At 67.3% G+C, this 55,938-nt stretch carries 55 protein-coding genes and 1 tRNA gene (2 of these 56 only partly in view); 39 read left to right on the plus strand and 17 right to left on the minus strand.

The features are described from left to right. The 3 genes from purD to upp all read right to left on the minus strand — a co-directional run. Window positions 1–479, minus strand: partial view of a phosphoribosylamine--glycine ligase gene (purD, locus tag DIE22_RS10705; RefSeq protein WP_124498132.1) — the start only. The gene continues 802 nt to the left of window position 1, outside the view; only the first 479 of its 1,281 coding nucleotides appear in the window; the start codon lies at window positions 477–479; its stop codon lies off the left edge, out of view. 105 nt (window positions 480–584) lie between these two features. Further along, window positions 585–1,313, minus strand: coding sequence for a YebC/PmpR family DNA-binding transcriptional regulator (locus tag DIE22_RS10710; RefSeq protein WP_006752214.1), 729 nt, complete (start codon window positions 1,311–1,313; stop codon window positions 585–587). A gap of 188 nt (window positions 1,314–1,501) precedes the next feature. Next, window positions 1,502–2,152, minus strand: coding sequence for a uracil phosphoribosyltransferase (gene upp, locus DIE22_RS10715; protein ID WP_011657517.1), 651 nt, complete (start codon window positions 2,150–2,152; stop codon window positions 1,502–1,504). A 221-nt stretch (window positions 2,153–2,373) separates the two neighbouring features. On the opposite strand from upp, the gene DIE22_RS10720 reads away from it, so the two are divergent. From DIE22_RS10720 to DIE22_RS10795, 16 genes are all read left to right on the plus strand, one after another. Beyond that, the gene (locus DIE22_RS10720; protein ID WP_124605062.1) at window positions 2,374–3,153 is read left to right on the plus strand and encodes an SDR family oxidoreductase; all 780 of its coding nucleotides are present in this window, start codon (window positions 2,374–2,376) and stop codon (window positions 3,151–3,153) included. Window positions 3,154–3,206: 53 nt separating this feature from the next. Then, entirely contained in the window at window positions 3,207–3,599 is a 393-nt protein-coding gene (locus DIE22_RS10725; protein WP_027785024.1) for a methylglyoxal synthase, read from the plus strand. 180 nt (window positions 3,600–3,779) lie between these two features. Further along, complete coding sequence (locus DIE22_RS10730) at window positions 3,780–4,754, plus strand: quinone oxidoreductase (protein WP_124498134.1); 975 nt, start codon at window positions 3,780–3,782, stop codon at window positions 4,752–4,754. A gap of 310 nt (window positions 4,755–5,064) precedes the next feature. After that, window positions 5,065–5,157 carry a K(+)-transporting ATPase subunit F gene (gene kdpF, locus DIE22_RS10735; RefSeq protein WP_006752209.1) on the plus strand — a complete coding sequence of 31 codons (93 nt, stop codon included), beginning with the start codon at window positions 5,065–5,067 and terminating at the stop codon, window positions 5,155–5,157. Next, window positions 5,154–6,959: a potassium-transporting ATPase subunit KdpA gene (gene kdpA, locus DIE22_RS10740; protein ID WP_124605063.1), complete on the plus strand. Its 1,806-nt coding sequence runs from the start codon at window positions 5,154–5,156 to the stop codon at window positions 6,957–6,959. The genes kdpF and kdpA overlap by 4 nt, the downstream gene beginning before the upstream one ends. A gap of 54 nt (window positions 6,960–7,013) precedes the next feature. Beyond that, window positions 7,014–9,125, plus strand: a complete 2,112-nt coding sequence (kdpB, locus tag DIE22_RS10745; protein ID WP_124498136.1) for a potassium-transporting ATPase subunit KdpB — start codon at window positions 7,014–7,016, stop codon at window positions 9,123–9,125. Between the two features lie 24 nt (window positions 9,126–9,149). Continuing rightward, window positions 9,150–9,731: a potassium-transporting ATPase subunit KdpC gene (gene kdpC / locus DIE22_RS10750; protein ID WP_124605064.1), complete on the plus strand. Its 582-nt coding sequence runs from the start codon at window positions 9,150–9,152 to the stop codon at window positions 9,729–9,731. Window positions 9,732–9,876: 145 nt separating this feature from the next. Further along, complete coding sequence (locus tag DIE22_RS10755) at window positions 9,877–12,711, plus strand: sensor histidine kinase KdpD (protein WP_124605065.1); 2,835 nt, start codon at window positions 9,877–9,879, stop codon at window positions 12,709–12,711. Then, window positions 12,704–13,402 (plus strand): two-component system response regulator KdpE, encoded by a 699-nt coding sequence (kdpE, locus tag DIE22_RS10760; protein WP_124498139.1) that lies wholly within the window; start codon window positions 12,704–12,706, stop codon window positions 13,400–13,402. The genes DIE22_RS10755 and kdpE overlap by 8 nt, the downstream gene beginning before the upstream one ends. Window positions 13,403–13,552: 150 nt before the next feature. Then, window positions 13,553–13,837, plus strand: coding sequence for a DUF333 domain-containing protein (locus DIE22_RS10765; RefSeq protein ID WP_124498140.1), 285 nt, complete (start codon window positions 13,553–13,555; stop codon window positions 13,835–13,837). Window positions 13,838–14,009: 172 nt separating this feature from the next. Continuing rightward, window positions 14,010–14,330 carry a quaternary ammonium compound efflux SMR transporter SugE gene (sugE, locus tag DIE22_RS10770; RefSeq protein ID WP_124498141.1) on the plus strand — a complete coding sequence of 107 codons (321 nt, stop codon included), beginning with the start codon at window positions 14,010–14,012 and terminating at the stop codon, window positions 14,328–14,330. A gap of 222 nt (window positions 14,331–14,552) precedes the next feature. Then, the gene (locus tag DIE22_RS10775) at window positions 14,553–15,170 is read left to right on the plus strand and encodes a DUF4126 domain-containing protein (protein ID WP_012364337.1); all 618 of its coding nucleotides are present in this window, start codon (window positions 14,553–14,555) and stop codon (window positions 15,168–15,170) included. Window positions 15,171–15,277: 107 nt separating this feature from the next. Beyond that, on the plus strand, window positions 15,278–17,782 hold the full coding sequence (locus tag DIE22_RS10780) for an ABC transporter permease (protein WP_124605085.1): 2,505 nt from the start codon (window positions 15,278–15,280) through the stop codon (window positions 17,780–17,782). A gap of 42 nt (window positions 17,783–17,824) precedes the next feature. Next, window positions 17,825–18,235, plus strand: a complete 411-nt coding sequence (locus tag DIE22_RS10785) for a group II truncated hemoglobin (protein WP_124605066.1) — start codon at window positions 17,825–17,827, stop codon at window positions 18,233–18,235. Window positions 18,236–18,338: 103 nt separating this feature from the next. Next, window positions 18,339–19,070: an alanyl-tRNA editing protein gene (locus tag DIE22_RS10790; protein WP_124605067.1), complete on the plus strand. Its 732-nt coding sequence runs from the start codon at window positions 18,339–18,341 to the stop codon at window positions 19,068–19,070. Next, window positions 19,067–19,684 (plus strand): DUF924 family protein, encoded by a 618-nt coding sequence (locus DIE22_RS10795; protein WP_124605068.1) that lies wholly within the window; start codon window positions 19,067–19,069, stop codon window positions 19,682–19,684. The genes DIE22_RS10790 and DIE22_RS10795 overlap by 4 nt, the downstream gene beginning before the upstream one ends. Before the next feature lie 100 nt (window positions 19,685–19,784). On the opposite strand, the gene DIE22_RS10800 is transcribed toward DIE22_RS10795, so the two are convergent. The 11 genes from DIE22_RS10800 to DIE22_RS10850 all read right to left on the minus strand — a co-directional run bounded on the left by DIE22_RS10800 (window position 19,785) and on the right by DIE22_RS10850 (window position 29,323). Then, on the minus strand, window positions 19,785–21,683 hold the full coding sequence (locus tag DIE22_RS10800; protein ID WP_124605069.1) for an ArnT family glycosyltransferase: 1,899 nt from the start codon (window positions 21,681–21,683) through the stop codon (window positions 19,785–19,787). Window positions 21,684–21,910: 227 nt separating this feature from the next. Further along, window positions 21,911–22,672 carry an SDR family oxidoreductase gene (locus DIE22_RS10805; RefSeq protein ID WP_124605070.1) on the minus strand — a complete coding sequence of 254 codons (762 nt, stop codon included), beginning with the start codon at window positions 22,670–22,672 and terminating at the stop codon, window positions 21,911–21,913. Window positions 22,673–22,694: 22 nt separating this feature from the next. Next, window positions 22,695–23,276 (minus strand): TIGR00730 family Rossman fold protein, encoded by a 582-nt coding sequence (locus tag DIE22_RS10810; protein ID WP_124498147.1) that lies wholly within the window; start codon window positions 23,274–23,276, stop codon window positions 22,695–22,697. Further along, complete coding sequence (locus DIE22_RS10815) at window positions 23,273–24,028, minus strand: TetR/AcrR family transcriptional regulator (protein ID WP_124498148.1); 756 nt, start codon at window positions 24,026–24,028, stop codon at window positions 23,273–23,275. The genes DIE22_RS10810 and DIE22_RS10815 overlap by 4 nt, the downstream gene beginning before the upstream one ends. A gap of 192 nt (window positions 24,029–24,220) precedes the next feature. Next, window positions 24,221–24,757 carry a diacylglycerol kinase gene (locus tag DIE22_RS10820; protein WP_124498149.1) on the minus strand — a complete coding sequence of 179 codons (537 nt, stop codon included), beginning with the start codon at window positions 24,755–24,757 and terminating at the stop codon, window positions 24,221–24,223. Next, window positions 24,754–25,788, minus strand: coding sequence for a glycosyltransferase family 1 protein (locus tag DIE22_RS10825; protein ID WP_124498150.1), 1,035 nt, complete (start codon window positions 25,786–25,788; stop codon window positions 24,754–24,756). The genes DIE22_RS10820 and DIE22_RS10825 overlap by 4 nt, the downstream gene beginning before the upstream one ends. Window positions 25,789–25,818: 30 nt before the next feature. After that, a complete protein-coding gene (locus DIE22_RS10830) occupies window positions 25,819–26,757 on the minus strand; it encodes a UDP-2,3-diacylglucosamine diphosphatase (RefSeq protein ID WP_124498151.1) in 939 nt (312 codons plus the stop codon). A 279-nt stretch (window positions 26,758–27,036) separates the two neighbouring features. Next, window positions 27,037–27,546: an RDD family protein gene (locus DIE22_RS10835; protein ID WP_124498152.1), complete on the minus strand. Its 510-nt coding sequence runs from the start codon at window positions 27,544–27,546 to the stop codon at window positions 27,037–27,039. Window positions 27,547–27,552: 6 nt separating this feature from the next. Continuing rightward, window positions 27,553–28,311 (minus strand): DUF3106 domain-containing protein, encoded by a 759-nt coding sequence (locus tag DIE22_RS10840; protein ID WP_124605071.1) that lies wholly within the window; start codon window positions 28,309–28,311, stop codon window positions 27,553–27,555. A gap of 26 nt (window positions 28,312–28,337) precedes the next feature. After that, a complete protein-coding gene (locus DIE22_RS10845) occupies window positions 28,338–28,763 on the minus strand; it encodes a DUF3619 family protein (protein WP_124605072.1) in 426 nt (141 codons plus the stop codon). Beyond that, the gene (locus DIE22_RS10850) at window positions 28,760–29,323 is read right to left on the minus strand and encodes an RNA polymerase sigma factor (protein WP_059468121.1); all 564 of its coding nucleotides are present in this window, start codon (window positions 29,321–29,323) and stop codon (window positions 28,760–28,762) included. The genes DIE22_RS10845 and DIE22_RS10850 overlap by 4 nt, the downstream gene beginning before the upstream one ends. A gap of 352 nt (window positions 29,324–29,675) precedes the next feature. Between DIE22_RS10850 and DIE22_RS10855 the strand changes: the two genes are divergently transcribed. The 6 genes from DIE22_RS10855 (at window position 29,676) to DIE22_RS10885 (ending at window position 36,694) form a co-directional block, all read left to right on the plus strand. Then, a complete protein-coding gene (locus DIE22_RS10855) occupies window positions 29,676–31,439 on the plus strand; it encodes an acetolactate synthase 3 catalytic subunit (protein ID WP_124498155.1) in 1,764 nt (587 codons plus the stop codon). A 111-nt stretch (window positions 31,440–31,550) separates the two neighbouring features. Further along, window positions 31,551–32,042: an acetolactate synthase small subunit gene (gene ilvN / locus DIE22_RS10860; protein ID WP_006750445.1), complete on the plus strand. Its 492-nt coding sequence runs from the start codon at window positions 31,551–31,553 to the stop codon at window positions 32,040–32,042. A gap of 95 nt (window positions 32,043–32,137) precedes the next feature. Further along, window positions 32,138–33,154, plus strand: a complete 1,017-nt coding sequence (gene ilvC / locus DIE22_RS10865; protein WP_124498156.1) for a ketol-acid reductoisomerase — start codon at window positions 32,138–32,140, stop codon at window positions 33,152–33,154. 138 nt (window positions 33,155–33,292) lie between these two features. Beyond that, window positions 33,293–33,937: a phosphatidylserine decarboxylase gene (locus DIE22_RS10870; RefSeq protein ID WP_089440671.1), complete on the plus strand. Its 645-nt coding sequence runs from the start codon at window positions 33,293–33,295 to the stop codon at window positions 33,935–33,937. A gap of 15 nt (window positions 33,938–33,952) precedes the next feature. Beyond that, entirely contained in the window at window positions 33,953–34,825 is an 873-nt protein-coding gene (gene pssA, locus DIE22_RS10875; RefSeq protein WP_124605073.1) for a CDP-diacylglycerol--serine O-phosphatidyltransferase, read from the plus strand. Window positions 34,826–35,149: 324 nt separating this feature from the next. Then, window positions 35,150–36,694, plus strand: a complete 1,545-nt coding sequence (locus DIE22_RS10885) for a 2-isopropylmalate synthase (protein WP_124498158.1) — start codon at window positions 35,150–35,152, stop codon at window positions 36,692–36,694. 71 nt (window positions 36,695–36,765) lie between these two features. On the opposite strand, the gene DIE22_RS10890 is transcribed toward DIE22_RS10885, so the two are convergent. The 3 genes from DIE22_RS10890 to DIE22_RS10900 form a co-directional block, all read right to left on the minus strand. Further along, window positions 36,766–38,316: a SulP family inorganic anion transporter gene (locus tag DIE22_RS10890; protein WP_124498159.1), complete on the minus strand. Its 1,551-nt coding sequence runs from the start codon at window positions 38,314–38,316 to the stop codon at window positions 36,766–36,768. A gap of 36 nt (window positions 38,317–38,352) precedes the next feature. Next, entirely contained in the window at window positions 38,353–38,994 is a 642-nt protein-coding gene (locus DIE22_RS10895) for a carbonic anhydrase (protein WP_124498160.1), read from the minus strand. 387 nt (window positions 38,995–39,381) lie between these two features. Continuing rightward, window positions 39,382–39,894 carry a hypothetical protein gene (locus tag DIE22_RS10900; protein WP_027784990.1) on the minus strand — a complete coding sequence of 171 codons (513 nt, stop codon included), beginning with the start codon at window positions 39,892–39,894 and terminating at the stop codon, window positions 39,382–39,384. A 190-nt stretch (window positions 39,895–40,084) separates the two neighbouring features. On the opposite strand from DIE22_RS10900, the gene DIE22_RS10905 reads away from it, so the two are divergent. From DIE22_RS10905 to DIE22_RS10990, 17 genes are all read left to right on the plus strand, one after another. Further along, window positions 40,085–41,344: a branched-chain amino acid ABC transporter substrate-binding protein gene (locus tag DIE22_RS10905; RefSeq protein WP_124498161.1), complete on the plus strand. Its 1,260-nt coding sequence runs from the start codon at window positions 40,085–40,087 to the stop codon at window positions 41,342–41,344. 119 nt (window positions 41,345–41,463) lie between these two features. After that, window positions 41,464–41,733, plus strand: coding sequence for a 30S ribosomal protein S15 (rpsO, locus tag DIE22_RS10910; protein WP_006398792.1), 270 nt, complete (start codon window positions 41,464–41,466; stop codon window positions 41,731–41,733). Window positions 41,734–42,024: 291 nt separating this feature from the next. Further along, window positions 42,025–44,172, plus strand: a complete 2,148-nt coding sequence (gene pnp / locus DIE22_RS10920) for a polyribonucleotide nucleotidyltransferase (RefSeq protein ID WP_124498162.1) — start codon at window positions 42,025–42,027, stop codon at window positions 44,170–44,172. 142 nt (window positions 44,173–44,314) lie between these two features. Next, window positions 44,315–45,334, plus strand: coding sequence for an NAD(P)H-quinone oxidoreductase (locus tag DIE22_RS10925; RefSeq protein ID WP_124498163.1), 1,020 nt, complete (start codon window positions 44,315–44,317; stop codon window positions 45,332–45,334). 130 nt (window positions 45,335–45,464) lie between these two features. Then, on the plus strand, window positions 45,465–46,220 hold the full coding sequence (gene tpiA / locus DIE22_RS10930; protein ID WP_124498164.1) for a triose-phosphate isomerase: 756 nt from the start codon (window positions 45,465–45,467) through the stop codon (window positions 46,218–46,220). Between the two features lie 72 nt (window positions 46,221–46,292). Then, the gene (gene secG, locus DIE22_RS10935) at window positions 46,293–46,670 is read left to right on the plus strand and encodes a preprotein translocase subunit SecG (RefSeq protein WP_047898610.1); all 378 of its coding nucleotides are present in this window, start codon (window positions 46,293–46,295) and stop codon (window positions 46,668–46,670) included. Window positions 46,671–46,781: 111 nt separating this feature from the next. Beyond that, window positions 46,782–46,866, plus strand: a tRNA-Leu gene (locus DIE22_RS10940). 153 nt (window positions 46,867–47,019) lie between these two features. Beyond that, window positions 47,020–47,379: an NADH-quinone oxidoreductase subunit A gene (locus DIE22_RS10945; protein ID WP_006398798.1), complete on the plus strand. Its 360-nt coding sequence runs from the start codon at window positions 47,020–47,022 to the stop codon at window positions 47,377–47,379. A 62-nt stretch (window positions 47,380–47,441) separates the two neighbouring features. After that, entirely contained in the window at window positions 47,442–47,921 is a 480-nt protein-coding gene (locus tag DIE22_RS10950) for a NuoB/complex I 20 kDa subunit family protein (protein ID WP_006398799.1), read from the plus strand. A gap of 22 nt (window positions 47,922–47,943) precedes the next feature. Next, on the plus strand, window positions 47,944–48,546 hold the full coding sequence (locus DIE22_RS10955) for an NADH-quinone oxidoreductase subunit C (protein WP_124498165.1): 603 nt from the start codon (window positions 47,944–47,946) through the stop codon (window positions 48,544–48,546). A gap of 9 nt (window positions 48,547–48,555) precedes the next feature. Beyond that, the gene (locus DIE22_RS10960) at window positions 48,556–49,809 is read left to right on the plus strand and encodes an NADH-quinone oxidoreductase subunit D (RefSeq protein ID WP_124498166.1); all 1,254 of its coding nucleotides are present in this window, start codon (window positions 48,556–48,558) and stop codon (window positions 49,807–49,809) included. Between the two features lie 168 nt (window positions 49,810–49,977). Beyond that, window positions 49,978–50,463: an NADH-quinone oxidoreductase subunit NuoE gene (nuoE, locus tag DIE22_RS10965; protein ID WP_006756903.1), complete on the plus strand. Its 486-nt coding sequence runs from the start codon at window positions 49,978–49,980 to the stop codon at window positions 50,461–50,463. Beyond that, window positions 50,460–51,770: an NADH-quinone oxidoreductase subunit NuoF gene (gene nuoF / locus DIE22_RS10970; RefSeq protein WP_006756904.1), complete on the plus strand. Its 1,311-nt coding sequence runs from the start codon at window positions 50,460–50,462 to the stop codon at window positions 51,768–51,770. Before nuoE ends, nuoF begins: the two co-directional genes overlap by 4 nt. Before the next feature lie 84 nt (window positions 51,771–51,854). Further along, window positions 51,855–54,185 carry an NADH-quinone oxidoreductase subunit NuoG gene (gene nuoG, locus DIE22_RS10975; RefSeq protein WP_124498167.1) on the plus strand — a complete coding sequence of 777 codons (2,331 nt, stop codon included), beginning with the start codon at window positions 51,855–51,857 and terminating at the stop codon, window positions 54,183–54,185. Then, window positions 54,186–55,253 carry an NADH-quinone oxidoreductase subunit NuoH gene (nuoH, locus tag DIE22_RS10980; protein ID WP_124498168.1) on the plus strand — a complete coding sequence of 356 codons (1,068 nt, stop codon included), beginning with the start codon at window positions 54,186–54,188 and terminating at the stop codon, window positions 55,251–55,253. It abuts the gene before it with no gap. Between the two features lie 15 nt (window positions 55,254–55,268). Further along, on the plus strand, window positions 55,269–55,757 hold the full coding sequence (nuoI, locus tag DIE22_RS10985; RefSeq protein WP_011885529.1) for an NADH-quinone oxidoreductase subunit NuoI: 489 nt from the start codon (window positions 55,269–55,271) through the stop codon (window positions 55,755–55,757). Window positions 55,758–55,871: 114 nt separating this feature from the next. Next, window positions 55,872–55,938: the 5' portion of an NADH-quinone oxidoreductase subunit J gene (locus DIE22_RS10990; RefSeq protein WP_014896509.1), read on the plus strand. It continues 584 nt past the right edge of the window; 67 of the gene's 651 nt are visible here — the first part of the coding sequence; its start codon is at window positions 55,872–55,874; its stop codon lies off the right edge, out of view.

The following is a 55,938-nucleotide window of genomic DNA, read 5'->3' on the forward strand; positions in this document are numbered from 1 at the left end:
TCCAGCGTCATCGCGACGACGACGCCCTTGCCGGCCGCGAGGCCGTCGGCCTTCACGACGATCGGCGCACCCTTCGCGTCGATGTAAGCGTGCGCGGCAGCCACGTCGGAGAAGGTTTCGTACTCGGCGGTCGGAATGCCGTGGCGCTTCATGAACGCCTTCGCGAAATCCTTCGAGCTTTCGAGCTGCGCGGCTTCGCGAGTCGGGCCGAACACCTTCAGGCCGCGTGCGCGGAACAGGTTGACGATGCCGGCCGCGAGCGGCGCTTCCGGCCCGACGAGCGTGAACGCGACGCCTTCGCGTTCCGCGAAATCGGCGAGTTCGTCGAGCGCCGTGATGTCGACGTTTTTCAGACGCTCGTCCTGCGCCGTGCCGCCATTGCCGGGCGCGACGTAGACCATCTGGACGCGCGGCGACTGCGCGAGCTTCCACGCGAGCGCATGTTCGCGACCGCCGGAACCGACGACGAGTAATTTCATGGGATTCCCCGCAGACTAGAAAACAGGGCGGCCGGCACGCTCAGGCGCGCCGGCCGCGAAATCGGTCGGGCCGCCGCCGCGACGATGCGCACGGCGGCCGGCATGTCATTCCTCGACGATGACGGCGTTCGTATACACCTCCTGCACGTCGTCGAGGTTCTCGAGCGCGTCCAGGAGCTTCTGCATCTTCGCCGCATCGTCGCCGGTGAATTCGACTTCGTTCTGCGGCTTCATCGTCACTTCGGCGAGTTCGGCCTTGAAGCCCGCGGCTTCGAGCGCGTCCTTCACCGCCGAGAACGCCTGCCAGTCGCACAGCACCTCGATCGAGCCGTCGTCGTTCGTGCTGACGTCGTCCGCGCCGGCTTCGAGCGCCGCTTCCATCAGCGCGTCTTCCGACGTGCCGGGCGCGAACAGGAACTGGCCGACGTGATCGAACATGAACGCGACCGAACCGTCGGTGCCCATGTTGCCGCCGAACTTCGAGAATGCGTGACGGACTTCCGCGACCGTGCGGGTGCGGTTGTCGGTCAGCGTGTCGACGATGATCGCCGCGCCGCTGATGCCGTAGCCTTCGTAACGGATTTCCTCGTAGTTCGCGCCGTCCGCGCCGCCGACGCCGCGGTCGATCGCGCGCTTGACGTTGTCCTTCGGCATGTTCGCGTCGGCCGCCTTGTCGACCGCGAGACGCAGGCGCGGGTTCGAGTTCGCGTCGCCGCCGCCGAGGCGCGCCGCGACCTGGATTTCCTTGATCAGGCGGGTCCAGATCTTGCCGCGCTTCGCGTCGGCCGCTGCCTTCTTATGCTTGATGTTGGCCCATTTCGAATGACCAGCCATACCTTTCTCCGTGCCCGGGCGCGCTGCGCGGGCGATTGTGCCAATGTGTCGTTGATTCGGCGGCCGTTCCGGCGGGCGTGATGCCGCGGGGCCGCGCGTGTCGAGTGGAACGTGATTTTATCACGCGGCGACCGTCGCTTCGGGGCCGCCGCGCATGGCCGAACGGCCGGTGCGGCCGTCGCGGCGCGTCAGTTCTTGGTGCCGAACAGGCGGTCGCCCGCGTCGCCGAGGCCCGGCACGATGTACGCGTGCTCGTTCAGGTGCGAGTCGAGCGACGCGACGAACAGCTTCACGTCCGGATGCGCGTCCTGGAATACCTGCACGCCCTCGGGCGCGGCGACCAGCGCGACGAACGTGATGTTCGCGGCCGGCACGTTGCGGCGCTTGAGCACGTCGACCGCGTGCACGGCCGAGTAGCCGGTCGCGACCATCGGGTCGCACAGGATGAAGATGCGATCCTCGAGATCGGGCAGGCGCACCAGGTATTCGACCGGGCGGTGATCTTCGGCGCGGTACACGCCAATGTGGCCGACCCGCGCGGACGGGACCAGGTCGAGCAGGCCGTCCGACATCCCGATGCCGGCACGCAGCACGGGCACGATCGCGAGCTTCTTGCCCGCGATCACCGGTGCGTCGACCGCCACCAGCGGGGTTTCGACCCGCTTGGTCGTGATCGGCAGGTTGCGGGTGATCTCATAGCCCATCAGCAGCGTGATCTCGCGCAGCAGTTCGCGGAAGGTGCGCGTCGACGTGTCCTTGTCGCGCATGTGCGTGAGCTTGTGCTGGATCAGCGGGTGATCGGTGATGAAGAGATTCGGGAAACGGCTGTCCTGTTTCATGACGGGGGCGCCTTGGCGGCAAAAGGGGATCGGACGCGGCGATGGCGCCAAGCCGGCCGCCGCTTATGGCCGCAATTTTACCAAGGCGCGCCGCGCGATCCGGATATTATCGACGTCTCACGACAATCCGCGCGTCGTGTTTGCCTGTCCGTTCGCGACCGTTCGCCGGTCCGGCGACTCGGCCGGGCCGCGCCGGCGCGCGCGCCACCAAGGAATCGACGATGGATCTCGGCATCGCAGGAAAGACCGCGCTCGTGTGCGCGGCGAGCAAGGGGCTCGGGCGCGGCTGCGCGGAAGCGCTGGCCGCCGAGGGCGTGAATCTCGTGATCGTCGCCCGCACGCGCGACACGCTGGAGGAAACCGCGGAGGAGATCCGCGCCGAGTCGAACGTATCGATCACCGCGGTCGCCTGCGACATCACGACGCCCGACGGGCGCGCGGCCGCGCTCGCCGCCTGCCCGCAGCCCGACATTCTCGTGACGAATGCCGGCGGCCCGCCGCCCGGCGACTTCCGCGATTTCTCGCACGACGACTGGATCCGCGCGCTCGAGTCGAACATGCTGACGCCGATCGAGCTGATCCGCGCGACGCTCGACGGGATGATCGGGCGAGGCTTCGGCCGGATCGTCAACATCACGAGTTCGGCCGTGAAGGCGCCGATCGACGTGCTCGCGCTGTCGAACGGCGCGCGCTCGGGGCTGACCGGCTTCGTCGCGGGGCTGTCGCGCAAGGTCGCGGGGCAGGGCGTGACGATCAACAACCTGCTGCCGGGGCTGTTCGACACCGACCGGATCACGACGACGCTCGCCGCATCGGCGAAGGCGCAGGGCGTGACGGTCGACGAGCTGCGCGCGCGGCGCACGAAGGAGATCCCGGCCGGGCGCCTCGGCACGCGTGCCGAATTCGGCGCGGCGTGCGCGTTCCTCTGCAGCGTGCATGCCGGCTATATCACCGGGCAGAACTGGCTGCTCGACGGCGGCGCGTATCCGGGCACGTTCTGACGCGCGCACCGCCATTCAACGACGACAACCACTGAACGACGAAGGAACCGGAGATGAGCAAACCCCGCATCGCATTGATCGCGCACGACGCGAAGAAGGACGAGATCGTCGCGCTCGCGGGCCAGTACCGCGAGACGCTCGCGCAATGCCGGCTGGTCGCGACGGGCACGACGGGCGGCCGCATCGCCGCCGCGCACGGGCTCGAGGTCGAGCGCAAGCTGTCGGGGCCGCTCGGCGGCGACCTGCAGATCGGGGCGGAACTGGCCGACGGCCGTGTCGACGTCGTCGTGTTCCTGCGCGACCCGATGACCGCGCAGCCGCACGATCCGGACATCACCGCACTGGTGCGCGCGTGCGACGTGCACGACGTGCCGGTCGCGACCAACGTCGCGACCGCGCGAATGCTGCTCGACGATCTGGCGCGGAACATGCAGGACGTCTGCTAGGCGGCGCCGGCCCGATTGCCCCTGCTGCCGGCAGGGCCATGCACGCCCGGCGGCGACGCGCGAGAATCGGGCGTCGTGACGCGCATCGGCCGCCGGCGCCCGCCTGCACCGGTCGGCGTCGGCCGGCGCGTCGGCGACCCGAATATCCCCCTGACCGATTCAGAAACGAGGAGCGAAACGATGCCGAAAGCAATCCGATACGACCAGCCGGGCGGCCCGGACGTGATGAAGTGGGTCGATGTCGAGGTCGGCGAGCCGAAGGCGGGCGAAGTCCGCATTCGCCAGCACGCGGTCGGGCTCAACTACATCGACGTGTATTTCCGCACGGGCCTCTATCCGCAGCCGCTGCCCGGCGGCCTCGGGATGGAGGCGGCGGGCGAGGTGACGGCCGTCGGCGACGGCGTGACCGCGCTCGAGGTCGGCGACCGCGTCGCCTATGTCGGGCAGCCGCCGGGTGCGTATGCGCAGGAGCGCGTGATGCCGGCCGAGCGGCTCGTGAAGCTGCCTGACGGGATCAGCTACGACGACGCGGCATCGGTGATGCTGCAGGGGCTGACCGCGCACTACCTGCTGCGCCGCACGTACCCGGTGAAGGCCGGCGACACGATCCTGATCCACGCGGCGGCCGGCGGCGTCGGGCTGCTCGTGTGCCAGTGGGCGAAGGCGCTCGGCGCGACCGTGATCGGGACGGTCGGATCCGACGAGAAGGCCGCGCTCGCGAAGGCGCACGGCTGCGATCATCCGGTCGTCTATACGCGCGAGAACTTCTCGCAGCGCGTGAAGGAGATCACGAACGGCGCGGGCGTGCCGGTCGTCTACGATTCGATCGGCAAGGACACCTACATCGGTTCGCTGGACTGCCTCGCGCCGCTCGGCTACTTCGTCAGCTTCGGCAGTGCGTCGGGCCCGCTGCCGCCGATCGACTCGAAGGAGTTCTCGTCGCGCGGCTCGCTGTTCTTCACGCGCCCGACGCTGTTCTCGTACATCGCGAAGCGCGCCGATCTCGAATCCGCGGCCGCCGAGCTGTTCGACGTGATCCTGTCGGGCAAGGTGAAGACGAGCATCAACCAGCGCTATCCGCTCGCGGAAGTCGGCCGCGCGCATGCGGACCTCGAGTCGCGCAGGACGACCGGCTCGACGATCCTCGTTCCCTGACGCATTCCCTTCGTGCCGGCACCACGCCGGCACGCGCCCTTGCGGGCGGCGCCGGCCGTCGCCCGTCCTGTCTCCCGTCCCGCCTGCCGTTCCCTGCCGCACGCGTTTACGCGTTTTTTATACCGTCCCGATCACCTTTGACCCGTCCTTTACGTGCGTTCCCATAAGGTTCTAGTCGTCCGATTTCGACGACGGAGAACACAAAAATGGATGGGGTTTTCATCGGCGCACTGGTGCTGTTCACAGCGCTGATCCTCGGTTTGCTTGCCGGTTGCGAGAAGCTCGCGCAATACGGTCGCGGGGGGCGGGCATGACCTGGATGCTTTGGCTGGCGGGCGCCTCGACGGCCCTGCTGTTCGCGTATCTCGTCTTTGCGCTGCTGCGCGCGGAGGACATCGAATGAACGCGAACAATTTCTTTCAGGTGCTGCTCTTCATCGTCGTCCTGCTGGCGGCGGCGGTACCGGTTGCGCGCTACCTGGGCGCCGTGATGGACGGCAGCTCGCGCGTCGTGCGCGTGTTCGGGCCGCTCGAGCGCGCGCTGTACCGCATCGCCGGCGTCGACGCCGGCAGCGAGATGAACTGGAAGCAGTACGCGCTTGCGACGATCGCGTTCAACGCGCTCGGCGCGCTGTTCCTCTACGGCCTGCTGCGCCTGCAGGGCTTCCTGCCCGGCAACCCGCAGCAATTCGGCGCGATGACGGCCGACGGTGCGTTCAACACGGCCGTCAGCTTCGTCACCAACACGAACTGGCAGGACTACGCACCCGAGCAGACGGTCAGCTACCTGACGCAGATGCTCGGCCTGACCGTGCAGAACTTCCTGTCGGCCGCGACCGGCATCGTCGTCGTGATCGCGCTGATCCGCGGCTTCGCGCGTCACACCGCGCAGACGATCGGCAACTTCTGGGTCGATCTCACGCGCGTGACGTTGTACGTGCTCGTGCCGATGGCCGCGATCATCGCCGCGCTGCTGATGAGCCAGGGCGTGATCCAGAACATGAAGGCGTACCAGGACGTGCCGGTGCTGCAGACGAGCACCTACGCCGCGCCGAAGCTCGACGCGCAGGGCAGCCCGGTCAAGGACGACAAGGGCAACCCGGTCACGGTGCCGACCGCGCTCACGAAGCAGACGCTCGCGATGGGCCCGGTCGCGTCGCAGGAAGCGATCAAGATGCTCGGCACCAACGGCGGCGGCTTCTTCAACGCGAACTCCGCGCACCCGTACGAAAACCCGACACCGTTCGCGAACTTCCTGCAGATCTTCTCGATCCTGATCATCCCGGCCGCGCTGTGCCTGGTGTTCGGCCGCGTGATCGGCGACCGCCGGCAGGGTATCGCCGTGCTCGCGGCGATGACGGTCGCGTTCGTGCTCGCGATCGGCGTCGAGGTGAGCGCCGAGCAGGCCGGCAACCCGACGCTCGCCGCGCTGCACGTCGACCAGTCGACGAACGCGATGCAGCCGGGCGGCAACATGGAAGGCAAGGAAACGCGCTTCGGGATCGCGCAGACCGGCATCTTCACGGTCGCGACGACGGCCGCGTCGTGCGGCGCGGTCGACACGATGCACGATTCGCTGACCCCGCTCGGCGGCCTCGTGCCGATGCTGCTGATGCAGCTCGGCGAGGTGGTCTACGGCGGTGTCGGCTCCGGCCTCTACGGGATGCTCGTGTTCGCGCTGCTCGCGGTGTTCGTCGCCGGCCTGATGATCGGCCGCACGCCCGAATACGTCGGCAAGAAGATCGAGTCGTACGAGATGAAGATGGTGTCGATCGTCGTGCTGCTCACGCCGCTGCTGGTGCTGCTCGGCACGTCGATCGCGGTGCTGGCGGACGCGGGCAAGGCCGGCATCGCGAACCCGGGCCCGCACGGCTTCTCGGAAATCCTGTACGCGTTCAGCTCGGCCGCGAACAACAACGGCAGCGCGTTCGCGGGCCTCACGGTCGGCACGCCGTTCTACAACTGGATGACCGCGATCGCGATGTGGTTCGGCCGCTTCGGCACGATCGTGCCGGTGCTGGCGATCGCCGGCTCGCTCGCCGCGAAGAAGCGCATCGCGGTGACGAGCGGCACGCTGCCGACGCACGGTCCGCTGTTCGTCGTGCTGCTGCTCGGCACCGTGCTGCTGGTGGGCGCGCTGACCTATGTGCCGGCGCTCGCGCTCGGCCCGGGCGTCGAGCACCTGATGATGTGGCTGGGCGCGTGACGCGCGCCCGCATGGCGACACATTGAAAAGACTGAAGAGCTTGAAGAGATCGCAATGACTCAACATTCCGCAACACGGTCCATGTTCGATCCGGCGCTGCTGCGTCCGGCGATCGTGGATTCGTTCAAGAAACTCACGCCGCGCACGCAGTTCCGCAACCCGGTGATGTTCTGCGTGTACGTCGGCAGCATCCTGACCACGATCCTGTGGATCGCGGCGCTCGCCGGCCAGGCCGAGGCGCCGGCAGGCTTCATCCTCGCGATCGCGCTGTGGCTGTGGTTCACCGTGCTGTTCGCGAACTTCGCCGAGGCGCTCGCCGAAGGGCGCTCGAAGGCGCAGGCCGCGTCGCTGCGCAGCGCGAAGAAGGACGTGATGGCGAAGAAGCTGAACGAGCCGCATCCGAAGTCGCCGATCCGCATCACGACCGCGTCCGACCTGCGCAAAGGCGACGTCGTGCTGGTCGAGGCCGGCGACGTGATCCCGGCCGACGGCGAAGTCGTCGAAGGTGTCGCATCGGTCGACGAATCGGCGATCACCGGCGAATCCGCACCGGTGATCCGCGAGTCGGGTGGCGACTTCTCGTCGGTGACGGGCGGCACGCGCGTGCTGTCCGACTGGATCGTCGTGACGGTCACCGCGAACCCCGGCGAGGCGTTCCTCGACCGGATGATCGCGATGGTCGAAGGCGCGAAGCGCAAGAAGACGCCGAACGAGGTCGCGCTGACGATCCTGCTCGTCGCGCTGACGATCGTGATGCTGCTCGCGACCGCGACGCTGCTGCCGTTCTCGATGTTCTCGGTCGAAGCGATGAAGGCCGGCCACGTGGTGACGATCACCGTGCTCGTCGCGCTGCTGGTGTGCCTGATCCCGACGACGATCGGCGGCCTGCTGTCCGCGATCGGCGTGGCCGGGATGAGCCGGATGATGCAGGCGAACGTGATCGCGACGTCGGGCCGCGCGGTGGAAGCGGCCGGCGACGTCGACGTGCTGCTGCTCGACAAGACCGGCACGATCACGCTCGGCAATCGCCAGGCGTCGATGTTCGTGCCGGCGCCGGGCGTGACCGAGGAAGCGCTGGCCGACGCCGCGCAACTGTCGTCGCTCGCCGACGAAACGCCGGAAGGGCGCAGCATCGTCGTGCTCGCGAAGGAACGCTTCAACATCCGCCAGCGCGACATGGCGCAACTGCACGCGACGTTCCTCGGCTTTTCCGCGCAGACGCGGATGAGCGGCGTCGATCTATCCCCCAACGGGACTTCCTCCGGGGTGCCCGGTCGCGAGATCCGCAAGGGCGCCGCCGACGCGATTCGCCGCTACGTCGAGAGCCACGGCAGCCGCTTCCCGGAAGAAGTGCGCCGCGCGGTCGACGACGTCGCGCGCCGCGGCAGCACGCCGCTCGTCGTGGCCGACCTGCACGACGGCGTGGCGCGCGTGCTGGGCGTGATCGAACTGAAGGACATCGTGAAGGGCGGCATCAAGGAGCGCTTCGCCGAATTGCGCAAGATGGGCATCAAGACCGTGATGGTGACGGGCGACAACCGGCTGACGGCCGCGGCGATCGCGGCGGAAGCGGGCGTCGACGACTTCCTCGCGGAAGCGACGCCGGAAACCAAGCTCGCGACGATTCGCGAGCACCAGGCGGCCGGCCGGCTCGTCGCGATGACGGGCGACGGCACCAACGACGCGCCGGCGCTCGCCCAGGCCGACGTGGCGGTGGCGATGAACACCGGCACGCAGGCGGCGAAGGAAGCCGGCAACATGGTCGACCTCGACTCGAACCCGACGAAGCTGATCGAGATCGTCGAGATCGGCAAGCAGATGCTGATGACGCGCGGCTCGCTGACGACGTTCTCGATCGCGAACGACATCGCGAAGTATTTCGCGATCATCCCGGCCGCGTTCGTGACGACGTATCCGCAGCTGCGCGTGCTCGACATCATGCATTTGACGTCACCCGCATCCGCGATCCTGTCGGCGGTGATCTTCAACGCGCTGATCATCGTCGCGCTGATCCCGCTCGCGCTGAAGGGCGTCACCTACCGGCCGCTCGGCGCCGCGTCGCTCTTGCGCCGCAACCTGCTGGTGTACGGCCTCGGCGGCGTGCTGCTGCCGTTCCCGTTCATCAAGCTGATCGACATGACGCTCGCCGCGCTCGGCTGGGCCTGATGCGCCGTACCTGAAGGAACCCTCATGAAAACGTTGATTCGCCCGCTCGCCGTGATCTTTGTCGTACTGACCGTCGTGACGGGGCTCGCTTACCCGGCCGTGATGACCGTGTTCGGCCAGGCCGTGTTCCCGTCGCAGGCGAACGGCAGCCTGATCGAGCAGGACGGCCGCGCGGTCGGCTCCGCGCTGATCGGCCAGCCGTTCGACGCGCCGAAGTACTTCTGGGGCCGGCTGTCGGCCACGTCGCCGATGCCGTACAACGCGAGCGGCTCCGGCGGCTCGAACCTCGGTCCGCTGAATCCATCGCTCGCCGACCAGGTGAAGGCGCGCATCGCCGCGCTGCGCGACGCGGGCACCGACATGTCGCAGCCCGTGCCCGTCGACCTCGTGACGGCGTCGGCGAGCGGCCTCGACCCGGAGATCACGCCGGCCGCCGCCGCGTATCAGGTCGAGCGTGTCGCGAAGGCGCGCAACCTGACGGCGGACGCGGTGGCGCAGCTCGTCGCCGCGAACACGACGGGCCGCCAGTTCGGTGTGCTCGGCGAGCCGCGCGTGAACGTGCTGAAGCTGAACCTCGCGCTCGACGCGGCGCAGGCCGCGCACTGAGCGCGGATCCGGACGCCCCGGCGCGACTTGCGGCGCGCCGGGGCAGACTTTTCCGACGGCGCATGCGCCGTCTTTGCCTTTTGCGGCGATTTGGAACAACAATGCCTGTACTCGCGCGCAATCCGGCGCTTCGCCTTCCTCACGCATGAACCGCCCCGATCCCGACCAACTCCTCGACAAGCTGCAGCGCGACGAAGAAAAGCAGCGGCGCGGCCAGCTCAAGATCTTCTTCGGCGCGTCCGCCGGCGTCGGCAAGACCTACGCGATGCTGCAGGCCGCGCGCCAGCGCCGGCAGGACGGTGTCGACGTCGTCGTCGGCATCGTCGAGACCCACGGCCGCGGCGAAACCGCCGCGCTGCTCGACGGCCTCGACGTGCTGCCGCTCGCGCGCCTCGCGTATCGCGGCCGCACGCTTGCCGAATTCGATCTCGACGGCGCGCTCGCGCGTGCACCGCAGCTGATCCTCGTCGACGAACTCGCGCATTCGAACGTGCAGGGCGCGCGCCACCTGAAGCGCTGGCAGGACGTCTACGAACTGCTCGACGCGGGCATCGACGTGTACACCACCGTCAACGTCCAGCACCTCGAAAGCCTGAACGACGTGGTCGGCGCGATCACCGGCATCCGCGTGTGGGAGACCGTGCCCGACCGCGTGTTCGACGCGGCCGACGAGGTCACGCTGGTCGACCTGCCGGCCGAGGAGCTGCTCGAGCGGATGCGCGACGGCAAGGTGTATCTCGCGCAGCAGGCCGAGCGCGCGGTGCGCAACTTCTTCCGCAAGGGCAACCTGATCGCGCTGCGCGAACTGGCGCTGCGCCGCACGGCCGACCGCGTCGACGCGCAGATGCGCGAGTACCGGGCCGACCGTTCGATCCAGCGCATCTGGCAGGCGCGTGAGCGGCTGCTCGTGTGCATCGGGCCCGGCCCCGAGGCGCCGACGCTGGTGCGCGCGGCCGCGCGCCTCGCCGCGAGCGTGAGGGCCGACTGGATCGCCGTGTACGTCGAGACGCCGCGGCTGCAGCGGCTGCCCGACGCGCGGCGGCAGCGCACGCTCGATGCGCTGAAGCTCGCGGCCGAGCTCGGCGCGGAGACGGCGACGCTCGCTGGCGACGACGCGGTCGCCGCGCTGATCGGCTATGCGCAGGTGCGCAACGTGTCGAAGATCGTCGCGGGCGGCTCGCCGAAGGTCGGCCTCGCGCGCCGCTTCGCGCGGCCGTTCGGCGAAAAGCTCGCCGAACGCGCGGGCGACGTCGACCTGATGCTGCTCCGCGCGTCGGCGAGCGACGAAGTGCGCGCGGCGCCGCTCGACGCGCGCGCACGCGACTGGCGCGATGCGTTCGCGCAATTCGGCATGCGGCGTTCGCCGCCGCGTCACTACCTGTTTGCGGCCGCGATCTGCGCGGCGATCACCGGTGTCGCGACCATCGTGTCCGCGCGGCTCGACCTCACGAACCTCGTGATGCTGTACCTGCTCGGCGTCGTGTTCTCGGCCGTGCGGCTCGGACGCGGCCCGGGCGTGCTGCAGTCGTTCCTGTCGGTCGCCGCGTTCGACTTCTTCTTCGTGCCGCCGCGCATGTCGTTCTCGGTCAGCGACACGCAATACCTGCTGACCTTCTTCGGGATGCTGCTCACGTCGCTCGTGATCAGCCACCTGACGTCGACGCTCACGCGCCAGGCAAGCATCGCGCAGCGCCGCGAGCGCCGCACCGGCGCGATCTACGCGATGGCGCGCGAACTCGGCGCGGCGCTGACGACCGAGCAGATCGTCGAGATCGGCAGCCGCCACGTGGGCGAGGTGTTCCGCGCGCGCGTCGCGTTCCTGCTGCCCGACAGCGCGGATCAGGTGCGGCAGAAGATCGAGGAGCCCGACGCGGTCGTCACGCTGACGGGCGCGGATCTCGACTGCGACGTCGGCCAGTGGGTGTACGACCAGCAGAAGCCGGCCGGCCGCGGCACCGACACGCTGCCCGCGACCGCCGCGCTGTACCTGCCGCTGAAGGCGCCGATGCGCACGCGCGGCGTGCTCGCGGTGGCGTCGCGCGATCCGCGCGAACTCGAGGTGCCCGAGCAGTTGCGCATGCTCGATGCGTTCGCCGCGCAGATCGCGCTCGCGCTCGAGCGCGTGCACTACGTCGAGATCGCGCGCGACGCGCTCGTCAACATGGAGTCCGAGCGGCTGCGCAACTCGCTGCTGTCGGCAATCTCGCACGACCTGCGCACGCCGCTCACGACGATCGTCGGCTTTTCGTCGATGCTCGCGAACGCACGCGCGGCCGCGCCCACACCGGCGGCCGAACGGTCCGCGCAGCGCGAAGCCGAGCTCGTCGACGCGATCCACGACGAGGCGCTGCGGATGACGGGCATCGTCACGAACCTGCTCGACATGGCGCGGTTGCAGGCCGGCAGCCTGCAGCTCAAGCGCCAGTGGTCGCTGCTCGAGGAAACCGTCGGCGCCGCGCTCGCCGCGTGCAAGCGCGTGCTCGCGCGCCATCCCGCGCACGTGTCGCTGCCGGCCGACCTGCCGCTGTTGCAGATGGACGCGGTGCTGATGGAGCGGCTGTTCACCAACCTGTTCGAGAATGCGGCGAAGTACACGCCGGCCGACACGTCGATCGAGATCGGTGCGGAACGCGTGACCGACGACGGACACCCGTTCGTGCGCGTGCACGTCGACGACCACGGCCCGGGCCTGCCGGCCGGGATGGAAACGCGGATCTTCGACAAGTTCACGCGCGGCGAGAAGGAATCGGCGACGCCGGGCATCGGGCTCGGCCTCGCGATCTGTCGCGCGATCGTCGAGGCGCATGGCGGTAGAATCGGCGCGCTCAACCGTACCGGGCCCGACGGCCGCGTGACGGGTGCGCGCTTCTGGTTCACGCTGCCGGTCGACACGCCGCCGGCCGTGCCTGTCGTACCCGACGACGAAATCGACGTGCCCGGCGCATCGTCTCCCTCCGAGCCATTGCCAGACCATGAGTGAACCGAGCCTGACCGTCGTCCTGATCGAGGACGAAAAACAGATCCGCCGTTTCGTGCGCGCCGCGCTCGAGGAGGAGGACATCGCCGTGTTCGAGGCTCAGACGGGCAAGCAGGGGCTGATCGACGCGGCGACCCGCAAGCCCGATCTCGTGATCGTCGACCTCGGCCTGCCCGACACCGACGGCCTCGACGTGATCCGCGAGCTGCGCGGCTGGTCCGAGGTGCCGGTGATCGTGCTGTCGGCGCGCACGCAGGAAGAGGAGAAGGTCGCCGCGCTCGACGCGGGCGCCGACGACTACCTGACCAAGCCGTTCGGCGTGTCCGAGCTGCGCGCGCGGATCCGCGCGCAACTGCGCCGGCGCAACCAGGGCGGCGCGAACGAGTCGCCGAAGGTGAGCTTCGGCGGCGTGACCGTCGATCTCGCGCTGCGCCAGGTGTGGCGAGACGGCGAGATCGTGCACCTGACGCCGCTCGAGTACCGGCTGCTCGCGACGCTCGTCCGGCACGCGGGACGCGTGCTCACGCATCGCCAGCTGCTGCGCGACGTGTGGGGGCCGACGCACGTCGAGAGCCATCACTACCTGCGCATCTACATGGCGCACCTGCGCCAGAAGCTCGAGCGCGATCCCGCGCAGCCCGAGCACATCGTCACCGAAACAGGTGTCGGCTACCGGCTCGTCGGCGCCGCTTGATGCCCGCCGCGTGATGCGGCCGGAATGCAAGGCAGCACGCCGGTGAAGTTGCATCGGCGCGACATTGCCGCCGCATGCGCCGGCCGCGCACACCGGCCACGCATTCCCCGCTATGCTGACCGTTCCGCGAACGAAATCGAGGAGCGTGCAATGTCCGTCCGTCTCGTCGTCATCTGTGCGCTGGCGCTCGCTGCGCCCGGCGCGTTCGCGCAGCCGCTGCCGCCCGGGCAGCAGCCTTCGGCGCCGCAAGCGGCGCTCGCCAATCCCGCGTCGGTCAACTGCGAGAAGCTCGGCGGCCGCCACGTGATCCGCAACCTGCCGCGCGGGCAGGTCGGGATGTGCGTGTTCAAGGACGGCCGCGTGTGCGACGAGTGGGCGCTGTATCGCGACGATCGCTGCGTCGGCGACGTGGGCGCCAAGCGCGTGTCGAACTGAGCGCGGCGGGGCGGGCGCGGCCGGACCATGCTCCGGGCCGATGCTCCATGTGCCCCCGGCCGTCCGATCCGGCGTGCCTGTAAGCATCTTGTTATACTCGGCGCCGCCCGGGGACGACCCCGGGTCATTCGCTTCAACGGGGACGGCCCCATCCGAGACGGAGTACGTCGAGATGGCGTGGGTATGGTTGTCGATCGCCGGCTTGCTGGAAGTGGCCTGGGCGGCCGGCATGAAATCGTCCGAGGGTTTCACGAGACTCGGGCCATCGGTGTTTACGATCGTGACGGCGCTCGCCAGCTTCGGGCTGCTCGCGGCCGCGATGCGCCAGTTGCCGCTCGGCACCGCGTATGCGGTATGGACGGGCATCGGCGCGGTCGGCGCGTTCGTGTTCGGCATCGTGATGATGGGCGAGGCGCTGACCGTCGCCCGCGTCGCGAGTGCGTCGCTGATCGTGCTCGGGCTGATCGGCCTGAAACTGTCGTCGGCTGCCTGAAGCCGGCCCGCCGGGCGCCGGCCCGCGTCCGCGCCCGGCCGTGACGCGCGGCGGAATTGCGCCGGCCCGCCTGCCAGCCTGTCTATAATGGAACGCATTCGGGCCTGAATGCCGTTGCGCCGTTCGCGGCCGGCGGCACCGGTCGCCACGCGCCGCGCGGCCGGTCATACCGGCTCGATCCGATCAATCGGCAAAGCGCACGGAAAGTGCAAGGAGAGGGCCATGATCGAAGCCATTTCGCTCGGCGCGGGGCTCGCGTGGGCGAGCGGGCTGCGCCTTTACCTGACCGTGCTGATCGCCGGCGTGCTCGCGCGGGTCGGCTGGCTCCATCTGCCGGACACGCTGGCGGTCCTGACGTCGCCGTGGGTGATCGGCGCCGCCGCCGTGCTCGCCGTCACCGAATTCCTTGCCGACAAGATTCCCGCGTTCGATTCGCTGTGGGACGCCGTGCACACGTTCATCCGCATCCCGGCCGGCGCGGTGCTGGCCGCCGGTGCGCTCGGCCATGCCGACCCGACCGTGCTCGCGGTCGCCGGGCTGGCCGGCGGTTCGCTTGCCGGTGCCGCGCACGTCGCGAAGGCCGGTACGCGCGCGCTGATCAACCTGTCTCCGGAGCCGATCTCGAACTGGGTCGCATCGTCCACCGAGGACGGGCTCGTGTTCGGCGGCCTCGCGCTCGCATTCTTCGTCCCGCTCGCGTTCCTCGTGCTGCTCGCGGCGTTCATCGCGGCGTCCGCCTGGGCGCTGCCGCGTCTGTGGCGCGGCGTGTCCGGCGGGTTCCGCGGGATGGCGAACCATATGGTGACGCGGCTCAACTCGATCGGGGGCAAGCGCGATTGAAGGCGCCGTCACCCGCCGAGCGGCAGCACGCTGACCCGTCGCAGTCCGGGCGTCCCGGCCATGCCGGCCGCTTCGGCTGGCACGATCTGATCCACCAGGCCGCGCGGATGACCGCGCGCGACTGGCGTGCCGGCGAGCTGACGCTGCTCGTGCTGGCGCTGGTGCTCGCGGTCGCGGCGCTGACGAGCGTCGGTTTTCTCGCCGACCGGCTGCGCCAGGGGCTCGAGCGCGACGCGCGCCAGATGCTCGGCGCCGATTTCGTCGTGCGTGCCGACCGTCCCGTCGATCCGTCGTTCGATCGCGAGGCGCGCGCACTCGGGCTGCGTACCGCGACCACCGCGATTTTCCCGAGCATGATCGCGTCGGCAGCAGGCGGGCAGGCGAGCGGCGCGGCGCCCGCGCGGCTCGCGGCCGTGAAGGCCGTATCGCCCGGCTATCCGCTGCGCGGCGCGGTCGAGATCGTGCCGGCCGGCGCGACCGCCGCGCACAAGGCGGCCGCGATTCCCGCGCCCGGCACCGTGTGGGCCGATCCGGCGCTGCTCGATGCGTTGCATCTGAAGGCGGGAGACACCGTGCGCGTCGGGCTGCGCACGTTCACGGTCGCCGCGTCGATCTCCCGCGAGCTCGATCGCGGCTTCTCGTTCGTCAATTTCTCGCCGCGGCTGATGATGCGCGCGGATGAACTCGCCGCGACCGGGCTCACGGGCTACGGCAGCCGCGTCACGTACCGGCTGCTGGTCGCCGGCGACACGCCGGCCGTCGCGCGCTTCGAGGCCTACGCGCACGGGCGCGTCGATGGCGGCAAGCTGCGCGGCGCCGGCCTCGAGTCGCTGCAGGAAGGCCAGCCGCAGGTGCGCCAGACGCTCGATCGTGCGCGCCATTTCCTGACGCTCGTCGCGCTCCTGACCGCGCTGCTCGCGGCGGTCGCGATTGCGATGGCCGCGCAGCGCTACATGCGGCGCCATCTCGACGGCTGCGCGACGATGCGCTGCCTCGGCGTGAGCCGCCGCACGCTCGGGGCGCTGTTCACGCTCGAATTCGCCGGCATCGGCATCGTAGCGGGCATCGCGGGCGCGGCGCTCGGCTACGGCGGCCACTGGGCGCTGCTGGCCGCGCTCGGCAGCCTGATCGACGTCGTGCTGCCGCCGCCTACGCCTTGGCCCGCGCTCGTCGGGATCGGCACCGCGCTCGTGCTGCTGCTCGGCTTCGCGCTACCGCCGCTCGTGCCGCTCACCCGCGTGCCGCCGGTGCGCGTGCTGCGGCGCGACTGGGGCGACGCGTCGCGCATCGCGTGGGCTGCGTATGCGATCGGCGTCGTGCTGTTCGCGGGGCTGCTGATTGTCGCGGCGGGCGACCTCAAGCTCGGGCTGATCGTCGCGGGCGGGTTTGCCGGCGCCCTGGTCGGTTTCTCGCTGATCGCGCGGCTCGCGCTGTACGCGGCGGCGCGCGCGGTGCGCAATGCGCGCGTGGCCGCGGGCATCGGCTGGCGCTACGCGCTCGCGTCGCTGCACCGGCGGGGCACGGCCAGCGCGCTGCAGATCACCGCGCTCGCGCTGGGCCTGATGTGTCTGCTGCTGATCGCGATCACGCGCAACGACCTCGTCGCCGGCTGGCGGCAGTCGACGCCGCCTGATGCGCCGAACCAGTTCCTGATCGACATCCAGCCCGACCAGCGCGACGACGTCGCGGCGTGGCTCGCCGCGCACGGCGCGCGCGATGCGGTGCCCGCGCCGATGGTGCGCGGCCGGCTCGTCGCGATCAACGGCAAGCCGGTGAATCCCGACGCGTATCCGTCCGACGACGCGCGCCGGCTCGTCGACCGCGAGTTCAACCTGTCGTATACGACCGAGCTGCCGTCCGACAACCGGATCGTCGCGGGCGACTGGTTCGGCACGTCGGCGACGCCGCAGATCTCGATCGAGGCCGGGCTCGCGAAGACGCTGAACGTGAAGCCGGGCGACACGCTGCGCTTCGACGTGACGGGGCTGACGGTCGATGCGCCGATCACCAGCGTGCGCAAGCTCGACTGGGGCTCGTTCCGCGTCAACTTCTTCGTGCTGATGCCGCCGCCCGTGCTGAAGGATTTCCCGGCCGTCTACCTGACGAGCTTCCATCTGCCGGCCGAGCAGGCGGCGCTGCTCGATCCGCTGATCGCGCGCTACCCGAACCTGACCGCGATCGACGTCGCACCGATCCTCGCGCAACTGCAGCGGATGATGCTGCAGGTGGTCGGCGCGGTGCAGTTCCTGTTTGCGTTCACGCTCGCGGCCGGCGTGCTCGTGCTGTACACGGCGCTGGCCGGCTCGCGCGACGAGCGCGTGCGCGAGGCTGCGCTGCTGCGCGCGCTCGGCGCGTCGCGCGCGCAGGTCAATGCGGTGCAGCGCGCGGAATTCATCGTCGTCGGCGCGCTGGCCGGCGCGCTCGCGTCGGCAGGGGCGATCGCGGTCGGCTGGGTGCTCGCGTCGCGCGTGTTCGACTTCCAGCTCGCCGTCGATCCGTGGCTCGTGCCGGCCGGCATCGCGGCCGGCGTCGCGTGCGCCGGTGCGGCCGGCTGGCTGAGCCTGCATAATGTGTTGCGGCGCCCGGCGCTGCAGTCGCTGCGCGACGCATGAGCGTCGCCGGCGGCCCCAAATATCCCGTTTCCGATTATCCGTATGACCGATGTGAATGATGATGCGCCGTCACAGCCGACGGCGTTCGAACTCGTGGGCGGTGAAGCCCGCGTGCGCGAAATGGTGGACCGTTTCTACGACCTGATGGACCTCGAGCCCGAGTTCGCGGAGATTCGCGCGCTGCATCCGGCATCGCTCGACGGCTCGCGCGACAAGCTGTTCTGGTTCCTGTGCGGCTGGCTCGGCGGCCCCGACCACTACATCAGCCGGTTCGGCCATCCGCGGCTGCGTGCACGGCACCTGCCGTTCCCGATCGCGTCGGTCGAGCGCGATCAGTGGCTGCGCTGCATGGCGTGGTCGATGGAGGACATCGGGATGCCCGAGCCGCTGCGCGAGCGGCTCATGCACTCGTTCTACGACACGGCCGACTGGATGCGCAACCGGCCCGGTTGATCGACCGGTACGCCGCCGTCCGGACGCCGGGCGATCTGCGTCTGGGCGCCGGTCCGGCGCGGCGCGACACTGCCCGTTTCCCTATCGATACGAGGTTCGCGCGATGACGACCCAGGCCCTGTTTCGCGAAGACGCCTATCTGACGCACTGCGAGGCCGTCGTCGCGGCCGTCGGCGCTGACGGCATCCGGCTCGACCGCACCGTGTTCTATCCGCTCGGCGGCGGGCAGGCCGGCGACAGCGGCACGCTGACGCTGCCCGACGGCAGCACGATCGCGATCGCCGACACGCGCAAGGCGAAGTTCGACGGCGCAACGCCCGACGACGCGGTGCACGTGCCCGCGGCGGGCCAGGAAGCGCGCGTCGCGGCGCTCGCGCCCGGCGCGCGCGTGGTCGCGGACATCGACTGGCTGCGCCGCTACCGGCACATGCGGCTGCATACGGCCGCGCACCTGATGTGCGCGGTGCTGCCGTACCCGGTCGACGGCTGCAGCGTGACCGCCGACTACGTGCGGCTCGATTTCGCGACGTCCGACGCGATCGACCGCGTCGACGTCGAGCGCTGTCTCGCGGGGCTGGTCCATGGCGCGCATGCGGTCACGACCGAATGGATCACCGACGCGGAAATGGCCGAGCGCCCCGATCTCGTGCGCACGATGAGCGTGAAACCGCCGATGGGGCTGGGCCGTGTGCGGCTGCTGCGCATCGCCGGCATCGACCTGCAGCCGTGCGGCGGCACGCACGTGCGCAACACGTCGGAAATTGGCGACCTGCGGGTCGCCAGGCTTGAAAAGAAGAGCGCGCGGACACGGCGCCTCGTACTGGAGTTTGCATGACGATCGACAACCTGACGGACAGCGCCGCGGCGCTCGATCCGCAAGCGCGCGAGATTCTCGATTTCTGGTTCGGCGAGCCGGGTTCGGCGGAGTTCGGCCACGCGCGCAAGGCATGGTTCAACGGCGGCGCGGCGTTCGACGACGTGCTGCGCACGCGCTACGGTGCGTTGCTCGACGCCGCGTGCGACGGCGCCTGCGATCGCTGGGCCGGCACGCCGCTCGGCGCGCTTGCGCTGATCGTGGTCCTCGACCAGTTCTCGCGCAACATTCATCGCGGTACGCCGCGTGCCTTCGCGGCCGATCCGAAGGCGCTGGCGCTCGCGCGGCGCGTCGTCGCGGCAGGGTGGGACGCGCAACTGCCGAGCGGCCATCACCGCGCGTTCGCGTACCTGCCGTTCGAACATGACGAGTCGGAAGAGAGCCAGCGCGAGGCCGTGCGGCTGTGCGCAGGCATTCGCGGCAAGGCCGGGTGCGAGAGTTACCACGACTTCGCGTTGCGCCATGCGGCCGTGGTCGGGCGCTTCGGTCGTTTCCCGCACCGGAACGCGATTCTCGGCCGACCGTCGACGGTCGAAGAGGCGGCATTCCTGCGCGAGCCCGGTTCATCGTTTTGACGTGCGGGGCGGCTGCGCGGCGGGCGTGAAGCCGCGCTCGCGCGCCGCTTGCGCCGCGTGCCGGAGAGGGCGACGGCACGCGGCGCGGCACCGCCTTGCGTCACGGCGCCTGGTGCGCTTGCGGCGTGCGCACGTAGACGCGCAGCAGTTCCTCGTTGTCGCCCGGGCGCGCGCCGGTCCAGAACAGTTTCCATTCGCTGCCGGGCGCCGGATCGACGGCCCGCACGCCCTGGACGATCATCCACGTGCAGCGGGTCGTGTTCGCGTCGTCGATCGGCGTGTGCTGGATCCCGGAGAAGTAGTACAGCATCGGCGCTTCCGATTCGCCGAGCCCGTGCAGGCTCGCCATGCAGTCGCCGTCGCGCCATTCGAGCGCGAGCTGCGCGTTCAGGTCGTCGAACACCGACCGGTAGCTCTTGGCGACGTCGAGCCACGGCAGCAGCAGCGTATACACGAGGCCCCACGCGACCAGCGCGCCCGCGCCCCACGACAGCGCGCCGCGCCACCGGCCGGTCGTGCGCAGCTTCGGCAGCAGCCACAGCCAGCCGACCGTCAGCACCAGCGCGCCGATCACGAGTCCGGGCACGATCGGCATCGTCCAGTCGAGCGGCAGCCAGCGGCCGAGCCGCGCGAGGCTCGCCCGCGATGCGCCCGGATCGGCCATCGTCGCCCAGATCACCCACGCGAGCGCGACGACGGTGCCGAACAGCAGGCGGCTCAGGTAATCCCAGGCGAGATGCAGCCCGCGCGGCAGGCGGTCGATCGCCTGCGCGGCGACCAGCGCGAGCGGCGCGAAGAACGGCAGGATGTAGAGCTGGCGCGAGGTCGCGGACACTTGCAGCACCGCGAGGCCGATGCCGGCGAACAGCACCGGCAGCGCGATGCGCGGCGTGCGCCACTCGCGCCATGCACCGCGCGCCAGCGCGGCGATCGCGAGCGGCGCGACCGGGAAGCCGAGCAGCAGGAACGCACGCACGATGAAGAACGGCTTGTCGTTTTCCGCACCGAGCTCGGGTACCGAGAAGCCGAAGAAGCGGCCGACGTTGTTGTCCCAGAACCAGGTCATGAACAGCGTTTCGGAGCGCAGGAACAGCGCGATCGGCCAGATGAGCGCGAACGGCGCGAACACGAGCGCGGCGACGCCGAGCGCACGCGCGAACGCGCGCGTACGGCAGGCGGGGTAGAGCACCAGCGCCCCCGTGAGCGTGGCCGCGAACACGAGCGGCACGAACAGCCCCTTCGCCATCAGCGCGATGCCGACGCCCGCGCCGAAGATCGGCGCGGCCCAGCGGGCGGACGGCTGCACCGGCAGCCCGTGGCGCATCTGCCGGGCGTGCGCGACGTGCTGCATCACGAGTTCGAGCAGGCCGCAGAAGCCCATCGCGGTGCCGGCGAACAGCGCGACGTCCGTCATCATGTCGTGCACATGCTTGATGACGACGAGCGTGCCTGCGCTCAGCACGACGGGGCCGATCACGCGCAGGTCGAGCCAGCTGTCGGCCCGGTTGGCACTGCGTGCCGCGCGTGCGACGAAGCCGAAGGCCAGCGCCGCGAACAGCGCGCTCGCGAGCCGCGCGGCGTCGTGCAGCGGCATCACGCGCTGCAGCAGCCACGCGAGGCTCGTCGCGACCCACGCGTAGAGCGGCGGCTTTTCCATGAACGGCAGGCCGGCGTTGGTCGGTACGACGAAGTCGCCTGTCTCGAGCATGTGCTGGATGATGCCGAACGTATAGGTTTCGTCCTGCTTCCACGGATCGTGGCCGAGCACGCCCGGCAGCGTATACGCGCAGACCAGCGCGGCGATCAGCAGCCAGACGCGCCAGCCGAGCCGCAGGACCCGGTCACGGGGGGCGTTCGTCGCGGCGGCGCCGGCCACGGCGGACGTGCCGGCGGCATTGAGCGTCGCGCTGAGGTCGGGATCGGCGGCTGATCGGGCGTGCGTGGCCGAAGCGGGCACGGAGGACGTGCGTCGCCGGCCGGGCGCTGCGGTTCCAGGCATGGAAAAGATCTCGGTCGGGTCAAGCCGGTCCGGCGACATGGGCCGGGCCAATAAGGGGCGCATCAAGGCGAAATGACAGCTGGATGACCGGCTGTTTTGGCTTGGCGCTAGTAAAGCACGGAACTGTTACGGATGTTTACTGAAACGGTCACGATATTGTGGAGATTTGTGGTGTCGTGACCGCGGACTGTTTCAGCCTGTCCGTCTTGCCGCCTTCTGGTGCGCGATTAGCGTCCGCCGCCGACGTCGAGCAGGGCGCCCGTCGTGTATGACGCCGCATCGCCGAGCAGCCAGACGATCGCTTCGGCGATCTCCGCCGCTTCGCCTGCGCGGCCGAGCGGCGCTTGAGCGCCGAGGCGCGCTGCGCGACCCGGCTGGCCGCCGCTCGCATGGATTTCCGTCTCGATCAGGCCGGGGCGTACCGCGTTGACGCGCACGCCGTGCGGGCCGAGTTCCTTCGCGAGGCCGATCGTCAGCGAATCGACCGCGCCCTTCGAGCCTGCGTAGTCGACGTATTCGTTCGGCGAGCCGAGCCGGGACGCGATCGACGACACGTTGACGATGGCGCCGCCGCGCCCGCCGCGATCGGTGGACAGCCGGCGCGCCGCTTCGCGCGCGCATAGGTAAGCGCCGAGTACGTTGGTGTCGAACATCCGCCGCAGCCGGTCGAGCGGCATGTCGGCGAGCGGCATCGACGGCGCGACGATCCCCGCATTGTTGACGAGCGCGTCGAGGCGGCCGAACGCTGCCGTGACCGTATCGAACATGGCGATGACGTCCGCCTCGTTCCCGACGTCGCCGGCGACGACGCACGCGCGTGCGCCGGCGTCGCGAACGGCTTGTGCGGTCAGTTCGGCTGCCGCCGCGTCGCGCGCGTAGTTGATGCCGACGTCCCAGCCGCGCTCGGCCGCGAGCACGGCGGTCGCGCGGCCGATGCCGCGGCTCGCGCCGGTGATGAGGACGGCCTTGCGATCGGACGGTGCGGGCATTGCGCGAGGCTCCCGGTGAGCGTTACTTGGCCGCGTCGGGCGCCCACTTGTCGCGGGCGGGCGGCTGGTAGCGGCGCAGCTGGTCGATCAGCGCGACCGGTTCGGAGTCGACGCACAGCGCGTCGAAGTAGGCCGGACGCATGAAGCCTTCCTCGACCGTGTGGCGCAGCAGCGCGATCAGCGGATCGTAGAACGAATCGATGTTGTACAGCGCGACGGCCTTGCGGTGATAGCCGAGCTGCGCCCACGTATACACCTCGAACAGCTCTTCGAGCGTGCCGGCGCCGCCGGGCATCGCGACGAACGCGTCGGAGAGGTCGGCCATCATCTTCTTGCGATGGTGCATGTCGGGCACGACGTGCAGTTCGGACAACCCGGTATGGCCGACTTCCTTGTCGACGAGCAGCTCGGGGATCACGCCGACCGCACGGCCGCCGGCGGCCATCACTTCATCGGCGATCACACCCATCAGGCCGACACGGCCGCCGCCGTAGACGAGCGTGAGGCCCGCATCGACGAGTGCGCGGCCGAACGCGCGCGCGGCGTCCGCATAGACGGGCCGCACGCCGGACGACGAGCCGCAGTAAACGCAGACTGCCTTCATTGTTTCGTATCCTTCGCGGCGGGCCTGGCGGCGACCGGGCTGCCCGCGGGCCGCGGCGAACCATCGCGCGGCGGCAGGTAGTCGGTGAACTGGCGCTTGGGCAGCTTGCCGGAGACGAGATCGTCGAACAGCTGGCGCGAACGGCCGCGCAGGTACGGGGCCATCACCGAGATCACGTGCATGCTCACCTGGTGCAGTTCTTCGCGGATCGCGTCCTGGTCGTTGTACTTGCGCGGATGCATCACGTACTGATACGACAGCCAGTAGGTCGAGATCACGGCCATGTTGGTGGCGATCACTTCGATCTCGGCGGGCGTCGCGACCATTTCGGCGTCGGACACGAGCAGTTCGCACATGTCGTGCGCGAAGCGCACCTTGTGGCTGATGATCTGCTTGAAGTGCGTCTCGAGCGTGCGGTTGCGCGCGAGCAGGTCGTTGAGGTCGCGATATAGGAACCGGTAGGTCCACATGAAGTCGGCCATGTACTGCAGGTACGACCAGGTCTCGTCGATCGTCGGACGGTGATCTTCGGGGAAGCGCAGCCGCCGTTCGATCTGCTGCTCGAACTGCGCGAAGATGCTGTTGATGATGTCGTCCTTGTTGCGGAAATGGTAGTACAGGTTGCCTGGACTGATTTCCATTTCCTCGGCGATCGTCGTGGTGGTGACGTTCGGCTCGCCGATCTCGTTGAAGAGTTTCAACGACAACTCGAGAATCCGTTCGCGCGTGCGGCGGGGAGGTTTCGCTTCCATGTCGTCCGGCCCTGTGTGTGCCGGACTGGCGGGCGCTGCAATCGATGCTGCGAGATTCGTCCGGCGCGGGTTGCTGTTCTAAGTCTGGCGGACGATTATAAACCGCTGTTTCCTTACACCGGGCGCATTTCGTGATCGCGATGCGTTCCGCGCATGGTGCGCCGCCGCATGCGGGCGCTGCGGACGGTGCCGCTAGAAGCCGAGCCAGCGCGCGACGACCGGCCCGAGCACGAAGCCCCACGTCGTCACGCACGCGAACAGCGCGACCGTGACCGCCGCGCTGCCGAGGTCCTTCGCGCGCTTCGACAGTTCGTGGCGCTCGAGCGAGATGCGGTCGATCGCGGCCTCGACGCTCGAGTTCAGCAGCTCGACGATCAGCACCAGCAGCACCGACGCGATCAGCAGCGCGCGCGATGCGGCCGGGACCGGTGAGAACGCAGCGATCGGCAGCATCAGCGCGGCGAGCGTGAGCTCCTGGCGGAACGCGCTTTCCTCGCGGATCGCGACGCGAAACCCGTTCAGCGAATGCTTGAGCGCGTACCACGCGCGCGTGATGCCGCGGTGGCGCTTGTACGGGTTCGGCGGCAGCGGCGCCAGACGATCGTCGGGGCCGAGCGGTTCGTGCGGGTGCACGTCCGCGTCGGCGTGCGGCTCTTCTTCGTCGAACGGACGATGCGGTTGCGCCGTCGCGGCAGGGGGCGGGGTCTTGTCGTTCAGGTCTCGTTTCAAACGGCGGCACCTTCGGCGGGCGAGTACGCGGTCTTCGGCAGCGGCTTCAGATGCGACGCGAACTGCTCGGATGCCGCGCGCCACGAAAAGCGTTCGGCCCACGCGCGGGCAGTCTCGCGTTCGATCTTCAGCGCCTCGAGGCAGGCTTCCTGCAGGTCTTCATGCATCGCGCCGGCATTGCCCCCGCCGAGCACGTCGATCGGGCCCGTCACGGGGTACGCGGCGACCGGTGTGCCGCACGCGAGCGCCTCCAGCAGCACGAGGCCGAACGTGTCGGTGCGACTCGGGAACACGAACACGTCGGCCGCAGCATACACCTTGGCGAGCTCGGCTTGCGACAGTACGCCGAGATAGTTCGCTTCCGGATAGCGCGATTTCAGCTCGGCCAGCGCCGGGCCCTCGCCCGCGACCCACTTCGAGCCGGGCAGGTCGAGGCGCAGGAATGCCTCGACGTTCTTCTCGATCGCGACACGGCCCACGTACAGGAAGATCGGCCGCGCGGTATTGAGCACCTTCGACTCCATCGGCCGGAAAATGTCGAGATCGACGCCGCGCGTCCACAGCACGACGTTCGTGAAGCCGAACTTCTCGAGATCCTGCTTGACGACCGGGGTCGGCGCCATCACCGCGAGCGACGGCCCGTGGAACCAGTGCAGGAACTTGTAGGTCGCCGACAGCGGGATGCCGAAGCGTGCCTGCACGTATTCCGGAAAGCGCGTGTGATACGCGGTCGTGTACGGCAGCTTGCGCGCGCGCGCATAGCGGCGCGCGGCGAGGCCGAGCGGGCCTTCGGTCGCGATGTGCAGCGCGTCCGGTGCGAACGCATCGATGCGGGCGCGCAGCTTGCGGTACGGCAGGATCGACAGGCGAATCTCGGGGTAGGTCGGGCACGGCACCGTGCGGAATTCCAGCGGCGTCAGCATTTCGACCCGGTGGCCGAGCGCGGTGAGTTCGCGGGAGGTGCTCTTCAGCGTGCGCACGACGCCGTTGACCTGCGGTTCCCACGCATCGGTGACGATCATGATCTTCATCGCGGCATGTGTCCTGTAAGTGGAGTTGTGTCAGGCGGTGGCCTTGGCCTTGCGCGACGGGGCTGCTGACGGCGCGGTGCGCATCGCCGTCCAGTAGACGATCTTCAGTTCGCCTTCCATCGTTTCGACGAGCGCGGACAGGCTCTCGACCCAGTCGCCGTCGTTGCAGTACAGCACGCCGTCGATGTCGCGGATCTCCGCCTTGTGGATGTGTCCGCACACGACGCCGTCACAGCCGCGGCGGCGCGCTTCGTCGGTCATCACGGTCTCGAACTGCGAGATGAAGTTCACCGCGTTCTTCACCTGGTGCTTCAGGTACTGCGACAGCGACCAGTACTGGAAGCCCAGCCGGCTGCGGATCCGGTTGAACCAGCGGTTCAGCACGAGGATCAGCGTGTAGAGCGTGTCGCCGAGATACGCGAGCCATTTCGCGTGCTGGATCACGCCGTCGAACAGGTCGCCGTGCACGATCCACAAACGTTTGCCCGCGAGCGTCGTGTGAAACGCCTCGCCGCGCACCTGGATGTCGCCGAACGCGAGGTCGCAGAACTGCCGCGCGCCTTCGTCGTGGTTGCCGGGGATGTAGACCACCTGCGTGCCCTTGCGCGCCTTGCGCAGGACCTTCTGCACGACGTCGTTGTGTGCCTGCGGCCAGTACCAGCCCTTCTTCAGCTGCCAGCCGTCGATGATGTCGCCGACGAGGTACAGGTACTCCGAATCGTTGTGACGCAGGAAGTCGAGCAGGTACGGCGCCTGGCAGCCGCTGGAGCCGAGATGGATGTCGGACAGCCAGATCGTGCGGTAGCGATGCGTGGACGGTTCGTGATCGTCATGCTGCGTGGCGTGCGCGGCCGTCGGCTCGTGCGGCGAAAGGGCATCGGTTGCGGCCGAGCCGGACAGGAAGGCGGTGACGGCGCGGGCGCCGAGCGGTTGACGGAACAGGGAGGTCGCGGACGTTTTCTGGCCCATGCATGACTCGCGCCGGTTGACATTACCGGCATTGCGCCATGCGGGCGTGACCATGCCGTGACAGTCACGAGACGTTCTTATTACTGTCGTTGCGGCGTATTTAGCAGTGAATGCCGGGAGGTTGTGCAACCTGCCGAACCGACTGGTCTGTCACGATCGTGCAGGCCGCGCGGGGCGGCCATGCGGGCGTTTTCGAGGGGTTTCGTCTGACGGATGCGCGGATGTGCGGATGTGCGGAGCCGGGGCCGGGGCCGCGGTTGCGCGGACTGCGCGGGCGCGTCAGCGCGGAATCGCGACGACGCGCGTGCGCGCGAGGCGGTCGTGCGGGAACTGGCGATCGGCGTGCAGGCGGGCGGCGCCGGCCCATGCGACGATCCAGGCGGCGCCGAGCGCGAGCGTGACGGGCACCGACAGGCCGAGCAGCGGATGCAGCGCGAGCGGCGGCAGGAACCACAGCCAGCCGAGCGCATAGCGGACGAGCGCATGCGCGGCGTTCAGCGGGCGGCCGCTCGACGATTCGAGCCGCAGCCGCCAGGTTTTCATCGGCAGCGTCTGGCCGCCGTGGGTCCAGAACCAGACGAAGTACGCGCCGACGACGAGCGCGATCCACGCGGCGAGGAGATTGTGATGGACGAGGCCGTTGCGTTGCTGCGTCGCGAGGCTGAAGGCGAGGCCCGCGAAGAACACGACGCCGAACAGCAGCACGGCTTCGTACAGCATCGCCGCGAGGCGCCGCCGCACGGACGGCGCGGCGACGGCCGCGGCCTGGGGGGCGGGGGCGCTCGCCACGGCCGCTCAGGAGCCCTTGAACATCGACGGCGCGTCGGCCGGCGACACGGGCGTGACAGTCGCAGGCGCGGGTGCGGGGCCGGACGTGGATGACGCCGCCACCGGCGGCGCGCCGGCACCGGCCGATGCGGGCAACGGCGCCGGCGCGGGGCTGCTTGCCGGATGCTCGTGCGAATTGACGAGGCGGCGCACGTCGCGGTCGGCGGCGACCGTCGGCGGCGCGCTGACGACGCTCGGCCGGCGGCGGCGCTCGGTCGCGGCGAGGCGCTGCTTCTGTTCTTCGGGCAATTGCTGGTAGGCCTTCCACGCGCGCTCGCGCGCCTGCGCGGACAGTTCCTTCGCGCTCTGGTAGTTTTCGCGCGCGACCCGGCGCTGCTCGGGCGTCATCCGCGCCCACTCGGACATCCTGTCCTGCAGATGTTTCTGCTCGTCAGGCGTCAATTTCGCGAAACGCGATGCGATCTTCAGCCATTTGCGCTTGCGTGCATCGCTGAAGCCGTCCCACTGGTCGGCGAACGGCGCGAGCGCCGCGTGTTGCGCGGGCGTCAAGCGTGCCCACGACAGCGGGCCGTTGGCGGCCGGCATCGGCAGCGGGGCGAGTTCGGTGGTCAGCCCGGCGGCGGTCGAGGTCGGCGCGGGCGCGCTGCTGGCCGCGGCGGAGACCGCCGCGGGGGGCGGGTTGAATCGGGAATAGGTGGCGACGTAGGAAACGGCGATCGCGATCACGCATCCGAAAAATACGGCCAGGCCGCGCTTCTGACTCACCCGTGCGATCCCCTCGTTATTGTCTGTTAGCGTGCGTGCGAAAGATACGCGTTGAACCCGTGATCGAGATACGCGTTGAGCGGCAGGTCGTCGCTGAGCATCGCCGCGTCGATGTCGGCGAGCTCGGCGGTGCGCTGCATGTCTTCCCAGTAGGCGATACCGACGAGCCCCGCGAGCAGCAGCGCGAGCGGCCAGGCGCGCAGCAGGCGGCGCGCGAACGACGTCTGCGGGCGGCTCGCGGGCGGTGTGCCGTAGGTGCCGGCCGCACCGGCGAAGGCGGGCACGAACACCGGCGCGGTCGCGGCTTCCGGCTTCTTGCGCGCGAGCGCGGCCCGGCGCGCGACGGCCAGGCGATCGGTGGTCGCGGCAGGCAGTGCCGCGGCACGTTCGTCCAGCGCGCGACCGACCTTCAGCGCGAATTCGTGTTCTCGATTTACGGGAGTGGAGCTCATAGCGTGATTCCTTTGGCCTTGAGCGCTTGCGCCAGGGTGTGGGTGGCTCGCGAGCAGTGCGTCTTGACGCTGCCTTCGGAGCACCCCATTGCGGCGGCAGTCTCGGCGACATCCATATCTTCCCAATAACGCATCAGGAAGGCTTCCCGTTGACGTGTCGGAAGTTTCTGGATTTCTTCGTCGATCAGGGCCAGAACCTGCTCCCGCTCGAGGCGGTGCTCGGTGCTCTCGACACCCGCATTGTCGTCCGCGGATTCGAGCGTTTCCAGCGGATCGAAGTCTTCGTCGTCCGTGTTGTTGAGCGACGAGAAGAGCGTGACCCAGGTATTGCGGACCTTCTGCCGGCGGAACCAGTCGTGGATCGCGTTCTGCAGGATCCGCTGGAACAGCAGCGGCAGCTCGGCCGCCGGCCGGTCGCCGTATTTCTCCGCCAGCTTGATCATCGCGTCCTGCACGATGTCGAGCGACGCATCGTCGTCACGCACGGCGTACGCAGCCTGCTTGAACGCGCGCCTTTCGACGCCCGCCAGAAAGTCGGCGAGTTCCTTGTCTGATGCCATTCCGTAAAGGTATGCGCTGCGGACTGCGGCGTGTGAAAGGTCGAAAAATTTCGTAAAACCCGCGGATGCTAACAAATTTTCGCGCGACTTGGCACCGGTTGCGGCGTGCTACGTTGCGCGCGAGCCGCGTCCGCGGGCCGCCGGGCGGGGGCCATGATGCGCTGCGGGATATTTTGCTTGACGACCCAATCATGACCCGCTATCGTCAATGATTCGCAACATGAAGTGATGGTCTCATTTGAGGCTGGCCCAAGAAGCCCGCCCTTCAAACTGGACGCGCCGCTTGAACCCGAGCCACAAGCCCGGCAGAGAGCACCCGATCAATTTTTTGCCGAAAATTCGAAAGGTCAAAATGAACATGCCCAGCGCGGAATTCTCCACGTCGGAACCCCTTTCCCCTCCCGATAGCGACTCCATCGGCGCCACCGTGCTCATGAAGGCACTGGCCGACGAGAACGTCGAATTCATCTGGGGCTACCCCGGCGGCTCGGTACTCTACATCTACGACGAGCTTTACAAGCAGGACAAGATTCAGCACGTGCTGGTGCGCCACGAACAGGCGGCCGTGCACGCAGCCGATGCGTATGCGCGTTCCACCGGCAACGTCGGCGTCTGTCTCGTGACGTCCGGCCCCGGTGTCACCAATGCGGTGACCGGCATCGCGACGGCCTACATGGATTCGATCCCGATGGTCGTGATCAGCGGCCAGGTGCCGACTGCCGCGATCGGCCAGGACGCCTTCCAGGAATGCGATACGGTCGGCATCACGCGTCCGTGCGTGAAGCACAACTTCCTCGTGAAGGACGTGCGCGACCTCGCGGAAACCGTCAAGAAGGCGTTCTACATCGCCCGCACCGGCCGTCCGGGCCCGGTGCTGATCGACATCCCGAAGGACATCTCGAAGACGCCGTGCCAGTACGAGCCGGTCAAGAGCGTGTCGCTGCGGTCGTACAACCCCGTCACGAAGGGCCATTCGGGCCAGATCCGCAAGGCCGTGTCGCTGCTGCTGTCGGCGAAGCGTCCCTATATCTACACGGGTGGCGGCATCATCCTCGCCGACGCGGCGCGCGAACTGAACCAGTTCGCCGACCTGCTCGGCTACCCGGTCACGAACACGCTGATGGGCCTCGGCGGCTATCGCGCGTCGGACAGGAAATTCCTCGGCATGCTCGGCATGCACGGCACCTACGAAGCGAACATGGCGATGCAGCACTGTGACGTGCTGATCGCGATCGGCGCCCGCTTCGACGACCGCGTGATCGGCGACCCGGCGCACTTCGCGTCGCGTCCGCGCAAGATCATCCACATCGACATCGACCCGTCGTCGATCTCGAAGCGCGTGAAGGTCGACATCCCGATCGTCGGCGACGTGAAGGAAGTGCTGAAGGAGCTGATCGAACAACTGCAGACGGCCGAGCATGGCCCCGACACCGACGCGCTCGCGCAATGGTGGAAGGACATCGAGGACTGGCGCGCGAAGGACTGCCTGAAGTTCGACCGCGAAAGCGAGATCATCAAGCCGCAGTACGTGGTCGAGAAGGCGTGGGAGCTGACGGACGGCAACGCGTTCGTGTGCTCGGACGTCGGCCAGCACCAGATGTGGGCCGCGCAGTTCTACCGTTTCAACAAGCCGCGTCGCTGGATCAACTCCGGCGGCCTCGGCACGATGGGCTTCGGCCTGCCGGCGGCGATGGGCGTCAAGATGGCGCACCCGGACGACGACGTGCTGTGCATCACGGGCGAAGGCTCGATCCAGATGTGCATCCAGGAACTGTCGACCTGCCTGCAGTACGACACGCCCGTGAAGATCATTTCGCTGAACAACCGCTATCTCGGCATGGTCCGCCAGTGGCAGCAGATCGAATACAGCAAGCGCTATTCGCATTCGTACATGGATGCGCTGCCCGATTTCGTGAAGCTTGCCGAAGCGTACGGCCATGTCGGCATGCGGATCGAAAAGACCTCGGATGTGGAGCCGGCGCTGAAGGAAGCGCTGCGCCTGAAGGACCGCACCGTGTTTCTCGACTTCCAGACCGATCCGACCGAAAACGTCTGGCCGATGGTACAGGCCGGCAAGGGCATCACCGAGATGCTGCTCGGATCGGAAGATCTGTAACGGCGCGACGCGCGCCTGGACCGGAAGCGGCCGCCTTCACGAAGGGCGGTGCGGCACCGGGCGGCGCGCGGCGCGAGTGAATCGACACGGCACATTCTGGAAGAAGCGAACATGAGACACATCATTTCCGTCCTGCTGGAGAACGAACCGGGCGCGCTGTCGCGCGTGGTCGGTCTGTTTTCCGCACGCGGCTACAACATCGAAACCTTGACGGTGGCGCCGACCGAAGACCAATCGCTGTCGCGGCTCACCATCGTTTCCATTGGCTCGGACGACGTGATCGAACAGATCACGAAGCATCTGAACCGCCTGATCGAGGTGGTGAAAGTGGTGGACCTGACCGACGGTGCACACATCGAACGCGAGCTGATGCTGATCAAGGTACGTGCAGTGGGCAAGGAGCGCGAAGAAATGAAGCGGATGTCGGACATTTTCCGCGGCCGCATCATCGACGTGACCGAAAAGACCTACACGATCGAATTGACGGGCGCGAGCGACAAGCTCGACGCATTCATCCAGGGGCTGGACGCCAGCGCGATCCTCGAGACCGTGCGTACCGGCAGCTCCGGCATCGGACGCGGCGAGCGCATCCTGAAGGTGTGATGCCAGACAGGCACGCCGGGTGCGCCGTCATGTCCCGGCCCGCAGTACTCCATCTGAACGAATTGTTGAATTTTTGAATTAGAGAAGGAACCATCATGAACGTTTTCTACGACAAAGACGCTGACCTCTCCCTCATCAAGGGCAAGCAAGTCACGATCATCGGCTACGGCTCGCAAGGCCATGCACATGCACTGAACCTGAAGGACAGCGGCGTGAACGTGACGGTCGGCCTTCGCAAGGGCGGCGCGTCGTGGAGCAAGGCCGAGAACGCAGGCCTGACGGTCAAGGAAGTCGCGGAAGCGGTGAAGGGCGCGGACGTCGTCATGATGCTGCTGCCGGACGAGCAGATCGCCGACGTGTACGCGCAGGAAGTGCACGCGAACATCAAGCAGGGCGCCGCGCTGGCATTCGCACACGGCTTCAACGTCCACTACGGCGCGGTGATCCCGCGCGCCGACCTCGACGTGATCATGATCGCGCCGAAGGCACCGGGCCACACCGTGCGCGGCACGTACTCGCAAGGTGGCGGCGTGCCGCACCTGATCGCGGTTGCGCAGAACAAGTCGGGCGCGGCACGCGACATCGCGCTGTCGTACGCGGCAGCGAACGGCGGCGGCCGTGCCGGCATCATCGAGACGAACTTCCGTGAAGAGACCGAAACCGACCTGTTCGGCGAGCAGGCCGTGCTGTGCGGCGGTACGGTCGAGCTGATCAAGGCAGGTTTCGAGACGCTGGTCGAAGCCGGCTACGCGCCCGAAATGGCGTACTTCGAGTGCCTGCACGAGCTGAAGCTGATCGTCGACCTGATCTACGAAGGCGGCATCGCGAACATGAACTACTCGATCTCGAACAACGCCGAGTACGGCGAGTACGTGACGGGCCCGCGCATCGTCACGGAAGAGACGAAGAAGGCGATGAAGCAGTGCCTGACCGACATCCAGACGGGCGAGTACGCGAAGAGCTTCATCCTCGAGAACAAGGCTGGCGCTCCGACGCTGCAGTCGCGCCGCCGCCTGACGGCCGAGCACCAGATCGAGCAGGTCGGCGCGAAGCTGCGCGCGATGATGCCGTGGATCGCGAAGAACAAGCTCGTCGACCAGACGAAGAACTAAGCACGGATCGAGCAAAACGTGCTGTTCCGGCCCTTCGAGTGGAGGGTCAGTATCAAAAAGCCGCCCGAAGGCAGTAGTGCCCCGGGCGGCTTTTGCTATCCTACGGGCTTTGCAATTCACCGAACACAGAACGAATCCATGAACTATCCTCATCCGATCATCGCGCGCGAAGGCTGGCCGTTCATCGCGATTGCAGCCGTCGTCGCGTTGTTGATCCACGCCGTCGGGGGCTTCGGCTTCGCGTGGCCGTTCTGGCTGCTGCTCGTCTTCGTCGTCCAGTTCTTCCGCGATCCGCAGCGCCCCATCCCGGCGCAGCCGAACGCGGTGCTGTGTCCGGCGGACGGCCGCATCGTCGCGGTCGAGACCACGCAGGATCCGTACGCGAACCGCGAAGCGCTGAAGATCAGCGTGTTCATGAATGTCTTCAACGTCCATTCGCAGCGTTCGCCGGTCGACGGTGCGATCTCCAAGGTCGAGTACTTCCCGGGCGCGTTCCTGAACGCGGCGATCGACAAGGCGTCGACCGAGAACGAGCGCAATGCGGTCGTGATCCAGACGGCGAGCGGCAAGACCGTCACCGCCGTGCAGATCGCCGGTCTCGTCGCCCGCCGGATCCTCTGCTACGTGCGCGCCGGCGAGCCGCTGTCGCGCGGCCAGCGCTACGGTTTCATCCGCTTCGGTTCGCGCGTCGACGTGTACCTGCCGCTCGGCAGCCGCGCGAAGGTGTCGATTGGCGAGAAGGTCTACGCGTCGTCGACGATCCTCGCCGAGCTCGAACAGTAAGCGGCGGAACGCACGATGGCCGCATTCAAACCGCGCCGGCCGCGCAACGGCTCCAGCCAGACGCCGCGCCCGTTCCGCCGCAACAAGGGGATGGCGCCCGATCCGGCGCCCATCGAGAGCCGCCGCGCCGCGCGCCAGCGGTTCCTGAAGACGCGCGGCATCTACCTGCTGCCGAACGCGTTCACGACCGCCGCGCTGTTCTGCGGGTTCTTCGCGGTCGTGCAGGCGATGAACGTGCGCTTCGAGATCGCCGCGATCGCGATCTTCGTCGCGATGGTGCTCGACGGGATGGACGGGCGCGTCGCGCGGATGACGCATACGCAAAGCGCGTTCGGTGAACAGTTCGACAGCCTGTCGGACATGGTGTCGTTCGGCGTTGCGCCCGCGCTCGTGATGTACGAGTGGGTGCTGAAGGATCTCGGCCGCTGGGGCTGGCTTGCCGCGTTCGTCTACTGCTCGGGCGCCGCGCTGCGCCTCGCGCGCTTCAACACGAACATCGGCGTCGTCGACAAGCGCTTCTTCCAGGGGCTGCCGAGCCCGGCCGCCGCCGCGCTGATTGCCGGCTTCGTCTGGCTCGCGACCGACAACCGCGTGCCGATGAAGCTCGGCTGGCTGCCGTGGGTCGCGTTCGCGCTGACGATCTACGCGGGCGTGACAATGGTGTCGAACGCGCCGTTCTACAGCGGCAAGGCGCTCGACGTGCGGCACCGCGTGCCGTTCGCGGCGATCCTGCTGGTCGTCGTCGCGTTCGTGCTCGTGTCGTCGGATCCGCCGCTGATGCTGTTCTGCCTGTTCGTCCTGTACGGGCTGTCGGGCTACGTGTTCTGGGCCTACATGGCCGTCCGGGGACGGGCGAATCCGGCACGCTCGTCGCAGCGCGATCACTGAAGCACAACCTGCCCGGAAACGGCGGCCTCGGATGTGATTCCGGGCCGCCGTTTCCATTTGCCCCTTTTTAGCATCGCGCGGCCCGGCATCCCGGGTGCCGTCCGATTGCGCACCCAGCGGAATGCCGCTATAGTCTTCGGCATGACTGCATTTTCCCGCCTCTCCCTCCTTCTAGCCGGTGCGCCGCTACGCGCGCTAGCTTTGGCGCGCCTGCCGCGCTGACCGTTCTCGCCCTCCGTCAAGCCTCGTCTGTTGTTGAGCGTCGCCAGCGGTGGCGCGATCTCATTACGTTTGATTTCCGTATAAAGAGCCCTGGAGCCCCCCATGACAGACAAGCTGATCATTTTCGATACGACGTTGCGTGACGGTGAACAATCGCCCGGCGCGTCGATGACGAAGGAAGAGAAAATCCGCATCGCGAAGCATCTCGAGCGGATGAAGGTCGACGTGATCGAAGCCGGCTTCGCGGCCAGCTCGAACGGCGACTTCGACGCGATCCACACGATCGCCGGTCTCGTGAAGGACAGCACGATCTGTTCGCTGGCGCGCGCCAACGACAAGGACATCCAGCGCGCCGCCGACGCGCTGAAGCCGGCCAACAGCGCGCGGATCCACACGTTCATCGCGACGTCGCCGCTGCACATGGAGAAGAAGCTGCGGATGACGCCGGACCAGGTGTTCGAGCAGGCGCGCCTCGCGGTGCGCTTCGCACGCCAGTTCACCGACAACGTCGAATTCTCGCCGGAAGACGGCAGCCGTTCGGATCTCGACTTCCTGTGCCGCGTGCTGGAAGCCGTGATCGCCGAAGGGGCGACCACGATCAACATCGCCGACACGGTCGGCTACGGCGTGCCGGAACTCTACGGCAACCTCGTGAAGACGCTGCGCGAACGCATTCCGAACTCGGACAAGGCGATCTTCTCCGTGCATTGCCACAACGACCTCGGGATGGCGGTGGCGAACTCGCTCGCGGGCGTGAAGATCGGCGGTGCGCGGCAGGTCGAGTGCACGATCAACGGTCTCGGCGAGCGCGCGGGCAACACGTCGCTCGAGGAAATCGTGATGGCCGTGAAGACCCGCAAGGACTACTTCGGCCTCGACGTCGGCATCGACACGACGCAGATCGTGCCGACGTCGAAGCTCGTGTCGCAGATCACCGGTTTCGTCGTGCAGCCGAACAAGGCCGTGGTCGGCGCGAACGCATTCGCGCACGCGTCGGGCATCCACCAGGACGGCGTGCTCAAGGCGCGCGACACGTACGAGATCATGCGCGCGGAAGACGTGGGCTGGACCGCGAACAAGATCGTGCTCGGCAAGCTGTCGGGCCGCAATGCGTTCAAGCAGCGCCTGCAGGAGCTCGGCGTGTCGCTCGACAGCGAAGCCGAACTGAACGCCGCGTTCATGCGCTTCAAGGACCTCGCCGACCGCAAGGCCGACATCTTCGACGAAGACATCATCGCGATCGTCTCCGAGGAGTCGGCGTTCGCGCACGAGCAGGAGCACTTCAAGTTCGTGTCGCTGTCGCAGCACTCGGAAACGGGCGAGCAGCCGCAGGCCAAGGTCGTGTTCGCGGTCGAGGGCAAGGAAGTGACCGGCGAGGCGCGGGGCAACGGCCCCGTCGACGCGACGCTGAATGCGATCGAAAGCGAAGTCGGCAGCGGTTCCGAGCTGCTGCTGTACTCGGTGAACGCGATCACGACCGGCACGCAGGCGCAAGGCGAAGTGACGGTCCGGCTGTCGAGGAGCGGGCGGATCGTGAACGGCGTCGGCACCGATCCGGACATCGTCGCGGCGTCCGCGAAGGCGTACATTGCCGCGCTGAACAAGCTGCACTCGAAGGACGACAAGCTCAACCCGCAGCGCGCGTAAGCGCTGCGCGTCGAGCGCCCGAAACGCCCCGTGCGGCCTTGTGCCGCCCGGGGCGTTTTTTCATGCGCCGCTCATTCGGCGGCAGGCGCGCGGAACATCCAGCGGCGCGCGGCCGGGCGGGGCGCCGGGCTGCGACGGCGGAATTCGACCGTGATCCCGCGCCGCGGCGCATCGGCGACGAACCCATCGAGCAGTTCGAGCACGTCGTGATCGATGTAGTCGGCGCGCGTCGCGTCGATGATCACGGCCGCACGGTCCGGAATGTGCCGCAGGTGATGCTTGACCTGCACCTTGCCGAGAAACGACACGTCCTTGCGGAACGACAGCAGGAAGTGATCGTCGTGCTGCGCGAGCGTGACGGGGCTCTTCAGGTTCGCCACCGCGACCGCCAGCACGCTGCACGCGAGGCCGATCGCGATGCCGAACAGCAGGTCGACCGCCAGCACGCCCGCGATGGTCGCGGCGAACGGCACGAACGCGGCCGGACCCTGCTTCAGCACCGAGCGGAACAGGGCCGGTTTCGCGAGCTTGAAGCCGGTGTGGATCAGGATCGCCGCGAGGCTCGCGAGCGGGATCAGGTTGATCAGTCCGGTGAGCGCGAACACGCTGGCGAGCAGCAGGATCCCGTGCACGATCGCCGACATCCGGCTTTGCGCACCCGCGTTCACGTTGACCGAGCTGCGCACGATCACCGACGTGATCGGCAGCCCGCCGACCGCGCCCGCGACGAGATTGCCGACGCCCTGCGCCTTCAGCTCGCGGTCCGGCTGGGTCGGCCGGCGTTTCGGATCGATCTGCTCGACCGCCTCCAGGCTCAGCAGCGTCTCGAGGCTCGCGACGACCGCGAGCGTGATCGCGACGCGCCACACGTCCGGATTGACGAGCTGCGCGAAGTTCGGGCCGAGCTCGGCATGCTTGAGCGACGCGGCGAAGGCCGCGAACGACCCGAGCTCGGGCAGCGTGACGCGATGCGCGGCGCCCGGCGCGACCGACGGCACGAGCGCGCCGAGCACCAGCGTTGCACCGATGCCGAACACGACGACCGCGAGCGGCGCGGGTATCGAGCGCACCCAGGCGAAGCGCTTGAGCGCCGGCGCGTCCCAGGCGAGCAGCAGCGCGAGCGAGACGAGCGCGATGGCCGTCGCGGCCCATGCGGTCGGCAGGCCCGGCCATGATGCAAACGATTGCGCCGCCGCGCCGCCGATGCCGAATGCGAACGGAATCTGCTTCACGATCAGCAGCAGGCCGATCGCCGCGAGCATGCCCTTGATGACGGGCGACGGCACGTAGGCGGCGAAGCGGCCGGCGCGCAGCATGCCGAAGCCGAACTGCAGCACGCCGGACAGCAGCACCGCGAGCAGGAACGCGGAGAAGCTGCCGAGTTGCGCGATCCCTTCGACGACGATCACGACCAGGCCGGCGGCCGGCCCGCTGACCGACAGCGACGAGCCGCTCAGCAGCGCGACGACGATGCCGCCGACGATGCCGGACACGAGCCCGGCGAACGGCTCGACGCCGGACGCATTGGCGATGCCGAGACACAGCGGCAGCGCGACGAGGAAAACGACGATGCCGGCGACGATATCGCGCGGCAGGGTGGACAGGCGCTCATTCAGTTTCATGGTTGGCTATTTCATTGGCGTAGGGGAGGGCGAGGGTCAGGCGAGTGCGGCGGCCGTGGCGGCACGCTCCGGTTCGGCTTCGGCCGGCGGCGCCGTGTAGCCGGAGTCGAGTTCCTTCAGGCGGCCGTCGGCGAGCGAAAAGATCCAGCCGTGCACGAGCGGCGGCCGCTGCCGGCCATGCACGATCGGCGACGCCCGCAGCAGCCGTACCTGTTCGAGCACGTTCAGCTCGGCCAGGCGGTCGGCGGCGGCCGTTTCGTCGAGCCCGTCGAGCGTGTCGCGGTGGCGCCGCGCGAGCGCGCAGAGCGGCGCGATGCGGCGCGCGACATGCGGCAGGTCGGCGGGCGGCGGCAGCAGCGACGCGCGCACGCCACCGCACCCGTAGTGGCCGCACACGATCACGTGGTCGACTTCGAGCACGCGCACGGCATACTCGAGCACGCTCGCGGAATTGTCGTCGTCGGGATGGAACAGGTTCGCGATGTTGCGATGGACGAACAGCTCGCCGGGCACGCAGTGCGTGATGGTTTCGGCCGGCACGCGGCTGTCGGCGCAGCCGATCCACAGCACGCGCGGGTTCTGGCCGCGCGCGAGCGCGTCGAAGAAGCCGGGTGTGTGTTCGCGCGTTTCGCGGGCCCAGGCGATGTTGGCAACCAGCATGCTCTTGGGGCGATTCATGAGGACTCCTTTCTGATAAAGGCAAACGGATACCGGACGAAGTGGGGCAATAAGATACTTTCTAAATTGAAAGGTTCAATTTCGACTGATATTAGGGGTATGCCCTAACGGCCGGTGCCACTGATACAAATTGTTTCAACTGGATCTGGCGAGGTGCATCGAATGCACCAATGCAACGCATGACATGCATCGTATCTGCCTGTTTCCTGCAGACGGCCGCGTGGCATGGGTCTCGGCGTAATAGCCTCCGGAGCGTCTTCAATCGGAAAGGATTGCCGCGTCGAAATCGAAATTAATCAATATGACGGAAAAAATGAAATGGCCATTCACGCAGTGATTCGTGAATGGCCATTGCGAAAATTGTGCGTCAAGGCGCAATCGATCCACTCAGAACAGGTTGCGGCGGTCGGGATCGTGCAGCGGGTCCGGCGTTTTCTGCGTGGTGCGCAGGATGCCCTGCGGGTCGAAGTAGAAGCTGTACATCATGTACCAGACGTTGTCCTCGAGATAGCGATAGGTCCACACCTCGCGTTTCATCAGCGGGAAGTAGGACGTCTCGACCGGGCGGCCGAAATTGACGAGCACGTCGGTCTTGGTCCACTTGCCGATTTCCGCGCGATAGAACTCGCTCGGCTGCAGCACCTGGCGTACGTTGACGATCCGGTGGGCCGCGTCGACGTCGGCCGCGACGGTGATCTCGCCCATCGGCTGGGTCGGCCACATCAGGCGCTTGCCGCCGCCGGGCAGGTCGTAGATCTCGCGCGGCGGGCCCATGCGCGCGACGATCGCCGACTCGTCCTGGCCGGCCTGGTATTGCTGCCACGGTTGCGCGCAGCCGGCGAGCAGTGCCGCCGCGCAGGCGGCCAGCACCGGCAGGCGCGCGGGAATGCGAATGCGCATGGGATTCTCCAGAACTCACTGACCGTTCAGTTGTATCACGGACGGCGCGCGCCGGCGTATCGTGCCGAAAAAATCGGTGCGGATCGCCGGCGGTGTGCCGTCGGGGTTCGGTGTCGTGCCGCGCTTGCGGCCAGGCGCGCCCGCGGCCTATGATCCGCGCTTCTCGGGCAGATTGAAGGGCAGGTAGCCGATGCAGCTGTGGAAACGGTGCGCGCTCGCATTGAGCGCCGGGTGGATGCTGGCGTCGTCCGCGTTCGCGGCGGGCGAGCCGGTGCGGATCGCGCTGATCGAAGGGATGTCGGGTCCGTTCGCGAATGCGGGCGCGGCGGTCGAGCGCAACCTGCGCTTCGGCGTCGAACGGGTCAATGCGGCAGGCGGCGTGAAACTGCGCGACGGCGCGCATCCGCTCGAACTCGCCGTGCTCGACAGCAAGGGCAGCCCGGAAGAGGCGCTCGTGCAATTGCGCGCGGCGGCGGACCGGCACATCGGTTTCGTCGCGCAGGGCAACAGTTCGGCGGTCGCGGCCGCGCTCGTCGCGGCGCTCGACAAGCTGAACGCACGCAATCCGGACAGCCGGATGCTGTTCCTCAACTATTCGGCCGACGACCCTGCGCTGACCGGCGCGCGCTGCAGCTTCTGGCATTTCCGCTTCGACGCGCACGCGGGGCTGCGGATGGCCGCGCTGGCGGACGTGATGGCGCGCGACCGCGCGCTGCGCAAGGTCTACCTGCTGAACCAGGACTACAGCTTCGGCCACGACGTCAGTGCGCTGGCAAGGCAGGCGCTGGCCGAGCGGCGCCCCGACATCGCGATCGCCGGCGACGAGTTCCATCCGATCGGCCGTATCAAGGATTTCTCGCCGTACATCGCGAAGATCCGGGCGAGCGGCGCGGACGCCGTCGTGACCGGCAACTGGGGCAACGATCTCACGCTGCTCGTGAAGGCGGCGCGCGAGCAGGGGCTGAACGCGAAGTTCTACACGTTCTACGGCAACAGCCTCGGCGCGCCGGCGGCACTGGGCGACGCGGGCGTCGGGCGGGTGATCGCCGTCGCGGACTGGCATCCGAACGCGGGCGGCGCGAAGTCCGACGCGTTCTATCGTGCGTTCCGAACCCGTTTCCCGGCGGCCCAGGACGACTATCCGGTGCGGCGCATGAGCCTGATGATCGAGATGCTCGCGGCGGCGATGAATCGGGCCGGCTCGGCCGACCCTGTCGCGGTGGCGCGCGCGCTGGAGGGGCTGTCGTTCGACGACGGCTTCCACGCGTCGACGATGCGCGCACAGGATCACCAGTTGATCCAGCCCCTTTACGTGATGGCAATGGACAAGGCCGGCACGCCAAGCGTGCGCTTCGACAACGAGGGCTCGGGCTACGGCTTCCGGACGGTCCTCGCGGTGCCCGCGCAGCGCACGCAGATGCCGTCGACATGCTCGATGACGCGCCCGTGACAGGAGGCGGTAGGAACGGCGTGCAGTTGTGCTACAATGCCCGCCGGTTGTAAGTCACGGCACGGCCTTTCTTCCGTGTCCGCCTGTTCAGTTAGCAAGTAGGAAACCAAGGAAATCACATGTCTGTTGCAGATATCAAGAAGTCGGAAGTCGTTGCTCAGTTCGCCCGCGGTACCAACGACACGGGTTCGCCCGAAGTCCAGGTCGCACTGCTGACCGCACGTATCGTCGAACTGACGGGTCACTTCAAGACCCACGCGAAGGACCACCACAGCCGCCGCGGCCTGCTGCGCATGGTGAGCCGCCGCCGCAAGCTGCTCGACTACCTCAAGGGCAAGGATGCCGACCGTTACCGCGCGCTGATCGAGAAGCTGGGTCTGCGTAAGTAATCGAGGCGATTGCCGCCAGCAAGATGCCTGTGTCAGTCCGCTGATGCAGGCATTTTGTTTTTGCGCGGTGCGTAGCGTCACGCGCACCGCAGGTTGTCCGGCACGTGGATGCCGGGCTGCCGGAACGGCTGATGCCGGGGTCGGGATTTGTGTCATTCCAGCGCGCCGCTCGACGAGCGCCGCGCTGGAATGGCATAAAAAACACACCTTGCTCCGGGTGATTCGGTCGGGACGCCGCCGCGCGGGATGGCCCGGGCGGCGAATGAAATGAATGAGTTCAAAGGAGCAACCATGTCCATGTTCAACAAGGTCGTGAAGGAATTCCAGTGGGGCCAGCACAAGGTGCGCCTCGAAACCGGTGAAGTCGCCCGCCAGGCGAGCGGTGCCGTGATCGTCGACGTGGAAGACACCGTCGTGCTGGCAACCGTCGTCGGCGCGAAGTCGGCGAAGCCGGGCCAGGATTTCTTCCCGCTGACCGTCGACTACCTCGAAAAGACCTACTCGGCCGGCAAGATCCCGGGCGGCTTCTTCCGTCGCGAAGGCCGTCCGTCGGAACACGAGACGCTGACGTCGCGCCTGATCGACCGTCCGCTGCGTCCGCTGTTCCCGGAAGGCTTCTACAACGAAGTGCAGGTCGTGATCCACGTGCTGTCCGTGAACCCGGAAATCCCGGCGGACATCCCCGCGCTGATCGGCGCGTCGGCCGCGCTCGCCGTGTCGGGCCTGCCGTTCAACGGCCCGGTCGGTGCCGCGCGCGTTGCGTACATCGACAATGCCTACGTGCTGAACCCGACGCGTGACCAGATCAAGGCATCGAGCCTCGACCTCGTCGTCGCCGGTACGGAGCGTGCCGTGCTGATGGTCGAGTCGGAAGCCGACCAGCTGACGGAAGACGTGATGCTGGGCGCCGTGGTGTTCGGCCACGAGCAGATGCAGACGGCGATCGACGCGATCCACGAACTCGTGCGCGAAGGCGGCAAGCCCGAGTGGGACTGGCAGCCGGCGCCGAAGAACGAAGCGCTGATCGCGCGCGTGACCGAACTGGCACAGAACGAACTGCTCGCTGCTTACCAGCTCCGCGACAAGCAGGCGCGCTCGACGAAGCTGAAGGAAGTCTACGCGGCGACCTCGGCGAAGCTCGAGGAAGACGCGCTGGCGGCCGGCACGGTCGCGGCCGACAAGGCCACCGTCGGCAACGTCCTGTTCGACATCGAAGCGAAGATCGTCCGTTCGCAGATCCTGAACGGCGAGCCGCGCATCGACGGTCGCGACACGCGCACCGTGCGTCCGATCGAGATCCGTACCGGCGTGCTGCCGCGCACCCACGGTTCGGCGCTGTTCACGCGTGGCGAAACGCAGGCGCTCGTCGTCGCGACGCTCGGCACGAAGGGTGACGAGCAGATCATCGACGCGCTCGAAGGCGAATACCGCGAGCGCTTCATGCTCCACTACAACATGCCCCCGTTCGCGACGGGCGAAACGGGCCGCGTCGGCTCGCCGAAGCGCCGCGAAATCGGTCACGGCCGCCTCGCGAAGCGTGCACTGGTCAAGTGCCTGCCGAGCGCCGACGAATTCGGCTACTCGATCCGCGTCGTGTCGGAAATCACCGAATCGAACGGTTCGTCGTCGATGGCATCGGTGTGCGGCGGCTGCCTCGCGCTGATGGACGCCGGCGTGCCGATGAAGGCGCACGTCGCGGGCATCGCGATGGGCCTGATCCTCGAAGGCAACAAGTTCGCGGTGCTGACCGACATCCTCGGCGACGAGGATCACCTCGGCGACATGGACTTCAAGGTGGCCGGCACGGAGCAAGGCGTGACGGCGCTGCAGATGGACATCAAGATCCAGGGCATCACGAAGGAAATCATGCAGGTCGCGCTCGCGCAGGCGAAGGAAGGCCGCATGCACATCCTCGGCAAGATGACGTCGGCGGTCTCGGGTGCGAACACGCAGCTGTCGGAATTCGCGCCGCGCATGATCACGATCAAGATCAACCCGGAAAAGATCCGCGACGTGATCGGCAAGGGCGGTTCGGTGATCCGCGCGCTGACGGAAGAAACCGGCACGACCATCGACATCTCGGATGACGGCGTCGTGACGATCGCGAGCACGAGCAGCGAAGGCATGGCCGAAGCGAAGAAGCGCATCGAGAACATCACGGCCGAGATCGAAGTCGGCCAGGTGTACGAAGGCACGGTTCTGAAGCTGCTCGATTTCGGCGCGATCGTGAACCTGCTGCCGGGCAAGGACGGCCTGCTGCACATCTCGGAAATCGTCAACGAGCGTGTGAAGGACATCAACGACTACCTGAAGGAAGGCCAGCAAGTGAAGGTCAAGGTCATCCAGACGGACGAAAAGGGTCGCGTGCGTCTGTCGGCGAAGGCGCTGCTGAATGAAGCAGCGGCGGCGTCGCAGTCGGATACGCCGCCGCAGCAGTAAGCGGGCAGGTGTGAGAACGGCCGGCAGTGCGAAAGCGCGCCGGCCGTTTTTTCTGTAGCATCGTTGTGCGGCGCAGCAGCGCCGGCGAGGCGCCCGTGCCGCATCAGGGCGCGTCCCCGATTCCGATCCTGGAGCGACCACCATGAAAGCCATCGAAATCACCGAATTCGGCGCCCCTGACGTGCTGAAGCTCGCGGAGCGTCCGCGCCCCGACCCGAAGCGCGGCGAAGTGCTGATCAAGGTGGCGGCTTCCGGCGTGAACCGGCCGGACGTCTTCCAGCGCAAGGGCGCGTATGCGCCGCCGCCGGGCGCGTCGGATCTGCCGGGCCTCGAGGTCGCGGGCGAGATCGTCGGCGGCGACCTGTCGGATGCCGCGCTGAACCCGTTCGGCCTGAAGCTCGGCGACCGCGTCTGCGCGCTGCTCGCGGGCGGTGGCTACGCCGAGTATGCGGTTGCGCCGCTGCCGCAATGCCTGCCGGTGCCCGACGGGCTGACCGACATCGAAGCCGCGTCGTTGCCCGAAACGTTCTTCACCGTGTGGAGCAACGTGTTCGACCGCGCGCTGCTCGGTGCGGGCGAGGGCGGCGAGCAGGAAACCCTGCTCGTGCAGGGCGGCTCGAGCGGGATCGGCGTGACGGCGATCCAGATCGCGCACGCACTCGGCTTTCGCGTGTTCGCGACGGCCGGGAACGCCGACAAATGCCGCGCATGCGAGGCACTCGGTGCCGAGCGTGCGATCAACTACAAGACCGAGGACTTCGTCGAGGTCGTCAAGTCGCTGACGCACGATCGCGGCGTCGACGTGATCCTCGACATGGTCGCGGGCGCGTACGTGCCGCGCGAACTGTCCGCCCTCGCGGATGGCGGCCGCCTCGTGCTGATCGCGCTGCTCGGCGGCGCGAAGGCCGAGGTCAACCTGAACGAGATCCTGCGCCGCCGGCTGACGGTGACGGGCTCGACGCTGCGTCCGCGTCCGGTCGAGTTCAAGGCGCGCATCGCCGCGCAGCTGAAGGCGCGCGTGTGGCCGCTGCTCGCGGAAGGCCGCATCAAGCCCGTCATCTACCGCGTGCTGCCGGCCGGCGACGCCGCTCAGGCGCATGCGCTGATGGAAAGCGGCGAGCACATCGGCAAGATCGTGCTCGATTGGGGTACGACCGCCTGACGGTCCGTGCGGCCGGACTTGACATGTGTGGTTTGACCGGTTCAAGCCGTGCGCAGTAAAATCGCGGGTTTGCTTCGCCAGATCCAACCTGACGGCCGGTTTCCGGCACGTCGATGACGAGACAGACACGATGTCGAAACAACGAACAAAGCGAGTGATCGGCAACTGGAAGATGCACGGCCGGCTGGCCGGCAACCAGGCGTTGCTGAACGAAGTGGTGCAGGGCGCGGGCGCGGTGCCGGCCGAAACGTCGGTCGGCGTGTGCGTGCCGTTCCCGTACCTCGCGCAGGTTCAGGCGCAGCTCGCCGGCGGCCGCGTCGCGTTCGGCGCGCAGGACGTGTCCGCGCACGAGCAGGGCGCGTTCACCGGTGAGGTCGCGGCCGCGATGGTGGCGGAGTTCGGCGCGCATTATACGATCGTCGGTCACTCGGAGCGTCGCGCGTATCACGGCGAACGCAACGAGACCGTCGCTGCGAAGACGCAGCGCGCGCTCGCGGCAGGCCTCACGCCCGTCGTGTGCGTCGGCGAAACGCTCGACGAGCGTGAAGCGGGCTCGACCGAGCAGGTGGTCGGTGCGCAGCTCGACGCCGTGCTGGCCGTGCTGACGGTTGACGAAGCGGCGCGCATCGTCGTCGCGTACGAGCCGGTCTGGGCGATCGGCACGGGCAAGAGCGCGACGTCGGCGCAGGCGCAGGATGTCCATGCGTTCCTGCGTGCGCGTCTCGCGGCGAAGGGGGCGGCGGACGTGTCGGTGCTGTACGGCGGCAGCGTGAAGCCGGACAACGCGGAAGAGCTGTTCGCGCAGCCGGACATCGACGGCGGCCTGATTGGCGGCGCGTCGCTGAAGGCGGAAGATTTCCTGGCGATCTGCCGGGCCGCGCGTTGAGCGGTCCGGGATCGAATTGAACCATGACGGCGGCCGGTCGGTCCGGTCGCCTGATCCAATCGGGTGGGTGTGATGCTGTTATTCAAGACGCTGATTATTGTCGTGCAGGTGCTGTCTGCACTCGGTGTGATCGGGCTCGTGCTGCTGCAGCACGGCAAGGGTGCCGACATGGGCGCCGCCTTCGGCAGCGGCGCGTCGGGCAGCCTGTTCGGCGCGACGGGCTCGGCGAACTTCCTGTCGCGCACGACGGGCATTCTCGCGACGATCTTCTTCGTCGCGACGCTCGCGCTGACGTACCTCGGCTCGTACAAGTCGACGCCGTCGGCAGGCGTGCTCGGTGCGGCAGCGACCGCGCCGGCATCGGCGCCCGCGGCGTCGGCTCCGGCCGTCGCAGCGTCCGCTGCCGCGGGTTCGGCCGCGAGTGCGCCGGGCCAGGATGTCCCGAAATAAAAAGCCCAATTTTTTGCGTTTGTGCGTTGAACAAATCTGGAACTCGGGTTAGAATTTAATTCTTGAAGCGATTCGCGGGAAACGAGCAGTACAACCCGAGTTGCATGCAGTGCCGACGTGGTGAAATTGGTAGACACGCTATCTTGAGGGGGTAGTGGCGAAAGCTGTGCGAGTTCGAGTCTCGCCGTCGGCACCAAAGTTACTCAATGCCAGCCGCTTCTAGTGGCTGGCATTTTTCATTTGTGGGGTCCGCTTGCGATTGTCTTGCGATCGCCTGCACTCCGAAATGATTCCTTCCGCCGGAAGTGGTATTCTCCGGACGCTCAGAACCAACCGATAGAGGATTGCCTTGAACCTCGCAGCCTATTACCCCGTCTTGTTGTTCCTCCTCGTGGGCACTGGTTTAGGTATAGCGCTGGTCAGCATCGGCAAGCTCCTTGGTCCCAACAAGCCGGACGTCGAGAAGAACGCACCGTACGAGTGCGGCTTCGAAGCCTTTGAAGACGCCCGGATGAAATTCGACGTCCGGTACTACCTCGTCGCCATCCTGTTCATCATCTTCGATCTCGAGACCGCGTTCCTGTTTCCGTGGGGCGTCGCGCTCCGGGACATCGGCTGGCCGGGTTTCATCGCAATGATGATTTTTCTGCTCGAATTCCTGCTGGGCTTTGCCTATATCTGGAAGAAAGGCGGTCTCGACTGGGAGTGATGGGTTAATCGCCGGTTTGCATGGGCGGCCACGCTGGGCCGCTCGTCTGGAGTGGAAAGCAAATGAGTATCGAAGGGGTCTTGAAGGAAGGGTTTGTCACCACGACGGCTGACAAGCTGATCAACTGGACGCGTACCGGCTCGCTGTGGCCGATGACGTTCGGGCTCGCGTGTTGCGCCGTCGAGATGATGCATGCGGGCGCGGCCCGTTATGACCTGGACCGGTTCGGGGTCGTGTTCCGTCCGAGCCCGCGTCAATCGGACGTGATGATCGTCGCCGGCACGCTGTGCAACAAGATGGCGCCCGCGCTGCGCCGCGTGTACGACCAGATGGCCGAGCCGCGCTGGGTGATCTCGATGGGGTCGTGCGCGAACGGTGGTGGCTACTACCATTACTCGTACTCGGTGGTCCGCGGTTGCGACCGGATCGTGCCGGTCGACGTCTACGTGCCGGGCTGTCCGCCCACGGCCGAGGCGCTGGTCTACGGCGTGATCCAGCTTCAGGCGAAGATCCGCCGCACCAATACCATCGCCCGTCAATAAAGCCCCCGAGCGTCCCCTCAATATGGCAAGCAAAATCGAGACCCTCAAGGCAAACCTCGAAGCCGCGCTCGGCGCGCGCGTGGTGAGCCTCACCGAAGCGATCGGTGAACTGACGCTCGTCGTGAAGGCGAGCGATTACCTCGAAGTCGCAAAGACGCTGCGCGACGATCCGAAGCTCCGTTTCGAGCAGCTGATCGACCTCTGCGGCGTCGACTACCAGACCTACGGCGACGGTGCCTACGACGGCCCGCGTTTCGCGGCCGTGTCGCAGCTGCTGTCGGTCACGAACAACTGGCGCCTGCGCCTGCGCGTGTTCGCGCCGGACGACGATCTGCCGATCGTGGCGTCGCTCGTCGACATCTGGACTTCCGCAAACTGGTACGAGCGCGAAGCGTTCGACCTGTACGGCCTCGTGTTCGAGGGTCACCCCGACCTGCGCCGCATCCTCACCGACTACGGCTTCATCGGCCACCCGTTCCGCAAGGACTTCCCGGTGTCGGGCTATGTCGAAATGCGTTACGACCCGGAAGAGAAGCGGGTCGTCTACCAGCCGGTGACGATCGAGCCGCGCGAAATCACGCCGCGCGTGATCCGCGAGGATCGCTATGGCGGTCTGAAACATTAAGGGGGCGTCATGGCAGAAATCAAGAACTACACCCTCAACTTCGGCCCGCAGCACCCGGCAGCGCACGGCGTGCTGCGCCTGGTGCTCGAGCTCGACGGCGAAGTCATCCAGCGCGCCGATCCGCACATCGGCCTGCTGCACCGCGCGACTGAAAAGCTCGCGGAAAGCAAGACCTTCATCCAGTCCGTGCCGTACATGGACCGTCTCGACTACGTGTCGATGATGGTCAACGAGCACGGCTACGTGCTTGCGATCGAGCGTCTGCTCGGCGTCGACGTGCCCGAGCGCGCGCAGTACATCCGCGTGCTGTTCGACGAGATCACGCGCGTGCTGAACCACCTGATGTGGATCGGCGCGCACGCACTCGACGTCGGCGCGATGGCGGTGTTCCTGTACGCATTCCGCGAGCGCGAAGACCTGATGGACGTGTACGAAGCGGTGTCCGGCGCCCGGATGCACGCGGCGTACTATCGCCCGGGCGGCGTCTATCGCGACCTGCCTGACGCAATGCCGCAATACAAGGCGTCGAAGATTCGCAACGAGAAGGCGCTCGCGAAGATGAACGAAGCGCGCAGCGGCTCGGTGCTCGACTTCATCGACGACTTCTTCACGCGTTTCCCGAAGTGCGTCGACGAATACGAAACGCTGCTGACCGACAACCGGATCTGGAAGCAGCGTCTGGTCGGGATCGGCGTCGTCAGCCCGGAACGTGCGCTGCAGATGGGCCTGACGGGCCCGATGCTGCGCGGCTCGGGTATCGCCTGGGACTTGCGCAAGAAGCAGCCGTACGAAGTGTACGACCGCATGGATTTCGACGTGCCGGTCGGCGTGAACGGCGATTGCTACGACCGCTATCTGGTGCGCGTCGAAGAAATGCGCCAGTCGGTCCGTATCGCGAAACAGTGTATTGAGTGGCTCCGCAAGAATCAGGGCCCGGTGATGACCGACAATCACAAGGTTGCGCCGCCGTCGCGCGTCGGCATGAAGACCAACATGGAAGACTTGATTCACCACTTCAAGCTCTTCACCGAAGGTTTTCACGTGCCGGAAGGCGAAGCGTACGCGGCAGTCGAGCATCCGAAGGGCGAATTCGGCATCTATCTCGTGTCCGATGGTGCCAACAAGCCGTATCGCCTCAAGATCCGCGCACCGGGCTTCGCGCACCTCGCGTCGCTCGATGAAATGGCGCGCGGTCACATGATTGCCGACGCCGTCACGATCATTGGTACGCAGGACATCGTGTTCGGCGAAATCGATCGCTAATGGTTGCGCCGCCTGCGCGAGCGGGCGGCGAGCAGTCAGTCACACGCGAGGCGCGCTGAACCGGCGCGGCTTCGCAAGCTGTCAACAGTGAGCGCCAGGTCTGCCGTCCATGCACTGCAGTGCGGCAGGTTGTTCGTTCGGTAGGAATTGAAAGAGTCGTGTCTGAAAATGATCTCAGCTGAAGGCCTGAAGGAAATCGATCGAGCGTTGACGAAGTATCCCGCCGATCAGAAACAGTCCGCCGTGATGTCGGCGTTGGCCGTCGCTCAGGAAGAGCACGGCTGGCTGTCGCCCGAACTGATGCAGTTCGTCGCGGACTATCTCGGCATGCCGGCCGTCGCCGTGCAGGAAGTCGCGACGTTCTACACGATGTACGAGCTCAACCCGGTCGGCAAGCACAAGATCACGCTCTGCACGAACCTCCCGTGCCAGCTCGGTCCGCACGGCGGCGCCGAGGCGACGGCCGACTACCTGAAACAGAAGCTGGGCATCGGCTTCGGCGAGACCACGCCCGACGGCAAGTTCACGCTGAAGGAAGGCGAATGCATGGGCTCGTGCGGCGATGCGCCGGTGCTGCTGGTGAACAATCACAGAATGTGCAGCTTCATGAGCCGCGAGAAGATCGACCAGCTGCTTGAGGAGCTTTCGAAATGACGTCCCTTCACGACCGTCACATCAAACCGCTGATCCTCGCTGGTCTGAACGGCGAGAACTGGCATCTCGAAGATTACGTTGCGCGCGGCGGCTACAAGCAGCTGCGCCGCATTCTCGAAGAAAAGATTCCGCCGGAGCAGGTGATCGCCGACGTGAAGGCGTCGGGCCTGCGTGGCCGTGGCGGTGCGGGCTTCCCGACCGGCCTGAAGTGGAGCTTCATGCCGCGCCAGTTCCCGGGGCAGAAGTACCTCGTCTGCAACTCGGACGAAGGCGAGCCCGGCACGTTCAAGGATCGTGACATCCTGCGCTGGAACCCGCATGCGCTGATCGAAGGCATGGCCATCGGCGCGTACGCGATGGGCATCACCGTCGGCTACAACTACATCCACGGCGAAATCTTCGAAGTGTATCGACGCTTCGAGGCCGCGCTCGATGAGGCGCGTGCCGCGGGTTTCCTCGGCGACAACATCATGGGCTCGGAATTCTCGTTCCAGCTGCACGCGCACCACGGTTACGGCGCGTACATCTGCGGCGAGGAAACGGCGCTGCTCGAGTCGCTCGAAGGCAAGAAGGGCCAGCCGCGCTTCAAGCCGCCGTTCCCGGCGAGCTTCGGCGTGTACGGCAAGCCGACCACGATCAACAACACCGAGACGTTCGCCGCGGTGCCGTTCCTGCTGTCCATCGGGCCGCAGAATTACCTCGAGATCGGCAAGCCGAACAACGGCGGCACGAAGATCTTCTCAGTGTCGGGCGACGTCGAGCGTCCGGGCAACTACGAAGTGCCGCTCGGCACGCCGTTCGCGACGCTGATGGAGCTCGCCGGCGGGATGCGCGGTGGCCGCAAGATCAAGGCCGTGATTCCGGGCGGTTCGTCGGCACCGGTGATCCCGGGCGACATCATGATGCAGACCGATCTCGATTACGACTCGATCGCGAAGGCGGGCTCGATGCTCGGCTCCGGCGCGGTGATCGTGATGGACGAGACGCGCTGCATGGTGCGTTCGCTGCTGCGCCTGTCGTACTTCTACTACGAGGAATCGTGCGGCCAGTGCACGCCGTGCCGTGAGGGCACCGGCTGGCTGTATCGCGTCGTGAATCGTATCGAGCACGGCGAAGGCCGCCAGGAAGATCTGGACCTGCTGAATTCGGTTGCCGAGAACATCATGGGCCGCACGATCTGCGCGCTCGGCGATGCGGCGGCGATGCCGGTTCGCGGGATGCTCAAGCATTACTGGGACGAATTCGCGTACCACGTCGAGCACAAGCACTGCATGGTCGGCGGCCACGCGCACGCGGCGGCAGCCTGAAGCGAAGCACCGGTTGCGGAATTTGAGCGCACGGTCGGGCGAAGGCGCGAACGGGCGGAAATAGGTTAAGGACCATTCACCATCATGGTTGAACTTGAAATAGACGGCAAGAAGGTCGAGGTGCCCGAAGGCAGCATGGTGATCCAGGCTGCGCACAAGGCGGATACGTACATTCCTCACTTCTGCTATCACAAGAAACTGTCGGTTGCGGCCAACTGCCGGATGTGTCTCGTCGAAGTCGAGAAGATGCCGAAGGCCGTACCTGCCTGCGCGACGCCCGTGTCGGCCGGTATGATCGTGCGCACGCAGTCCGACAAGGCCGTGAAGGCGCAGCAGTCGGTGATGGAATTCCTCCTCATCAACCACCCGCTCGACTGCCCGATCTGCGATCAGGGCGGCGAATGCCAGCTGCAGGATCTGGCGGTCGGCTACGGCAAGTCGTCGTCGCGCTACTCGGAAGAAAAGCGCGTGGTGTTCCACAAGAACGTGGGCCCGCTGATCTCGATGGAAGAGATGTCGCGCTGCATCCACTGCACGCGCTGCGTCCGCTTCGGCCAGGAAATCGCCGGCGTGATGGAACTCGGCATGCTGGGCCGCGGCGAGCACTCGGAAATCACGACGTTCGTCGGCAAGACGGTCGACTCCGAGCTGTCGGGCAACATGATCGACCTGTGCCCGGTCGGCGCGCTGACCAGCAAGCCGTTCCGCTACAGCGCCCGTACGTGGGAGCTGTCGCGTCGCAAGTCGGTGAGCCCGCACGATTCCGTCGGCGCGAACCTCGTCGTGCAGGTGAAGAACAACCGCGTGATGCGCGTGCTGCCGTTCGAGAACGAAGCGATCAACGAATGCTGGATCTCGGACAAGGATCGTTTCTCGTACGAAGGCCTGAACAGCGAAGAGCGCCTGACGAAGCCGATGCTGAAGCAGGGCGGCCAGTGGATCGAAACCGACTGGCAGACCGCGCTCGAGTATGTCGCGAAGGGCCTGAAGGGTATCGCCGCGGATCACGGCGCGAACGCGCTGGCGATGCTCGCGAGCGCGCACAGCACCGCTGAGGAGCTGTTCCTCGTGAAGCAGCTCGCCCACGAACTGAAGACGCCGAACGTCGACTTCCGTCTGCGTCAGCAGGACTTCTCGGCGCCGGTCCAGGGCGCACCGTGGCTCGGCATGCCGATCGCCGACCTGTCGAACGTGGATGCCGCGTTCGTCGTCGGTTCGTTCCTGCGCCGCGATCACCCGCTGTTCGCCGCACGCCTGCGTCAGGCCGCGAAGAACGGCGCGAAGCTGCACTTCCTGCACGCGACCGCCGACGACTCGCTGATCCCGAGCGCGAAGCGCATCGTCGCCGCGCCGTCGGCATGGCTCGACGAACTGGCCGGCGTCGCCGCGGCCGTCGCGCAACTGCGCGGCGTCGCGCTGCCGGACATGCTTGCAGGCGTCACCGCATCGCCGGCCGCGCAAGCGGTCGCCCAGTCGCTCGCGAACGGCGAGCGCCGCGCGGTACTGCTCGGCAACGCGGCCGTCCGTCATCCGCAATTCGCGAAGCTGCACGCCGTCGCGCAGTGGATCGCCGACAATACCGGCGCCACGTTCGGCTTCCTGACGGAAGCGGCGAACACGGTCGGCGCGCACGTCGTCGGCGCACTGCCGGGCGAAGGCGGCCTGAACGCACGCGAAGCGTTCGCGCAGCCGCGCAAGGGCTACGTGCTGCTGAACGTCGAACCGGAATTCGACACGGCCGATCCGGCGCAGGCGCTTGCCGCGCTGAACCAGGCCGAAATGGTCGTCGTGATGTCGCCGTTCAAGCATGGCCTCGATTACGCCGACGTGCTGCTGCCGATCGCGCCGTTCACGGAAACGGCCGGTACGTACGTGAACGCGGAAGGCTCGGTGCAGAGCTTCAACGGCGTCGTGCGTCCGCTCGGCGACACGCGTCCGGCATGGAAGGTGTTGCGCGTGCTCGGCAGCCTGCTCGGTCTGCCGAACTTCGAATACGAAACGGCGGAAGAAGTGCGCGTCGCGGCGCTCGGCGACGCAGGCGTCGCGAGCCGTCTGTCGAACCAGGCGTCGGTCGCGCCGGCTCGCGTCGCGGCAGTTGCCGCGAACGGCGGCTTCGAGCGCCTCGCCGACGTGCCGATCTATCATGCCGACGCACTCGTGCGCCGTGCAGGTGCGCTGCACCTGACGGCCGCCGCGAAGGTGGCGAACGCCGCAGCCCTGCCGGCCGCGCTGTTCGACAAGCTGGGCTTGAAGGAAGGCGACGCGGTGCGCGTGCGCCAGGGCGAGCGTGCGGTGCAGTTGCCGGCCGTGCGCGACGCGAATCTTGCGGAGACGGTCGTTCGCGTGTCGGCGGCAACGCCTGCCGGCGCAGCGCTCGGCAGCCTGTCCGGTGAACTGGTGGTGGAGAAGGCGTAAATGAGCTTGTTCGATACGATCAACGCGGGCGGCGCCCAGCTTCTCGGCATCGCGTGGCCGACGGTGTGGGCCATCGTGCGCATCCTCGTCGTCGCCGTCGTCATCCTGCTGTGCGTCGCGTACCTGATTCTGTGGGAACGCAAGCTGATCGGCTGGATGCACGTGCGTCTTGGCCCGAACCGCGTCGGCCCCGGCGGCCTGCTGCAGCCGATCGCCGACGTGCTGAAGCTGCTGCTGAAGGAAGTGATTCAGCCGAGCGCCGCCAGCCGCTGGCTGTACCTGATCGCGCCGGTCATGACCGTCGTGCCGGCGTTCGCCGTGTGGGCCGTGATCCCGTTCCAGGCCCAGGCCGTGCTCGCGAACATCAACGCGGGCCTGCTGTACGCGATGGCGATCTCGTCGATCGGCGTGTACGCGGTGATCCTCGCGGGCTGGGCGTCGAACTCGAAGTACGCGTTCCTCGGCGCGATGCGCGCCGCGGCGCAGATGGTCTCGTACGAAATCTCGATGGGCTTCGCGCTGGTGCTCGTGCTGATGACGGCCGGCAGCCTGAACATGTCGGAAATCGTCAACTCGCAGCAGCATGGCTTCTTCGCGGGCCACGGCGTGAACTTCCTGTCGTGGAACTGGCTGCCGCTCCTGCCGGCGTTCGTCGTCTACTTCATCTCGGGCATCGCCGAAACGAACCGTCACCCGTTCGACGTGGTGGAAGGGGAGTCGGAAATCGTTGCCGGTCACATGATCGATTACTCGGGCATGGCGTTCGCGCTGTTCTTCCTCGCCGAGTACATCAACATGATCGTGATCTCGGCGCTGGCCGCGACGCTGTTCCTCGGCGGCTGGGATGCACCGTTCGAATTCCTGTCGTTCATTCCGGGCATCTTCTGGCTGGTGCTGAAGGTATTCGCGCTGCTGTCGGTGTTCATCTGGGTGCGCGCGACGTTCCCGCGCTACCGTTACGACCAGATCATGCGTCTGGGCTGGAAGGTGTTCCTGCCCGTCACGGTGATCTGGGTGGTCGTGGTCGGCTTCTGGATGATGTCGCCGCTCAACATCTGGGTGAAGTAAAGATCGGACGAAATCATGACGGCAATCCAACACTTCTTTAAGACCTTCTTCCTGACGGAACTGCTGAAGGGGCTCGCGCTGACCGGTCGTTACACGTTCCGGCGCAAGTTCACCGTGCAGTTCCCGGAAGAGAAGACCCCGATCTCGCCGCGTTTCCGCGGGCTGCATGCGCTGCGCCGCTACGAAAACGGCGAAGAGCGCTGCATCGCGTGCAAGCTCTGCGAGGCCGTGTGCCCGGCAATGGCGATCACGATCGAATCGGAAACGCGCGCGGACAACACGCGCCGCACGACGCGCTACGACATCGACCTGACGAAGTGCATCTTCTGCGGTTTCTGCGAAGAAAGCTGCCCGGTCGATTCGATCGTCGAGACGCAGATTCTCGAGTACCACGGCGAAAAGCGCGGCGACCTGTATTTCACGAAGGAAATGCTGCTCGCGGTGGGCGATCGCTACGAGAAGGACATCGCCGCGGCGAAGGCCGCCGACGCGCCGTATCGTTGATTGTGTTTGCAGTGCCGGCCCGGCATGAACGGGCCGAGCCGCCGCGACGGGTGCGGCACGCGAGAGCGTCCCGCAAGCCGCGCCTGACTATGGCCTAACGATGAACCGGTAATCATGGAATTCACGACCGTACTGTTCTACATCTTCGCGCTGCTCCTGGTGGTATCAGGGCTGAAGGTGA

Origin of the sequence: Burkholderia sp. Bp9142 (assembly GCF_003853415.1) — a bacterium.
In the GTDB taxonomy this organism is placed as follows: domain Bacteria; phylum Pseudomonadota; class Gammaproteobacteria; order Burkholderiales; family Burkholderiaceae; genus Burkholderia.

Excerpts from the sequence above, each read along its gene's own strand:
- DIE22_RS10830 (WP_124498151.1), bottom strand. The coding sequence starts at position 26,757 with ATGGGCCAGAAAACGTCCGCGACCTCCCTGTTCCGTCAACCGCTCGGC.
- kdpA (WP_124605063.1), top strand. The coding sequence starts at position 5,154 with ATGAACGCGAACAATTTCTTTCAGGTGCTGCTCTTCATCGTCGTCCTG.
- pssA (WP_124605073.1), top strand. The coding sequence starts at position 33,953 with ATGGCCGCATTCAAACCGCGCCGGCCGCGCAACGGCTCCAGCCAGACG.
- nuoE (WP_006756903.1), top strand. The coding sequence starts at position 49,978 with ATGATCTCAGCTGAAGGCCTGAAGGAAATCGATCGAGCGTTGACGAAG.
- DIE22_RS10790 (WP_124605067.1), top strand. The coding sequence starts at position 18,339 with ATGACGACCCAGGCCCTGTTTCGCGAAGACGCCTATCTGACGCACTGC.
- DIE22_RS10720 (WP_124605062.1), top strand. The coding sequence starts at position 2,374 with ATGGATCTCGGCATCGCAGGAAAGACCGCGCTCGTGTGCGCGGCGAGC.
- rpsO (WP_006398792.1), top strand. The coding sequence starts at position 41,464 with ATGTCTGTTGCAGATATCAAGAAGTCGGAAGTCGTTGCTCAGTTCGCC.
- DIE22_RS10725 (WP_027785024.1), top strand. The coding sequence starts at position 3,207 with ATGAGCAAACCCCGCATCGCATTGATCGCGCACGACGCGAAGAAGGAC.
- nuoH (WP_124498168.1), top strand. The coding sequence starts at position 54,186 with ATGAGCTTGTTCGATACGATCAACGCGGGCGGCGCCCAGCTTCTCGGC.
- DIE22_RS10805 (WP_124605070.1), bottom strand. The coding sequence starts at position 22,672 with ATGCCCGCACCGTCCGATCGCAAGGCCGTCCTCATCACCGGCGCGAGC.
- DIE22_RS10800 (WP_124605069.1), bottom strand. The coding sequence starts at position 21,683 with ATGCCTGGAACCGCAGCGCCCGGCCGGCGACGCACGTCCTCCGTGCCC.
- DIE22_RS10730 (WP_124498134.1), top strand. The coding sequence starts at position 3,780 with ATGCCGAAAGCAATCCGATACGACCAGCCGGGCGGCCCGGACGTGATG.
- upp (WP_011657517.1), bottom strand. The coding sequence starts at position 2,152 with ATGAAACAGGACAGCCGTTTCCCGAATCTCTTCATCACCGATCACCCG.
- DIE22_RS10890 (WP_124498159.1), bottom strand. The coding sequence starts at position 38,316 with ATGAAACTGAATGAGCGCCTGTCCACCCTGCCGCGCGATATCGTCGCC.
- sugE (WP_124498141.1), top strand. The coding sequence starts at position 14,010 with ATGGCGTGGGTATGGTTGTCGATCGCCGGCTTGCTGGAAGTGGCCTGG.
- DIE22_RS10795 (WP_124605068.1), top strand. The coding sequence starts at position 19,067 with ATGACGATCGACAACCTGACGGACAGCGCCGCGGCGCTCGATCCGCAA.
- DIE22_RS10810 (WP_124498147.1), bottom strand. The coding sequence starts at position 23,276 with ATGAAGGCAGTCTGCGTTTACTGCGGCTCGTCGTCCGGCGTGCGGCCC.
- DIE22_RS10815 (WP_124498148.1), bottom strand. The coding sequence starts at position 24,028 with ATGGAAGCGAAACCTCCCCGCCGCACGCGCGAACGGATTCTCGAGTTG.
- DIE22_RS10785 (WP_124605066.1), top strand. The coding sequence starts at position 17,825 with ATGACCGATGTGAATGATGATGCGCCGTCACAGCCGACGGCGTTCGAA.
- kdpE (WP_124498139.1), top strand. The coding sequence starts at position 12,704 with ATGAGTGAACCGAGCCTGACCGTCGTCCTGATCGAGGACGAAAAACAG.
- DIE22_RS10905 (WP_124498161.1), top strand. The coding sequence starts at position 40,085 with ATGCAGCTGTGGAAACGGTGCGCGCTCGCATTGAGCGCCGGGTGGATG.
- DIE22_RS10870 (WP_089440671.1), top strand. The coding sequence starts at position 33,293 with ATGAACTATCCTCATCCGATCATCGCGCGCGAAGGCTGGCCGTTCATC.
- DIE22_RS10765 (WP_124498140.1), top strand. The coding sequence starts at position 13,553 with ATGTCCGTCCGTCTCGTCGTCATCTGTGCGCTGGCGCTCGCTGCGCCC.
- DIE22_RS10885 (WP_124498158.1), top strand. The coding sequence starts at position 35,150 with ATGACAGACAAGCTGATCATTTTCGATACGACGTTGCGTGACGGTGAA.
- DIE22_RS10955 (WP_124498165.1), top strand. The coding sequence starts at position 47,944 with ATGGCAAGCAAAATCGAGACCCTCAAGGCAAACCTCGAAGCCGCGCTC.
- DIE22_RS10825 (WP_124498150.1), bottom strand. The coding sequence starts at position 25,788 with ATGAAGATCATGATCGTCACCGATGCGTGGGAACCGCAGGTCAACGGC.
- kdpF (WP_006752209.1), top strand. The coding sequence starts at position 5,065 with ATGACCTGGATGCTTTGGCTGGCGGGCGCCTCGACGGCCCTGCTGTTC.
- DIE22_RS10925 (WP_124498163.1), top strand. The coding sequence starts at position 44,315 with ATGAAAGCCATCGAAATCACCGAATTCGGCGCCCCTGACGTGCTGAAG.
- DIE22_RS10950 (WP_006398799.1), top strand. The coding sequence starts at position 47,442 with ATGAGTATCGAAGGGGTCTTGAAGGAAGGGTTTGTCACCACGACGGCT.
- DIE22_RS10855 (WP_124498155.1), top strand. The coding sequence starts at position 29,676 with ATGAACATGCCCAGCGCGGAATTCTCCACGTCGGAACCCCTTTCCCCT.
- DIE22_RS10775 (WP_012364337.1), top strand. The coding sequence starts at position 14,553 with ATGATCGAAGCCATTTCGCTCGGCGCGGGGCTCGCGTGGGCGAGCGGG.
- secG (WP_047898610.1), top strand. The coding sequence starts at position 46,293 with ATGCTGTTATTCAAGACGCTGATTATTGTCGTGCAGGTGCTGTCTGCA.
- kdpB (WP_124498136.1), top strand. The coding sequence starts at position 7,014 with ATGACTCAACATTCCGCAACACGGTCCATGTTCGATCCGGCGCTGCTG.
- DIE22_RS10895 (WP_124498160.1), bottom strand. The coding sequence starts at position 38,994 with ATGAATCGCCCCAAGAGCATGCTGGTTGCCAACATCGCCTGGGCCCGC.
- DIE22_RS10960 (WP_124498166.1), top strand. The coding sequence starts at position 48,556 with ATGGCAGAAATCAAGAACTACACCCTCAACTTCGGCCCGCAGCACCCG.
- ilvC (WP_124498156.1), top strand. The coding sequence starts at position 32,138 with ATGAACGTTTTCTACGACAAAGACGCTGACCTCTCCCTCATCAAGGGC.
- nuoG (WP_124498167.1), top strand. The coding sequence starts at position 51,855 with ATGGTTGAACTTGAAATAGACGGCAAGAAGGTCGAGGTGCCCGAAGGC.
- DIE22_RS10845 (WP_124605072.1), bottom strand. The coding sequence starts at position 28,763 with ATGAGCTCCACTCCCGTAAATCGAGAACACGAATTCGCGCTGAAGGTC.
- tpiA (WP_124498164.1), top strand. The coding sequence starts at position 45,465 with ATGTCGAAACAACGAACAAAGCGAGTGATCGGCAACTGGAAGATGCAC.
- DIE22_RS10710 (WP_006752214.1), bottom strand. The coding sequence starts at position 1,313 with ATGGCTGGTCATTCGAAATGGGCCAACATCAAGCATAAGAAGGCAGCG.
- ilvN (WP_006750445.1), top strand. The coding sequence starts at position 31,551 with ATGAGACACATCATTTCCGTCCTGCTGGAGAACGAACCGGGCGCGCTG.
- DIE22_RS10900 (WP_027784990.1), bottom strand. The coding sequence starts at position 39,894 with ATGCGCATTCGCATTCCCGCGCGCCTGCCGGTGCTGGCCGCCTGCGCG.
- nuoF (WP_006756904.1), top strand. The coding sequence starts at position 50,460 with ATGACGTCCCTTCACGACCGTCACATCAAACCGCTGATCCTCGCTGGT.
- DIE22_RS10780 (WP_124605085.1), top strand. The coding sequence starts at position 15,278 with ATGACCGCGCGCGACTGGCGTGCCGGCGAGCTGACGCTGCTCGTGCTG.
- DIE22_RS10755 (WP_124605065.1), top strand. The coding sequence starts at position 9,877 with ATGAACCGCCCCGATCCCGACCAACTCCTCGACAAGCTGCAGCGCGAC.
- pnp (WP_124498162.1), top strand. The coding sequence starts at position 42,025 with ATGTCCATGTTCAACAAGGTCGTGAAGGAATTCCAGTGGGGCCAGCAC.
- kdpC (WP_124605064.1), top strand. The coding sequence starts at position 9,150 with ATGAAAACGTTGATTCGCCCGCTCGCCGTGATCTTTGTCGTACTGACC.
- nuoI (WP_011885529.1), top strand. The coding sequence starts at position 55,269 with ATGACGGCAATCCAACACTTCTTTAAGACCTTCTTCCTGACGGAACTG.
- DIE22_RS10850 (WP_059468121.1), bottom strand. The coding sequence starts at position 29,323 with ATGGCATCAGACAAGGAACTCGCCGACTTTCTGGCGGGCGTCGAAAGG.